General features: G+C 68.9%; 44 protein-coding genes, 1 tRNA gene and 2 pseudogenes (1 of these 47 running past the window's edge). 30 read left to right on the top strand and 17 right to left on the bottom strand.

Translation table 11 applies throughout. The features are described 5' to 3' along the window. From D7V80_RS06575 to D7V80_RS06560, 4 genes are all read right to left on the bottom strand, one after another. Positions 1-127 carry the 5' end (the start) of a DEAD/DEAH box helicase family protein gene (locus D7V80_RS06575; protein WP_120587339.1) on the bottom strand. Its footprint begins 1,733 nt before the window's first position, so 127 of the gene's 1,860 nt are visible here — the first part of the coding sequence; it begins with the start codon at positions 125-127; the stop codon falls past the left edge of the window. Positions 128-139: 12 nt separating this feature from the next. Next, entirely contained in the window at positions 140-1,525 is a 1,386-nt protein-coding gene (locus D7V80_RS06570) for a PD-(D/E)XK nuclease family protein (protein WP_120587338.1), read from the bottom strand. Between the two features lie 761 nt (positions 1,526-2,286). Beyond that, a complete protein-coding gene (locus tag D7V80_RS06565; RefSeq protein ID WP_158616556.1) occupies positions 2,287-3,390 on the bottom strand; it encodes a restriction endonuclease in 1,104 nt (367 codons plus the stop codon). Between the two features lie 165 nt (positions 3,391-3,555). Continuing rightward, positions 3,556-5,862, bottom strand: a complete 2,307-nt coding sequence (locus tag D7V80_RS06560) for a virulence-associated E family protein (protein WP_120587336.1) — start codon at positions 5,860-5,862, stop codon at positions 3,556-3,558. A 693-nt stretch (positions 5,863-6,555) separates the two neighbouring features. Here D7V80_RS06560 and D7V80_RS06555 point away from each other — a divergent pair. Continuing rightward, complete coding sequence (locus tag D7V80_RS06555) at positions 6,556-7,470, top strand: sigma factor (RefSeq protein WP_158616555.1); 915 nt, start codon at positions 6,556-6,558, stop codon at positions 7,468-7,470. 4 nt (positions 7,471-7,474) lie between these two features. On the opposite strand, the gene D7V80_RS06550 is transcribed toward D7V80_RS06555, so the two are convergent. Beyond that, a complete protein-coding gene (locus D7V80_RS06550; protein ID WP_120587334.1) occupies positions 7,475-7,834 on the bottom strand; it encodes a helix-turn-helix transcriptional regulator in 360 nt (119 codons plus the stop codon). Positions 7,835-8,115: 281 nt separating this feature from the next. On the opposite strand from D7V80_RS06550, the gene D7V80_RS06545 reads away from it, so the two are divergent. Together D7V80_RS06545 and D7V80_RS06540 are read left to right on the top strand one after the other, a co-directional pair. Next, on the top strand, positions 8,116-9,969 hold the full coding sequence (locus D7V80_RS06545) for a serine/threonine protein kinase (RefSeq protein ID WP_370452465.1): 1,854 nt from the start codon (positions 8,116-8,118) through the stop codon (positions 9,967-9,969). A gap of 26 nt (positions 9,970-9,995) precedes the next feature. Next, positions 9,996-10,910 carry a DUF2381 family protein gene (locus D7V80_RS06540; protein ID WP_120587333.1) on the top strand — a complete coding sequence of 305 codons (915 nt, stop codon included), beginning with the start codon at positions 9,996-9,998 and terminating at the stop codon, positions 10,908-10,910. Positions 10,911-11,091: 181 nt separating this feature from the next. On the opposite strand, the gene D7V80_RS06535 is transcribed toward D7V80_RS06540, so the two are convergent. The 3 genes from D7V80_RS06535 to D7V80_RS06525 form a co-directional block, all read right to left on the bottom strand. Next, positions 11,092-12,315, bottom strand: coding sequence for an IS701 family transposase (locus tag D7V80_RS06535; protein WP_120587332.1), 1,224 nt, complete (start codon positions 12,313-12,315; stop codon positions 11,092-11,094). Positions 12,316-12,539: 224 nt separating this feature from the next. After that, positions 12,540-12,638 (bottom strand) — tRNA-Sec (locus tag D7V80_RS06530). Between the two features lie 43 nt (positions 12,639-12,681). Next, positions 12,682-13,650, bottom strand: coding sequence for a methyltransferase domain-containing protein (locus tag D7V80_RS06525; protein WP_120587331.1), 969 nt, complete (start codon positions 13,648-13,650; stop codon positions 12,682-12,684). A 180-nt stretch (positions 13,651-13,830) separates the two neighbouring features. On the opposite strand from D7V80_RS06525, the gene D7V80_RS06520 reads away from it, so the two are divergent. Next, on the top strand, positions 13,831-16,227 hold the full coding sequence (locus D7V80_RS06520) for a DUF3857 domain-containing protein (RefSeq protein WP_120587330.1): 2,397 nt from the start codon (positions 13,831-13,833) through the stop codon (positions 16,225-16,227). A 3-nt stretch (positions 16,228-16,230) separates the two neighbouring features. On the opposite strand, the gene D7V80_RS06515 is transcribed toward D7V80_RS06520, so the two are convergent. Beyond that, positions 16,231-16,524: a hypothetical protein gene (locus tag D7V80_RS06515; protein ID WP_120587329.1), complete on the bottom strand. Its 294-nt coding sequence runs from the start codon at positions 16,522-16,524 to the stop codon at positions 16,231-16,233. 152 nt (positions 16,525-16,676) lie between these two features. On the opposite strand from D7V80_RS06515, the pseudogene D7V80_RS43820 reads away from it, so the two are divergent. Continuing rightward, positions 16,677-17,422: pseudogene (locus tag D7V80_RS43820) on the top strand (IS5 family transposase). A gap of 13 nt (positions 17,423-17,435) precedes the next feature. On the opposite strand, the gene D7V80_RS06500 reads toward D7V80_RS43820, so the two are convergent. Continuing rightward, entirely contained in the window at positions 17,436-18,509 is a 1,074-nt protein-coding gene (locus D7V80_RS06500) for a metallopeptidase family protein (RefSeq protein ID WP_199738404.1), read from the bottom strand. Positions 18,510-18,597: 88 nt separating this feature from the next. Here D7V80_RS06500 and D7V80_RS06495 point away from each other — a divergent pair, with 88 nt between their 5' ends. Together D7V80_RS06495 and groL are read left to right on the top strand one after the other, a co-directional pair. Beyond that, the gene (locus tag D7V80_RS06495) at positions 18,598-18,954 is read left to right on the top strand and encodes a response regulator (protein ID WP_014396127.1); all 357 of its coding nucleotides are present in this window, start codon (positions 18,598-18,600) and stop codon (positions 18,952-18,954) included. A gap of 170 nt (positions 18,955-19,124) precedes the next feature. Continuing rightward, a complete protein-coding gene (groL, locus tag D7V80_RS06490; RefSeq protein WP_120587327.1) occupies positions 19,125-20,768 on the top strand; it encodes a chaperonin GroEL in 1,644 nt (547 codons plus the stop codon). Positions 20,769-20,852: 84 nt separating this feature from the next. Here the strand turns inward: groL and sinK are convergent, their stop codons facing one another. After that, a complete protein-coding gene (sinK, locus tag D7V80_RS06485; protein WP_158616553.1) occupies positions 20,853-22,370 on the bottom strand; it encodes a hybrid histidine protein kinase/response regulator SinK in 1,518 nt (505 codons plus the stop codon). A 170-nt stretch (positions 22,371-22,540) separates the two neighbouring features. On the opposite strand from sinK, the gene D7V80_RS06480 reads away from it, so the two are divergent. Further along, positions 22,541-22,930 carry a demethoxyubiquinone hydroxylase family protein gene (locus D7V80_RS06480; protein WP_120587325.1) on the top strand — a complete coding sequence of 130 codons (390 nt, stop codon included), beginning with the start codon at positions 22,541-22,543 and terminating at the stop codon, positions 22,928-22,930. A 16-nt stretch (positions 22,931-22,946) separates the two neighbouring features. Here the strand turns inward: D7V80_RS06480 and D7V80_RS06475 are convergent, their stop codons facing one another. Then, positions 22,947-24,335 carry a diguanylate cyclase gene (locus D7V80_RS06475; RefSeq protein ID WP_120587324.1) on the bottom strand — a complete coding sequence of 463 codons (1,389 nt, stop codon included), beginning with the start codon at positions 24,333-24,335 and terminating at the stop codon, positions 22,947-22,949. Between the two features lie 52 nt (positions 24,336-24,387). Between D7V80_RS06475 and D7V80_RS06470 the strand changes: the two genes are divergently transcribed. The 4 genes from D7V80_RS06470 (at position 24,388) to nadC (ending at position 31,031) form a co-directional block, all read left to right on the top strand. Continuing rightward, positions 24,388-25,200: a chemotaxis protein CheW gene (locus D7V80_RS06470; protein ID WP_014396132.1), complete on the top strand. Its 813-nt coding sequence runs from the start codon at positions 24,388-24,390 to the stop codon at positions 25,198-25,200. Positions 25,201-25,317: 117 nt separating this feature from the next. Then, positions 25,318-26,580, top strand: a complete 1,263-nt coding sequence (locus D7V80_RS06465) for a PleD family two-component system response regulator (RefSeq protein WP_120587322.1) — start codon at positions 25,318-25,320, stop codon at positions 26,578-26,580. 53 nt (positions 26,581-26,633) lie between these two features. Beyond that, the gene (locus tag D7V80_RS06460; protein WP_120587321.1) at positions 26,634-30,146 is read left to right on the top strand and encodes a valine--tRNA ligase; all 3,513 of its coding nucleotides are present in this window, start codon (positions 26,634-26,636) and stop codon (positions 30,144-30,146) included. Between the two features lie 9 nt (positions 30,147-30,155). After that, positions 30,156-31,031: a carboxylating nicotinate-nucleotide diphosphorylase gene (gene nadC / locus D7V80_RS06455; RefSeq protein WP_199738402.1), complete on the top strand. Its 876-nt coding sequence runs from the start codon at positions 30,156-30,158 to the stop codon at positions 31,029-31,031. A 41-nt stretch (positions 31,032-31,072) separates the two neighbouring features. On the opposite strand, the gene D7V80_RS06450 is transcribed toward nadC, so the two are convergent. Next, on the bottom strand, positions 31,073-32,692 hold the full coding sequence (locus tag D7V80_RS06450; protein ID WP_120587320.1) for an alkaline phosphatase family protein: 1,620 nt from the start codon (positions 32,690-32,692) through the stop codon (positions 31,073-31,075). A 93-nt stretch (positions 32,693-32,785) separates the two neighbouring features. On the opposite strand from D7V80_RS06450, the gene D7V80_RS06445 reads away from it, so the two are divergent. The 4 genes from D7V80_RS06445 to D7V80_RS06430 all read left to right on the top strand — a co-directional run bounded on the left by D7V80_RS06445 (position 32,786) and on the right by D7V80_RS06430 (position 35,272). Continuing rightward, positions 32,786-33,196, top strand: a complete 411-nt coding sequence (locus D7V80_RS06445) for a thioesterase family protein (RefSeq protein ID WP_120587319.1) — start codon at positions 32,786-32,788, stop codon at positions 33,194-33,196. A 42-nt stretch (positions 33,197-33,238) separates the two neighbouring features. After that, positions 33,239-34,204, top strand: coding sequence for a class II fructose-bisphosphatase (gene glpX / locus D7V80_RS06440; RefSeq protein WP_120587318.1), 966 nt, complete (start codon positions 33,239-33,241; stop codon positions 34,202-34,204). A 43-nt stretch (positions 34,205-34,247) separates the two neighbouring features. Continuing rightward, the gene (locus D7V80_RS06435) at positions 34,248-34,673 is read left to right on the top strand and encodes a type II toxin-antitoxin system RatA family toxin (protein WP_014396139.1); all 426 of its coding nucleotides are present in this window, start codon (positions 34,248-34,250) and stop codon (positions 34,671-34,673) included. A 419-nt stretch (positions 34,674-35,092) separates the two neighbouring features. After that, positions 35,093-35,272, top strand: coding sequence for a hypothetical protein (locus D7V80_RS06430; protein WP_043321424.1), 180 nt, complete (start codon positions 35,093-35,095; stop codon positions 35,270-35,272). A gap of 105 nt (positions 35,273-35,377) precedes the next feature. Here the strand turns inward: D7V80_RS06430 and D7V80_RS06425 are convergent, their stop codons facing one another. Further along, positions 35,378-36,466, bottom strand: coding sequence for an ADP-ribosylglycohydrolase family protein (locus tag D7V80_RS06425; protein ID WP_120587351.1), 1,089 nt, complete (start codon positions 36,464-36,466; stop codon positions 35,378-35,380). Positions 36,467-36,546: 80 nt separating this feature from the next. On the opposite strand from D7V80_RS06425, the gene eno reads away from it, so the two are divergent. From eno to D7V80_RS06410, 3 genes are read left to right on the top strand one after another with little or no spacing between them, the layout of a single operon-like run. After that, positions 36,547-37,845, top strand: a complete 1,299-nt coding sequence (eno, locus tag D7V80_RS06420) for a phosphopyruvate hydratase (protein WP_120587317.1) — start codon at positions 36,547-36,549, stop codon at positions 37,843-37,845. 2 nt (positions 37,846-37,847) lie between these two features. Continuing rightward, positions 37,848-38,639 (top strand): 5'/3'-nucleotidase SurE, encoded by a 792-nt coding sequence (surE, locus tag D7V80_RS06415; RefSeq protein ID WP_120587316.1) that lies wholly within the window; start codon positions 37,848-37,850, stop codon positions 38,637-38,639. Positions 38,640-38,683: 44 nt separating this feature from the next. Continuing rightward, positions 38,684-39,568 (top strand): peptidoglycan DD-metalloendopeptidase family protein, encoded by an 885-nt coding sequence (locus D7V80_RS06410; protein WP_233585181.1) that lies wholly within the window; start codon positions 38,684-38,686, stop codon positions 39,566-39,568. On the opposite strand, the gene D7V80_RS06405 is transcribed toward D7V80_RS06410, so the two are convergent. Both D7V80_RS06405 and D7V80_RS06400 read right to left on the bottom strand, forming a co-directional pair. Next, on the bottom strand, positions 39,565-40,575 hold the full coding sequence (locus D7V80_RS06405) for a 2-dehydropantoate 2-reductase (protein ID WP_120587314.1): 1,011 nt from the start codon (positions 40,573-40,575) through the stop codon (positions 39,565-39,567). The two genes, D7V80_RS06410 and D7V80_RS06405, sit on opposite strands and share 4 nt — an antisense overlap. Next, positions 40,572-42,092 (bottom strand): acyl--CoA ligase, encoded by a 1,521-nt coding sequence (locus D7V80_RS06400; RefSeq protein WP_233585180.1) that lies wholly within the window; start codon positions 42,090-42,092, stop codon positions 40,572-40,574. The genes D7V80_RS06405 and D7V80_RS06400 overlap by 4 nt, the downstream gene beginning before the upstream one ends. 162 nt (positions 42,093-42,254) lie before the next feature. Between D7V80_RS06400 and D7V80_RS06395 the strand changes: the two genes are divergently transcribed. From D7V80_RS06395 to D7V80_RS06370, 6 genes are all read left to right on the top strand, one after another. Beyond that, positions 42,255-43,037, top strand: a complete 783-nt coding sequence (locus D7V80_RS06395) for an SDR family oxidoreductase (RefSeq protein ID WP_120587313.1) — start codon at positions 42,255-42,257, stop codon at positions 43,035-43,037. 63 nt (positions 43,038-43,100) lie between these two features. After that, on the top strand, positions 43,101-44,132 hold the full coding sequence (locus D7V80_RS06390; protein WP_233585179.1) for a hypothetical protein: 1,032 nt from the start codon (positions 43,101-43,103) through the stop codon (positions 44,130-44,132). Between the two features lie 17 nt (positions 44,133-44,149). Further along, entirely contained in the window at positions 44,150-45,292 is a 1,143-nt protein-coding gene (locus D7V80_RS06385) for a lipopolysaccharide assembly protein LapB (protein WP_120587311.1), read from the top strand. Between the two features lie 2 nt (positions 45,293-45,294). Beyond that, entirely contained in the window at positions 45,295-46,623 is a 1,329-nt protein-coding gene (locus tag D7V80_RS06380) for an AHH domain-containing protein (RefSeq protein WP_120587310.1), read from the top strand. Between the two features lie 14 nt (positions 46,624-46,637). Continuing rightward, positions 46,638-47,207 carry an imm11 family protein gene (locus D7V80_RS06375; protein ID WP_120587349.1) on the top strand — a complete coding sequence of 190 codons (570 nt, stop codon included), beginning with the start codon at positions 46,638-46,640 and terminating at the stop codon, positions 47,205-47,207. Between the two features lie 150 nt (positions 47,208-47,357). Continuing rightward, positions 47,358-48,032 carry a hypothetical protein gene (locus tag D7V80_RS06370; protein WP_147446998.1) on the top strand — a complete coding sequence of 225 codons (675 nt, stop codon included), beginning with the start codon at positions 47,358-47,360 and terminating at the stop codon, positions 48,030-48,032. Between the two features lie 46 nt (positions 48,033-48,078). On the opposite strand, the gene lexA is transcribed toward D7V80_RS06370, so the two are convergent. After that, positions 48,079-48,747 (bottom strand): transcriptional repressor LexA, encoded by a 669-nt coding sequence (gene lexA / locus D7V80_RS06365; RefSeq protein ID WP_120587308.1) that lies wholly within the window; start codon positions 48,745-48,747, stop codon positions 48,079-48,081. A 196-nt stretch (positions 48,748-48,943) separates the two neighbouring features. Here lexA and D7V80_RS06360 point away from each other — a divergent pair, with 196 nt between their 5' ends. The 5 genes and pseudogenes from D7V80_RS06360 to D7V80_RS06340 all read left to right on the top strand — a co-directional run. Next, complete coding sequence (locus tag D7V80_RS06360; protein ID WP_120587307.1) at positions 48,944-52,282, top strand: response regulator; 3,339 nt, start codon at positions 48,944-48,946, stop codon at positions 52,280-52,282. Beyond that, positions 52,279-54,117, top strand: coding sequence for a sensor histidine kinase (locus D7V80_RS06355; protein ID WP_120587306.1), 1,839 nt, complete (start codon positions 52,279-52,281; stop codon positions 54,115-54,117). The genes D7V80_RS06360 and D7V80_RS06355 overlap by 4 nt, the downstream gene beginning before the upstream one ends. 32 nt (positions 54,118-54,149) lie before the next feature. Beyond that, positions 54,150-55,097: a FecR domain-containing protein gene (locus tag D7V80_RS06350; protein ID WP_120587305.1), complete on the top strand. Its 948-nt coding sequence runs from the start codon at positions 54,150-54,152 to the stop codon at positions 55,095-55,097. A 207-nt stretch (positions 55,098-55,304) separates the two neighbouring features. Further along, positions 55,305-57,209 carry an Ig-like domain-containing protein gene (locus D7V80_RS06345; RefSeq protein ID WP_120587304.1) on the top strand — a complete coding sequence of 635 codons (1,905 nt, stop codon included), beginning with the start codon at positions 55,305-55,307 and terminating at the stop codon, positions 57,207-57,209. 59 nt (positions 57,210-57,268) lie between these two features. Beyond that, positions 57,269-57,671 (top strand): annotated as a pseudogene (locus D7V80_RS06340) (flagellar motor protein); the annotation flags it as partial.

The following is a 57,671-nucleotide window of genomic DNA, read 5'->3' as shown; positions in this document are numbered from 1 at the left end:
GGGCCAGGTCTGATGACCAGCCCACGGGCGAGCGGCCCGTGCGCGAGTAGTTCTCGGCTACCTGGGACACGTCGCCCGGAGGCGGAGACGGCGGCAGGGGCACGCCAATGCGCTGGAGGAGCTTCATGGGCGGCCCTCGTTACCGAACGCCCCGGACGAAGTGCCCCGTGCCGCACAGCGGCTCCAGGGCCTCCACGGCCACCTGCATCAGCTCGCTGCCGGCCACGCCCAGGGCGGCGTAGGTGCCGGGTTCGGGGGGCTCGGCGCGGATGGTGGCGGCCAGGACGCCCTTCCACTTCCCATAGGCCAGGGGCGAGTCGTTGGGGGCGACGCGGATGTCCACGACGCCGCACTCCTGCTCAATCTTCGCCACCATCCGGCCCACGTAGCCCGCCAGCGGCTCGGCGGGGCAGTTGGGCACGCAGTCCACGAACAGGGACAGGCTGGCCTCGGCTGGCCGCGTGGGCTCGCCAGCGCGGGCGGCCTCCATCTCCGCCTTCGTCCGGCGCTTGCGGCGCGGAGCCTCGTCGCTGGTTGCCTGGGTGGGCTGCTCGGGCGCGGGGGCGGATGCCAGCGTCGGGTTGCTCTTGGGGGCGTCCGGAGGCAGCACCGCCGCCAGCTCCAGCTCCGGAGCGGCCTGGGCGGGCGCTGGCGGCGTCGTGGGGGCCGTCGCAGGCGCGGACGTAGCGGGCTGCGCGGGCGGAGTCTGGGGCTTCAGGATGCGATCCATCAGGGCCATGGGCTTGCTTCCTTGCGACTGCGAGTTGAGGCACTGCGCCTGGAAGGAGCACCCGCCGTACTTCTGGCAGGCGCTCCAAGTGGGTTTGACCTGGCTGGGGGACGCGGCGCGCGCGACGTCGCGCATGCGGCGCGCCATCAACTCAACGTGCGTGTGCCACTCCTCGCGGACGTGCTCGACGCTGACGGTGGCGACGACGGAGCGGGCGAGCTTCGGGCCGTGGGTCTGGAAGTAGAGGTGCTCCAGCTCCAGCCGCTTCAGACCCGGGAAGCGCTCGGCGGCGAGGACGGCCCAATAGCCGTAGCCCACCATCTGGATGCCGGCGTCATGGGCGGCGGATGCGAGTTGCTCGGGCGCGGCGGCGTAGCTGGCGATGGACTTCGTCGTCTTGTGGTCCGTGACACGCAGCACGCCCTCGGCGAGGCGTCGCGGGTTGACGAGGTCGATGTAGCCGGTGAGCGGAATGCCGTCAGCGAAGAGCGGGGAGGGCTGGCCAAAGTGCTCCTCTACAAAGAGGTCAGGACCTGGAGCGGGGAGCAGGTGCCTGCCGGCCGCCGCGATGGCGCCCAGGACGTCCTCGCCTGTGCGCAGGAAGTGCTCAAGTTGGGCGTGAACTGCGGTGCCAAGGTCCCGGGCCTTGAGGGGCCGCTCAGGCAGCCGCAGGACCTTGGCGAAGAACCACGCACGCTCGCAGAGCACGAACTTTCGCAGCTGCGAGACGGATAAGTGATGCAGGATACCACCGTCGACAGCATTCAGCTTCGGCCCTTCGACGGGTGGACTCACCCTTACTCAATGGGGGCAGTTTTAGAAGACCACAATCGAAAGGTTGCTGAACTCACGATCAAACGGAATGATGCCCAATTGCGGCTTGCCGCGATCTGGAGCACTGCTCCCCGTGGACAGATAAGTCGCGACTGAGGGAAACTATGAGTCTCACCAAGGATCGAAAAGCAGACCTGAAGAAGTCGGCCATGGATGCACAACGTGAACTGGTCCGACATAGCCAGGAGGAGATACTGCCCAGTGTGATGGTCCCGGTCCATCCGTCTGACCTTCTTGCACTGCTAGATGAGAACGAGCGTCTTTGGGCGGCGCTGATGACAGAGCATGGCATTGGCGGAGACGAAGAACTCGTCCACTACGTGCCGAACGACGAAGGGTACGCGCGCCCGTCAGTCCCACTTAGAACTTTGGTCGGCAATGATCGCTATCCCGTGCGCCGGTGTAAGGATGGCAAACTCTGGCACCCGTATTTCGTATCATATAATGTGCCAAAAAGATGGGTTTCTGAACCGCTTTCAGACAGACCTGTCTAAGTGGCGCGCCAACGATTCGCACAGAGTGGCTTCTGTGCGCTTTGCTGGTGCATTGTCACGATGAATCGTGAATGACTGTGAGTTGCTGTAAGGGGGTACGCCCGTGAACAGAGCGTGCTCTAACAGGCTGTTGCAGGAGTCTTCATCAGTCCCTGCGCCCCATCGCCGGATGGGCATGGCTTGGGGAGTCCCCTTCAGCAGATATTTCAGAGCGATCCGCGTCGGTTCTTAATAGCCTGCTAGGGCTTGTAGGGTCTTTGTTAGTGAATTTGAATGTGGGACCGTTTCGGGCTTGTAGATGACGATTTGCCCGAAGGTAGACCAAGGAGCCTTGAAGCATTCAGCGCGAAATGGCTCTTGGGAAACAACCACCAGTCGCGAATTGGCTGGGAGTTGGTCTTTGAGCGGAGGCTGAAGCATGTCCATCCAAACAAAGGTCGCGCCGGGAGTTGGTTGGCTTACCTGGAATTTCCTGTTCGAAATGCAGTCTTCAACAATGACGCATGATCCAAGCTCACGAGGCGATAGGCGGCGAAACCGCCGTTGCTCAATGCGGACGGCGACATTTACTGACAGTCTTGATATGCAAATAACGACTGGCGGAGTTGTTCGCTCTTGAATCTCAATTGGATTGACGAACTTCAGATCACAGCGAAACGTGAAGTGGCCGACGCAGTCATCCCCCCCTCCTATGACCTTGAGTGGGGCGACGACATGTTCAAGGTTCTTTCGAACAGCCTCGTCAACGAGATCCTCCAGAGATTTTCGGTCCTCGCGGTTCAAGATCGGAGTCTGAGTGCGATCATGTCCAAATCGGACCTCAGGGGATGTTTTAATGCCTCTAGGCCATGGATCGGCAGCGCAAACTCCATAAGCGTCTGCGGGTACGATAATCTTATCCTCAGGACAGTAAGTGCAGAGTTGTAGGTGTGTGTCCTGTGCAGAAGTGGGCCACCACTCGCCATCATGCGGATCGCGAACTAGGAAAGCGTCTATTCCATTGGCTTTTGCTGTCGTGAGCGCGCCGGATTGATATCCGCGGGTAGTGAAAAACACCCCCTTGCTAGCTCTTGTCTTTTGGACGGTCATTATTAGTACGTCAATGTTTTGGCGTTCGACGTTGCTTTTCCAGTGTTTGCATTCAACTATCGTCTTGTAGTTGTGTGGTCCCTTCTTGAAGTCAAGAAGGACATCAATCTGCCGAGGCGCGCCGTCGGCATCCGTAATGGTTAAGTCGTGGCTGGCGTGTATTTCTTCGACATCCTGGTAAATCCCCTTGATGAATAGCTCAAGCTCTCTCCAGTCGCCTACGATGTTAGAGAAAATAGGCAAGACTTCTCCTTGTTGGTTGCGAAATCCGTTTGATGGTTTAAGTGTGTTGTGTGGTTTTGGGTGGGCGTGGGGTTGTGTCTTGTGGTGTTTTTGATGTGTGTATTGTATATTGTTGCCGGTGAGGTGCTGGAGAGCATTGGCGATGCCGTCGCGCGCCCGTGTTTGCTAAATCTGTGTGTTCGAGGGGAAGTCTCGCACAGGGCTGGACCCTGAGGAAATAGGTGGGGTGACTGTCTCCTGGGGAGCAGTCCGCAGCACCTCCGGCACCGCCCAGACCCGCCGCCGCACGGTGGCCACGCTTTGGATGCGCTTGCGGAATCCGAGGTCACGCAGGACGCTGGCAATCTCCCTGTCCGTTGCCGCGTTCAGGTTGCCCTTCAGGACGCCTAGCGCCTCCTCCGCCACGGTCAGGAGGGGCACGTCTACCGGACGCCGTGAGGGCGGCATGCGCAGCAGCCACTGGACGATGGCATCCCGCTTCCCATCGTTCGGCGTCTCGCTGCGCTCCTTCGCCTGGGACTCGGCGCGGGGGACCTCCTCCTCCGACAGCCACCACTTCTCGTCCTGGCGGAAGCGCGCCACTGCCTCCGCCCACAACTGCGCGCGGTCTGCCTTCAATGCCTCGATGTCGATGGACGTGCATCGCACCGGCCACCAGCGCCGGTAGCCGCTCGGGTCGTTGCGCAGGTACTCCTCGCTGTTGGTGGTGCCGACGAAGACGCACCGCCGCGCCGTGCGCACCGTCACGCGCCCATAAGGCGGCCGGTACGTGTCCTCGCTGCGCGACACGTAGGCTTTGAGAGCCTGGACGTCCGCCGCGCGCCGGACGGCGTCCAGTTCCGCCAGCTCGATGATCCAGAACTGGGAGGCAAGCGCGGCGGAGTCCTTGTGGCCGATGTCCAGCGTCGCATCGCTGAACCACTCGCCCGCCAGCACGCGAAAGGCAGTGGACTTCCGGAGCCCCTGGGCGCCCTCCAGGATGAGCACCGTGTCCACCTTGCAGCCTGGCCGCAGCGCCCGTGCCACGGCGCTGATGAGCCACTTGGGGCCGATGGTGCGTAGGTGCGTCATGTCGCCCGTGGCGCCCAGGTAGTGCTCCAGGAAGGTGTCGATGCGCGGCCTCCCATCCCAGGCGAGGCCCTCCAGGTAGTCGCGGAGCGGGTCGTAGGCGTTGGCATGAGCGACCTGGCGAAGCACGTCGCGCACCTGGGCGGGGCGAGGCATGAGACCCAGGCGCCCGTAGCTGCTGCCCTGGACCCAGACGGCAATCTCCGTGTCCAGGTCGTCCTGTCGCACGTCCGCGCGCAGGGGGCTGCCCGCGAACTCGATTTCCTTCGAGGTCTCGTTGAAGCGCAGCGTGCCCCGCCACTCGGGCGAGCGCAGCAGCACCATGGATAGGTTGGCCTCGCAGTTGCGCAGCTTCTTCTCCCCGTCCCGCGTCTCGTAGGTGAGCAGCTCCTTGCCCCAGGCCTCCGGCGTCTCTTGCCCCTCGTCCACGGGCGGGAGCTTCTCGGCGGACGTAGGCGCCCCCAGGGGCGTGCCCAGCAGTGCCACGAGGTCGTGGTTCGCCGCGAGCCGCTTCGCGTCGCGCTCAGCCTTACGTGCGCGAGCCCGGTGCAGCTTCTTCAGCGCCTCCGCCACCAGGTGCTCAGTCCCTTGGCCCCAGTCCGTCACGGCGAAGCACGGGCGCAACAGCTCCACGATGGCCACGTCCGGCGTGTCGTTGGGCAGGCAGAAGGCCACGGTGCTCATGAGCTGCTGCAGGGACGTGTCCTGGCTGCCTCGCGGCGCCAGCGGCTCGCCGAGAAGCGCCCGGCCAACGAGCGGCTTGTTCTCCGGACGCGCATGGCGGCGCAGCAGCGTGGCCAGGTGCTGCATGTCCACGGTGGCCAGTGGCGGCGCCGGCGCAGCGCTCGCGTGTGACGACCCCAGCAGGGCATCCACGTCCAGCGGCTTGCCTTCCGTGCTCTCCGCGAAGCACTCGGCACCTTCGGGCGCGTCGGGCAGGTAGTAGAGCCGGGACAGGTCCTTGGTGGTTGGATCCGCCGGTATGTGCAGCATGGCCAGGGCAGCTGCTCGCACGGCTGGCCACTCGCGCGGCAGCACCGGACGGCTCAGCGGAATGACAAGCCGCATGCAGAAGTCTGGTGGCCGGTGGCTGTGCGTGGTGTGCAGGGCGTAGGCGTAGCTATCGCGCTCCAGCACTTCTAGCGGCGCCAGTTGCTCTGCCTCCAGATGGTCCAAGTCAAAGACAGCAAGCGTGATGGCGTGCACGAAGTCGTTGCCGCGTCGCTCGCCAATGTCCACGGGGCTCCAGGCTGGGCCATTCTTCGCTGGGCACCGGCCAGGGCAGGGCGTCTGCGGGCATTTGCTGCGGCGATGGGTGGTGAGCAGTGCGCGCAGCCGCGTCCAGTCCCAGTCCTCGACGCGGGGCGTGTTGTCCTGGGCGGATTCGTAGAATGCGACTTTCATGGGTGATGTGTGCTCCAGCCGTGTGGCAGCGGGGTCGTCCAGCACGGACGACGCCCTTCGCTGTCTCAATGGGGGCACTTCCTACGGGTGGCGTGACGCGGCAGGGACGGCCGAGTCACACGGCAACACCACACACAGGGGTCGTTGTCCTATCTCCTATTGGTTCTCGCGCGTATATATGTAGTTCTCTCTCAAGCTCTCTATGAAAGAGAGAGAACGAGAGTGATAGGTGTGTGGCGGGTGTGTTGGGCTCGCCGCCCTGCCTTGCGGTGCCGCTTCCAGCGCCTGCGACGAAACACCCGCGAAAAGCCACGGCCAGAGTTCGCCCCCATTTGCAGGGGAGGGGCTGGAGACCTGCCGGGTGATGGCGGCACGGAGGCCGTGTCAGACGGCGATGTTACTCCCCAGGTCCTGGCCGTTGGAGGCAACCATGCGAGTCCATCCGGACACAGCAAGTCGGCACGCCCTGTATCCCTCCATGTCACAAGTGCGTGGATGTTTCACGCATAGCGGAGGCGTGCCCTCCCTGCGTGACATGGCAGGTGTCTTGCTGGGCGCTGCGCACATTGTCGCATGGGGAACGGCGTGTTTCTTAACGCACGAGAGGGGCAAGGCGTGAAGAAGGGCAGTGCAGCGAAGCGGGAGTCTCATGTTTCACGCAGTGGAGCGTCGCGGCCGAGCCCGGATGAGCTGGTGAGCGAGATTCACAGGCGCCATGCGGCGGGCGAGCCCGGGCGGGCCCGGCAACTGGTGGACGCGTTGCTGCGCCTGCTGGAGCCCCAGCTGCGGCGGCAGGCCCGTGGCTACGAGAAGCTCAGCGGCTCGCTGCTGGAGGATGACCTCGTCCAGGTGGCGCTCCTCGAAGCGCTCAAGGCCGTGGAGACGTACAAGCCCGAGAAGCGCGGCCGGCAGACGTTCTCCACCTGGGTGGAGTGGCGTGCGCGCCGGGCCATCATGGAGCAGATCCGCCTGCACTATGCGGACGTCCGGCCCTCAGACGCAGCCCAGCGCGGGCGCAAGGGCCAGCCGAAGACGCGGCCCATGCCGCTGGTGAGCCGCGACGACGCGGCCGAATCGCTGCCCGGCTCGCTGACGCAGATGCACGACGCGGCCTTGGCGCTGGAGGTGGCTACCGTCGAGGAGCTGTACGCCCTGCGCGAGGAGTGCGCGCGGCTCCGGCGCGAGGTGCTGAACCTGGACCCCAAGCTGCGGGAGTTGGTGTCCCGCGTCCACGGCATGGCGCACCTCCAGCCGGAAATCCTCCCCTCGCTGCCGCTCACGCAGATGCAGGTGCTGCTGGCCAGCTTCAGTCCGGAGGATGTCGAGGAGGCGGTGGCCTCACTCTCCCCGGACGTGAAGGCCATGCTGCATGTCGCGCTACGCGCCAAGCCCGAGGAGCGATTCGCCACGGCGGCGGGCATGCGCGACGCGATGCGCGTTGCCCTGGCGAGGCGGCACCCGGGCTACGGTCGGCAGGAAGCCGCAGCGGAGTGGGCCCAGGTGCTGGCCGAGGGCAGCGTCCTTCGCGACGAGGTGGAGTTCGGCGAAGAGCGCTTCTTCCCCGAGGGGCTGGAGGCCCACGAGTTGGAGGGCCTGAAGCGGGAGTAGGGCTTCAGCGCGCCAGGGCCGAGGCAACGTGGAGGAGGGCCGTGAGGTCCTCCGCGTCCAGCTTGCGCGCGAGGTGGAGGAGGCGCCGCAGCTCCGGGGTGTCCTCTTCCTTGGGCTTGGGCTTCGTACCCTTGCGCACGTCGCCCGTCGCGGTGAGCCCCATCAGCTTCTCGGGCGACACCCGCAGCTCGCGGCAGAGGCGGTAGAGGGAGGGGACGCTGGGGAGCATCTTTCCGCGCTCCAGGCGGTTGTAGACGGGGTGCACCAGTCCAATGCGCTCCGCGACTTCGGCCTGCGTCAGGCCCAGGTGCTGGCGGGCGGCGCGGGCCTCCGTGCCGATGGTGATGCCGAGTTCCTCATTCATGGCGGGCGCAGCGTAACCGAGGGCGCGCACGGCCGGGCCGCTTACCGGGGCTCGGGAGTGTGACCCATCAGCTCGTCTGGGGGGACGCCCAGTGCGCAGCACAAAGGTCGGCCAAGGGTGGATGCTGGAGGTCAGGTGGAATTGGATGGACTCCATGAGTCGTTTCTGGAGGGCTCGTCCAGAGGGAGGGATTCCCGGGCTTCTCACGCTTCTGTTAGGGTCCGCGCCCCGCTGGGAGGACGCCGGATGGAAAAGGCCAGGGAGCCCGAAGGAAGGACGCCATGATGCGGGGGCCACCTCCGGCCGTGCTGTCTCCTGGAGCCCAGGTGCTGGGCTACACGGTGGAGCGCCAGCTGGGGCAGGGCGGCTTCGGCACGGTGTACCTCGCGCATTGTGAGGGCCAGCGCTTCGCCCTGAAGCTGCTGCACCTGCCGCGCGTGGGCGAGCGGGCGGAGCGCGAAATCTCCATTCTCACCCGCCTGCACTTCCCCAACGTGGTGCGGATTCTGGGCCATGGCTACTGGCCGGTGGCCCAGCCCCAGTTCGCCGTCATCGCCATGGAGTACGTGGAAGGGAGTCAACTGGACGCGTGGGCCGACGCGGAGAACCCCACGGCGAGGCAGGCGGCGCGCGCGCTGCTGGGCGTGGCACGGGCGCTCGCCGCCGCCCACGCGGAAGGGGTGGTGCACCGGGACGTGAAGGAGGCCAACGTCATGGTTCGCGCCTCGGACGGCCTGGCCAAGCTGGTGGACTTCGGCATCGGCGACTACACGGGCGCGCGTGAGCTGACGGCGGACATCCTGCCGCCCGGGACGGTGGACTACCGCTCTCCGGAGGCGTGGCGCTTCCTGCGTGCTCACCTTGAGGCACGGGATGCCCGTTACACAGCGGGGCCTGCGGACGACTTGTGGGCGTTGGGGCTCGTCTCCTACCGGCTGCTGACGGGACGCTTCCCCTTCGATGGCGAGGATGGCGCCAGCTTGACGGAGGCGATTCTCTCCAGTGCGCCCACGCCGCCGCACGAGGAGAACGAGCGCGTGCCTCGGGCGCTGAGCGACGTGTGTTTGCAGCTCCTGGAGAAGACGCCCGAGGCGCGCACGCCCAGCGCCCAGGCTCTCTGCGACTCGCTGGAGCAGGCGCTACGCGGCGCGGACGAGACGTGGGAGGTGCCGCTCTGCGACGCCTACGCCGAGGACTCCGCGACGACGGAGGGCGAAGACATCGATAGCTTCGAGCAGTGGCGGCACCAACCTCGACACCGCCCGCGTCGCGGCAAACGCATTCCCCAGAAACAGGTGCCAGCGGAGGACGCGGCTGTTGCTGCTGACGAGACACCGCCTCCCGCGACGACCGTGCGTGTGACGCCTGCGCGGCGCGGGGCCCTTCGCGCCTGGGCGACTCTCGCAGCGGTGCTCGTCCTTGCGGGGGCAGCGTGGGGCTTCGGGACGTCGCGCGTCGCGCGTCCAGTCCCCACCCGTCAGGAAGTAGCGCCCTCTGGCAAGTCACCTCAAGCTGACCGCGCCGCAGTTCCTACCGGGCCGGAGGCCACCGCTGCGGCCGTCGCTCTCCCTGCGACGCTCCAGGAGGATTCCGCCACCGTGACGACGCAGACCAAAGAGACGCAGCCCCTTCAGCTCCCCTCGAAGCCCGCGAAGAAGGGCATGAGCGTCATGGCCCGCGCGGTGAGCACGGCGGCGGCATGCTCGGCGCTCGTGGGGTGTCCTGGTCCGCAGGTGCGCCCGGCACCTCCTCCGGAGCCGTGCCCAAAGGGTGCTGTGAAGGCCATGGCGAAGCTGGGCATCGACATCGGGGACAGGCACGAAGCCGTTTTCACCCGTGACCGCCCGCAATTCATTTCTGTTCGGGAAGGCCCTGCCCAGGTGTTCTTGTACGGCGATTGGGAGGAAATGCCGCACGGGACAGTTCTGTCTGGTCGGCTAATCGTGCGAGACCGCGTTTACGGGCGACTCACCTCGGCGACTACGCCAAAGGGCGACAGTTTTCCTGTCTGCCTGGAGGTCTACGACGTGAAAGACGGGGAACGAGGAATGGCACGCGAGCCCGGAAACGACTCACCCTCCAATGGCCGTATCTTCACGAGCGAATACGTGAGGGCGGTGAGCGAGTTTGAGTAACAGCACCACCTGGGAGTAATCGCCGAGTGTCATCTTCTTCTTTCGTCGTGCTCCTGGGGCTGCTGTTCGTGGCCGAAACGGCCGTCGCTCAGTCAGAGGGTTCAGCGTCGGTGCCGGGCGCACGACGCATCGAATTGTCGCCGGACGATGTTCAAGTCGCACCCGAGATCGGGATCAGTTCTGGACTCTCGACGGCTCTCTTCTTCGATTCCGACCTGATGCGCGACAGTGTCGAGTTGGAGGGGCGAGATCGCTTTGCACTGGTGGATGTGGGGCAAGCCACAATCCGACTGGTGCCTTCGTCGCGTGTAGCTCCAGGCGAGCGGTTTCGTCTGGTCGTGCGATTCAGGGATGGCGCAGCCCCCTTGAGTGCATTCTTCCTTTTGCGGATCCATCCGGCAAAGGCCGAGTCTCTCATTGAGGTCTATCGCGGAAAGCGAACGATTGAGACGTACCAGCAGGAAGCCCGCGAGGCGCATGCGGAATTGCTGCGCTGCCAAAATGAGAACGCAAGACTGATGGCCGAGCACGATGCTCCGGGAGGGCTGGCGGGCCTGATCTCCACCGGAGGAATGGACGAGCGTGGTGTGGCTGGGCAAGTCGTGACCCTTGAGTTCTCCCAAGTCTCTGGGAGTGACCTGACGGCCTCTTACATCACGAGCTATCGCTCCACTACGGGCGTAGCGGTGGACATCAAGTTGGACGTGAAGGCCGGGGCTCAGCCATGGCTCGCGAAGGGCGCAACGCTCAAAGGCAAGGCTGGCGTGGAGTTGAAGGTGATCCGCGTATGGCAGCGAATGCCAATTCCAGGAGGGAACGTCGGTCGGGTTGTTGTGGAGGCCGAGGCCTCACCAGAAACAACCCGAGGGCCCTTCTCACTCAAGCTCTGGGAGGAAGACGGGCGGCGCACTGTCGTGTTCGGCAACGTGATGTTCCCCTAATCCTACAGCTGCAGTTTGAACCGCGCCTTTCGTGCCCGGTAGTGGCACTGCATGGCCACGGCTTGGTGGTGGCGTCGCCAGCGACTCCACGCCAGGACATGCGCAAGTGGAGCCGCCACGCGCCGCAGGAGAGCCACCAGAAGCGTTCGCACTTCCTGGACGGAGTAGCGGACAAAGGCCGTCAGTGAAGGCCGCGCCGGGCGAGAAATGCTCGCATGGGGTTTCTGCGCCTCGGCAGGCCGAGGGCTTTTGGGGGCAGGCCCTCCTGGAGTTGCTGATTGGCCACGGCACGCGCGGCGGAGAGAAAGACGTGGGCCACCAGGCACAACGTCATGTGCCGATGCCATGCCGTCCAGGTGCGCACCTCGTAGTCGGCCAGGCCCACCTCGTTCTTGGCGGACTCGAAGTCCTCCTCCACAGCCCACCGGCTGCCCGCCGCGCGCACCATCGACTCCAGCGAGGCATTGCGCCTGGCATGGGCGACGTAGAAGGCCACCTTGCCGTCCGCGAGGCCTCTGCGAAATAGCAGCCATCGCGACAGCCCCAGGTGCCTGTTGAGACGCATGCGCGCCCAGTCATAGAGGCGTGGGCCCTTGGTGCCCGCGCCCGCGGACAGACGCGCCCAGTCCTCCGGCGGAACTTCTTGCGCCATGTCGCCCGGCTTCACCTGGTAGAAGCCGCGCCAGACGTGCGTGTTGGAGGCCACCGCCAGCACGTAGGGCTGGTGCAAGTCTTCGAGGAAGCGGCGCAGCGTGCTGTCTCGTCCATAGACTTCGTCCCCCACCACCCACGCAGGCTTCAGTCCCGCACCCAGCGCCCGTTGCAGCATGCCCTGGGCAAGGGCTGGCTTGGATTCAAAGCCCACCTCGTCCGGAATCCCTCCCGCATGGCGGCGGGCAGAGTCCTCCGTCCACGGCTCTGGCAGGTACAGCTCCCGGTCCACCAGCGCATGCCCCAGAGGTGTCACATACGAGAGGAAGACGCCCACCTGCGCATTCTCCACCTTGCCCGCCGTGCCCGTGTACTGGCGCGCGACGCCCACGGACTTCTCTCCCTTCTTCAGGAAGCCCGTCTCGTCCACCGCCAGAATGCCGCCTTCACCCAACGCCCGACGTGCGTACTCCAGCACGTCGTCGCGCACCGCATCCGCGTCCCACTTCGCACGCAGCAGCAGGTGCTGGAAGGCATAGGGCGCTCGATGCCCTGCATCCTCCGAAAGGCCCCACACATTCTTGCGCTGCGCTCGCCCCAGCAGGGCCTTCACGTACTCGACCGCAGTGGCATGCGCCTCGCGCCTGCGGAAGTGCGGCTTCAGCCAGGCGCCTACCGCCTCCAGTTCCGTCACGAGACGGCCAACCAGCCGGACTTCCGGTGCCTGCGCTTCTGTGGCCGATGGCTGCTGCATGGGAAGTCTCGCTCCTCCCCCTCCTGTTTCTTCAACAGGATGAGGACTGCGGAGTCTTCCGAACTACAGCTGTAGGACTAAGGGAGCCCGTTGCTGAGTCCTCGCCGTTGCCTGCTGCGCAGTAACGCAGCGGTAACGCAGTCGAGTGGACTGGTCTGGACGCGCCTGGACGCAGCAGGGTACGGTATCCACAGGGCAGGTGGGGCGTAACCCCTCGGAAGTATTGGCGGTAGGGCACGGGAATCGAACTCGCCAGGGACTGCTCTCGCAGCCCCTCACCGGTTTTGAAGACCGGGCCGGCCACCAGGTCCGGAGGCCCTACCGCAGGCGATTACCGCCGCTTTAGCGCCGGTCCGTCAACCACGGTCACGGCTTGCGCGCGAACACCACGGCGTACTCGTCGCAGTTGAACAGCGCGGGCCACTGGAGTTGCTCCGGTGTCATCCGCATCGCCTTGTGCACGTCCGCGCGCACCTGGTGCAGGGATGTGCTCCCCGGATTGCGCTCCAACTGCGTCATGCCCCGCAGCGCCACCAGCGCCGTGTTCACCGCCGGGTACACGTCGTCCGCGATGGACTCCACCTTCGCGTCCTGGAACCCCGCCCGCCGCAGCTCCTCCCGGTAGCGCTCCGTCGACCAGACGTTCTCCTCCGGAAACGCAATCAGTCCCCGCCAGTAGCGGTAGCGCAGCCTGGCCCGCAGCCCTGCGCCCGACTCGCGGTCCGTCTTCTGCGCCATGTCCGCCATCACCAGCCGGCCTCCTGGCTTCAGCACCCGGAAGGCCTCGCGCAGGAAGTCCTGCCGCGTCCGGAAATGCATGGCGGATTCCAGCGCGAACACCACGTCGAACGCCCCCGCACCCGGCAGCGCCGTCGCGCTTCCCACCTCCAGTCGGACCACGTTCTCCAGCCCCGTCAGCTTCACTCGCTCCCGGCCCACCTTCACCTGGTTCGGCGTGATGTTCACCCCGAGGATGCTCGCGGGCTTGAACTCCTCCGCCCACAGCAGGTCCTGGTCCGCGTACCCGAAGCCGCAGTCCAGTACGGCATCCCCAGGTCCCAGCTTCGCCGTCCTCGCCAACAGGCGCGCCATCTCCGCCTGCGCGGACCGGAACAGCTCCCCCACGCGCTCCACGTTGGTGTCGTCCACCTTCTCCACGTGCTTCCAGTAGCCCAGGTTGATCCAGAAGGGCTCCCGGCCCGTCGTCACCCGGATGTCGCTCGGCGTCGGCATCCCCGCCACCCAGGCCCCTGTCTCCTTCGTGTAGAAACGCTCCGGGTCCGCCAGAAACGCACTCTTCAGCCGCGTCGCGACCTGCCTCACGTTGACCATCATCGCCAGCCTCCTGGGCCTTCCATCCGACGGCCGGAACCCTAGTCCTTGTCACGGTGATTCCGGAGCTGGCCTGTCTGCCGGTTTTCACTGGTGAAAGGTGCGGGGACGCCCGCCCTCCGTCCCAGGGGGCGCCTTGTCCGGCGCGTCCTCCGGGCTCCATGATGGGCGCTCTTTTCCGCCATGCGCCGAACCTTCCGTCCCGCCCCCCTGACTCCGGGCTTCCTTTCGGCGTCCGTCCTGCTGCTGTGGCTGTGTCTGTCCTTGAGCGCCGAGGCAGCACCGGCGGCGACGAACGCCAGGCCGTTCCGCGTCGGGCCTCCCGCCGCGTGGGTGAAGCCGCTTCCCATTCCTCCAGACCCCGGCCCGACGCCCGAGGGCGAGGAGGAGACCAGCGTCTCCCGGCTGCTGATCGAGGAGCAGGTGCGCGTGTCGGGGCCTTCGCGCGAGCACTACCTGCACTCGGCCCAGAAGGTCCTCTCGCCGCGGGGCATCGACCGCGTCACGGACATCCAGTTCCGCTTCGATCCGACGTACCAGAAGCTCACCGTCCACGGCATCTGGCGCATCCGCGACGGCCGCCGCGAGGACGTCTTCCAGCCCGCCGAGGCCCGCGTCATCCAGCAGGAGACCGAGCTCCAGAACCGGCTCTACAACGGCACCCTCGCCGTGGTGCCCTTCCTCCGCGACGTGCGCGTAGGCGACACCGTGGAGGTCGCGTACTCCTTCGAAGGCGCCAACCCCGTCTTTGGCGGACGCTTCTCCGACGTCGTCGGCGTGGGCCGTTCCTATCCCGTGGCCCACTTCGCCTACCGGCTGCTGTGGCCCGAAGGGCGGGGGCGCACGCTCTTCATCCGGGACTTCGCCGCGCCGGGCCTGTCGCGCTCGGAGTCGATGCTCAACGGCGAGCGCGAAATCATCCTGGAGCGCCGCCACGTGCCCGCAGTCCGCCACGAGGACGACGTCCCCGGCTGGCAGCCCGTCTACCCGTGGATCCAGTTCAGTGAGTACAGGGACTGGAACGACGTCGCGCGCTGGGCCTCCACGCTGTTCCAGGTGCCCGCGCGTTCGAAGGCGGTGGAGCAGGAGGTCCGCCGGCTTTCGAAGGAGCCCACCCCGGAGGCGCGCTTCTTCGCCGCGCTTCGCTTCGTCCAGGACGAGGTGCGCTACCTGGGCATCGAGATGGGGCCCAACTCCCACCAGCCCCATCACCCCGACGAGGTCCTCCAGCGCCGCTTCGGCGACTGCAAGGACAAGTCGCTCCTCCTGGTATCGCTCCTCAAGGGGCTGGGCATCGACGCGCAGCCGGCGCTCGTGAGCACGGACCTCACGCAGCTGCTGGACGGCTTGCGCCCCACCGCCACCGCGTTCAACCACGTCATCGTCCACGCCACCGTGGCCGGCCGCGAGCTGTGGGTGGACCCCACGGCGACGCTGGAGCGCGGCGGGCTCGACAGCTACGCGCCGCCTTCCTACGGCCGGGCCCTCCTCGTCGCCCCCGGCACCACGGCGCTCACCGTCATCCCCACGCCCACGCTGACGGAGCCCTCCATCTTCGTGGACGAGACCTACGTCGCGATGGACCGCGACGGGGCCGCGACCCTCGACGTCGTCACCACGCGCACGGGGGATGCGGCCAACTCCATGCGCCGCGCGCTCGCGGGCACGTCCCTGTCCGAGGTGTCCCGCCTCTACTTGAACTACTACGCGAAGACGGACGCGAAGATCTCCGTCGCGAAGCCCATGACGGTGGACGACGACGCCGTGAACAACGTGCTCGTCATGCAGGAGCACTACCGCATCGAGGACTTCTGGTCCTCGGGCGGTAGCCGGGAGTTCCGCGCGCATGCCCTGCGCCAGTACCTCGCCGTGCCGAACTACTCCCACCGCGCCTTCCCGCTGGCGGTGGAGCACCCCGTCTTCGCCCGCCACCGCATCACGCTGAGGGCCGGCGAGCTGCCCCCCGTCAAGACGGAGTACGAGGTCGTGGACGGTCCGGCCTTCCGCTTCGTGGCCGACACCCGCGCCCGAGGCCAGACGCTGCTGCTCGACTACAGCTACCGCAGCACCGCGGACTCGGTCCCGCCCGAGCGCATCGCCGAGTACGTGAAGGCCGTGCGCGACACCGAGGCGCAGCGCGGCTACGCCATCCAGCTCAGGAGCCGGGCCGCCCGCCGCCAGGGCTCCGCTCCGTCCGGCGAAGGGGGGATCCTCTTCCTGGGCGTCGTCGCGACGTGTCTCGTGCTGTGGTTCGTCATCGCGCAGGGCGGTCCGGTGGGGCTCTGGCGCAAGGGCCGCGCCTGGGGCCGGCGCCGCGCCTTCGCGCGCAAGTTCGACGCCGACCATCGGGGCGACAGCGCCGGATCCGCCATCCCCATCACCAGCGCACAGGAGCTGCTGTCCAAGCTGGACCGGCTGCGCTGCGCCTGTGGAACCACCAGCGAGGCTCCCCGGGACTCGCTCCGCCACGAGGCCGTCGTCCTGGGCGAGCGTCACCTCACCCTGGTGCAGTGGCAGTGCCCCGCCTGCGCCCGCGCCCGCCGCGCCTACTTCGAGGACAAGGGCTCGCGCGCCGCCTGACGTCTACTGACAGATGCCCGGGCAGTCCGCGCTGCCCCTGGGCTGGCACGTGTCGGACGGATCATCCACGCAGGTGTTCCCGGACACGTTCCCCGCGCAGCCCCCGAAGAGGCCGCCGCAGCACTCGACGTACCCCTCCGGCACGTCACACGGCGTCGGGAAGGACTGGCACGTCTCGCTGTCCGAGCGCGCGAACACCACCACCTGCGGACACGTGCGCGGCTCTTCGTTGTCGTCGCCCAGGCAGCCCGTCAGGCCCAGCACCGCCATCAGCCCCAGCTTCGTCCATGCATGCATGGCGCGCATCAGGGCAGGGGAGGACAGGGCTAGGGGCTGTCCCTGATCTCCGGCCCGAAAATCAACCTGGTGGATCAAACACGGGCGTTGGACCCGGCCTTGAGGGGCACCAGGAGGTTGCCAGCCAGCGTCAGGCATGATCAACGCTGGCTGTGCGCCGACATGAACTGAGCGATGCCGAGTGGAGCCGCATCAAGCCCTTGCTGGGCTCGCGTAGCGGCCCACCCTCGAAGCGAGGGGACCGCGACTTCATCAACGCCGTCATCTGGCGCGTGAAGACTGGGGTGCAATGGCGGGACCTTCCGGAGCGATTCGGCCACTGGAAGACCGTCTACAACCGCTTCCACCGCTGGGCGCAAGTCGGGCGCTGGGAAGCCATCTTCAAGGCCCTGCGACTTCCGGTGGATGAGCTCGGCTCGCTGGCAGACGCTTCCGTCGTCCGGGCGCATCAGGACGCCTCGGGCGGAAAAGGGGGGTCCGAAGAAATGCTCTGGGGCGTTCTCGAGGAGGTTTTTCAACGAAAGTTCACGCCGTCACAACGGCGGGCGGTAAGCCGCTCCACCTCGAAATAACGCCCGGCCAGCAACATGAGTCCACGATGGCCGAGGAGTTGTTGGTGCACGCCGAGGGCAAGGCCTTCATCGCGGACACCGGTTACGACGCAGAGCGCATTCGCGCCAACGCCCTGAAGGTGGGAATGACGCCTGTCATTCATCCCCATCCCAGCAGGAAGCAACCGCCTGCGCTGGACCGCACCCTCTATCGGTTGCGCTACCGGGTGGAGTGCTTCTTCCACGACCTCAAGCGCTTTCGGGCTGCGGCCACCCGCTACGACAAGACGGCGAAGAGCTACCTCGCCGTCCTGCACGTTGCTTCCATGCTTCTTTGGCTGCGGTAATCAGGGACAGCCCCTAGTCCAGACCCCGCTCCCACAGGTCGTCTTCATCCAGACCCATCAAGTGACCGACTTCGTGCATCACCGTGATGCCAATCTGTTCGATCAGCTCCTCGCGGGTGCGCGCGAAACGCTCCAGGTTCTTCTGGTACAGCACGATGGAGGGCGGGAAGTGATCAGCCGCGTCCATCACGCTGCGCTCGCCCACGGGCGTGCCCCGGAACACCCCCAGGATGCACGGCGACAGCGGCGGCTGCTGACCCAGCAGGTCCTCATCCGACGGCAGGTCCTCCACCGCCAGCGTCACATTGTCCATGTACTGCTTCACCTGCGAGGGCAGGGCGCGCATCGCGTCCTCCACCGCGCGGTCGAACGCCTCCTCCTCCAGGGCGACCGGCGGCGGCAGCTCCTCTGGCGCCAGCGTCTGCGCCCGTAAGAAGCGCTTCTTCGCCTCCTTCGCATCCCCGCGCCGTTCGGCGACGAGCCCCAGGTAGTGGTGCGCCCACGCCTCGTCCGGAGCGTCCTTCAGCACCCGCTCGAAGGCCTCCTGCGCGGGCGCGAAGCGGCACAGCTCGAACAGCGCGATGCCCCGCTCCAGCTGCGCGTCCGGCGAGCGCGGCATGTGCGTCAGCGCCTGGTCCAGGATTTTCAGCGCGGACTCGCACTCCCCCAGCTGGTTGAGGCCCATGCCCTCCAGGAGGAGGAACTCGTAGACGAGCTCCACGTCGTCGTCCCGCTGCGCCAGCTTCCGCCCGCGGCCGCACCACTCCAGCCCCTCCTCCACCGCCTCGCGGTCCTCGCCAGTGCGGCAGACGAGGAATTCCGCCGCGCCAAAGAGGATCTCCAGGTCTTCCGGGGCCATCTTGAGGGCCGCGCCATAGGCCTTGCCCGCGTCCTCCAGGCGGCCCACCTCCACCAGCGCGGCGGCCCGGTAGTGCAGGGCTTCTGCTGAGTCTGGAACGTCCCGGAGCAGGGCGTCGGCGCTGGCGAGCGCGGCCTCGAAGTCCCTCGCCTCGAAGGCGTCCGCGACCCCCTCCAGCCGCGCGTCCAGGTCCCGCGCCTCCCCTTGCTTCGCCATGCGCTTCGCCATACGGGCAGGCAGCTAAGAAGCCGCCCTTCGCGTTGTCAACGACCGGCGTCGCTGTTACCTTCCAGCGCCCCGTTTCGGCCCGAACCCCGTGAACATCCTGGTCGTCGACGACGATTACGAGCTGTGCACCATGCTCTCTCGCTACCTGGAGATGCATGGCTACACCGTGTTCTCGGCGTCGGACGCGCTCCAGGCGCTGGACATCATGGAGCGTCATCCCGTGGGGCTGGTCATCACCGACTACCTGATGCCCCACCTGGACGGCATCCACTTCACGGAGATGCTGAAGGCGGACCCCCGCTTCCAGAACATCTCCGTCCTGATGATGACCGCCAGCACGGACGAGAAGATCTCCGACCGGGGCCTGCGCAAGGGCGTCGCCATCACCCTGCAGAAGCCCCTGGACATGGGGCAATTGCTCAACCTCGTGCGCTTCGCGGAGTAGGGCCTTCCCGGGCCCCCCACCCGGGCGGGCCGGAAGGCGTCCTCAGGCCCACACGCCTGCCCCTTTCCGTTGACATCGTTGATGCGGCCCTTATGTTGGCGCTCGACATGGCCGAGTGCTAACGGCCATCCCCATTCGTAGAAATTCCCCAAGTATTTTAGGAGGTTGCGATGGCAGCGAAGGAAATCTTCTTCCATCAGTCGGCGCGCGATTCCATCCTGCGCGGCGTCCGGATCCTCGCGGATGCGGTCGCGGTGACGCTCGGTCCCAAGGGCCGCAATGTCGTCATCGAGAAGAGCTTCGGCTCGCCCACCATCACCAAGGACGGCGTCACCGTCGCCAAGGAGATCGATCTCGAGAACCGCTTCGAGAACATGGGCGCGCAGATGGTGAAGGAGGTCGCGTCGAAGACCTCCGACAAGGCCGGCGACGGCACCACGACGGCGACCGTGCTCGCGCGCGCCATCTATGAGGAGGGCCTGAAGCTGGTGGCCGCCGGCCACAGCCCCATGGACTTGAAGCGCGGCATCGACAAGGCCGTGGAGGTGGTGGTCGCGGAGCTGAAGAAGATGTCCAAGACGACCACGGACAAGCAGGCCATCGCGCAGGTGGGCACCATCTCCGCGAACGGAGATGAGACCATCGGCCAGACCATCGCGGACGCGATGGAGAAGGTCGGCAAGGAGGGCGTCATCACCGTCGAGGAGGCCAAGGGCCTGGAGACGACGCTCGACGTGGTGGAGGGCATGCAGTTCGACCGTGGCTACGTGTCGCCGTACTTCGTCACGAACCGCGACCGCATGGAGGTCGTCATGGACGACCCCTACATCCTCATCAGCGAGAAGAAGGTCTCGTCGATGCAGGACATGATCCCCGTGCTGGAGCAGGTGGCGCGCTCGGGCAAGCCGCTGCTCATCATCGCGGACGACATCGAGGGCGAGGCCCTGGCCACCCTGGTGGTGAACAAGATCCGCGGCGTGCTGAACGTGGCCGCGGTGAAGGCGCCGGGCTTCGGCGACCGCCGCAAGGAGATGCTCAAGGACATCGCCACGCTGACGGGCGGCATGGTGGTGAGCGAGGAGCTGGGTCACAAGTACGAGAACCTGACCCTCACGGACCTGGGCCGCGCCAAGCGCATCACGGTGGACAAGGACAACACCACCATCGTGGACGGTGCCGGCCAGAAGGCGGACATCGAGGGCCGCATCAAGCTCATCCGCACCCAGATCGAGACGGTCACCAGCGACTACGACCGCGAGAAGCTCCAGGAGCGCATGGCGAAGCTCGTGGGCGGCGTGGCGGTCATCAACGTCGGCGCGGCGACCGAAGTGGAGATGAAGGAGAAGAAGGCCCGCGTGGAGGACGCGCTGCACGCGACCCGCGCGGCCGTCGAAGAGGGCATCGTCCCCGGCGGCGGCGTGGCCTACATCCGCAGCCTCAAGGCGCTGGACGGCCTGAAGCTGGGCGGTGAGCAGGACTTCGGCGTGGACATCATCCGCAAGGCGCTGCAGGAGCCGCTGCGCAAGATCTCCAGCAACGCCGGCATCGAGGGCGCGGTCGTCATCAACAAGGTGAAGGAAGGCACGGGCGCGTTCGGCTTCAACGCGCGCACGGAGGTCTACGAGGACCTGGAGAAGGCCGGCGTCATCGACCCGACGAAGGTCGAGCGCACCGCGCTGCAGAACGCCGCCTCCGTGGCGTCCCTGCTGCTCACCACCGAGGCGATGATCGCCGAGCGCCCCAAGAAGAAGGCCAAGGGCGGCGCGGGCGGCGGCGCCATGCCGGAGTACGGCGGCGACGACATGGACTACTGAGCCGGCTTGACGGCTCCGTAGCTTCGTAGGGTTTCCGGCCCCGGTGGGCCTCGCGAGAGCGGGGCGCCCGGGGCCGGAGTCTTTTCAGGAGGCGGTCTTCTTGAAGGCCAGGCTCAGCTCGCGGCTGAGCGCCGTGGTGTCGGAGAGCAACTTGGGCAGGCACGCGGCGGCCCCGGCGCGCAGCGACGCCAGCGCCGTGTCCATGGTGAGGTGCTCGGCCAGGACGACGAAGGGCGCGCCCTGGCTCAGGGCCCGGGCCAGCTCCAGCGCCTTCTTGCCGTAGGCGGGCGCGAAGTCCCACGACACCACCACGCCCACGGGCGGCTCCATCGTGGCCACCTCCGCGCCCGCGATGATGCGCGCCTCCAACCCCAGGAGGGCCAGCGCCTCCGAAATCAGCCGCGCGGTGGCCGGGTTGTCCTCCAGCACGTCCACCCGGCGCACGCCAGCGCTGGGAGCGGGGACGGGCGGCGCGGCCGGCGTATACAGCGCCTGCCGCAACAGCGCGCGCACCTGGCGGATGTCGTCGAAGGGCTTGAGCAGGTAGTCCACCACGCCCAGCTGGAGCGCCTGCTGCGTCGTCACCAGCGAGGGGTAGCCCGTCATCAGGATGACGCGCGACGCGGGGTCCAGCTTCCGCGCGTGCTGGGCCAGCTCCAGGCCGGAGATGCCAGGAAGGTTCTTGTCCGTGACGATGAGGTCCACGCGCGACGAGCGGAGGATTTCGAGCGCGGCCTCGCCCGTGGCCGCTTCAATGACCTCACACTCCTTGTCCATCAGGTCCTTGAAGACCATCCGGATGATGCCCTCGTCGTCCACCACCAGCAGGCGCTTGCGCGGCGGGCGCGGCGCGTCCGTGGGCGGGAAGAGCACGCGGAACACCGTGGCGGGAGGCGGCACCTCGCGCAGCGTCGTGGGCGGCACCAGGGCAATCTGCGCGTGGTGCTCCTGCGCGATGCGGCGACAGACGGCGAGCCCCAGGCCCGTGCCGCGTTTGCTGGCGGAGACGTAGGGCTCGAAGATGCGCGTCTTGAGCTCGTCCGGGATGCCCGGTCCCCAGTCGGACACGTAGAGGGCCGCGGACGCGCCTTCGCGCGCGAGCGTCACCTTCACGCGGCCCCGGCCGGACATGGCGTCGCGGGCGTTGTTGAGCAGGTTGAGCGTGAGCTGTTCAATCAGCCGCGCGTTGCCCTGGATGGTGAGGTCCTCGGGGGCCTCCACCTCCAGGGAGATGCGCGCCGAGTCCGGGTTGACGCTGAACACCTTCGCCGCCGCCCAGATGGGCGCGGCCAGGGACAGCCGCTGCTGCGGGGCCGGCCGCTCGCTGGCCAGGCGGATGAAGTCGGAGACGATCTGCTCCATCCGCTCCACCTGCGCGAGCAGCAGCTTCAGAGGGCCGCTGGAGCCCCCTTCCTCGGCGAGCAGCTGGGCGTAGGCCTTCGCGCCCAGGAGGGGCTGACGCAGCTCGTGGAGCACCTCCGCGGCGACCTGATGGGTATGGGCATTGGCGCGTTGCAGCGCCACGGCCGCGAGCCGTGCCTTCTCCAGGTCCCCCGCGTCCAGGGCCTGGAGCAGCTGCGCGAGCGGCGAGGGGGTCTCCATGCGCGGGAGCATGGCGGAGGCAGGTGTTCACGCGCAACGCACCCCCCGCGGGATTCGGTTGACCGCGCTCGCGACCGAACGGATGCTCGCGCACGCCCTCCAGCCCGGCCTGACGGAACTTGCTGCTGCCCGCTCGCCCGCTGGGGACTCTCCCTGTCGCTGAGGTCCTCATGCCGCAGACGAACCCGTTCCACTCGCTGGTGCCCCGGAAGCTGACGGACTCCGAACTGGCCCGCTCCATCCGGCTCAACATCGAGGCGGAGCTGGACGCCATCAACCTCTACGCCGCGCACCTGGACGCGACGGACAACGAGGAGGCGAAGGCCATCCTGCGGCACGTCATGGACGAGGAGCGCGAGCACGCGGCCCTCTTCTGGCAGCTCATCGCGCGGTTGGATCCGGAGCAGGCCCAGCACGACCGCGAGGCGTCGCAGAAGTACCGCCTCATCACCACCGGCGCCTCCCACGAAGAGGTGGAGGCGGTGAGCGAGGGCGGCGGCAGCGAGGCCGCCGAGGTGGAGCTGCCCAAGCGGCTCACCGTGGGCAGCCTGCGCAAGTAGCGCGCGCGTCCGGCCTTCAGCCCTGGCCCTGCGGGGGCGGGGGATTCTGACGGCGCTCGGCCGGGGTGGCTTCCAGGTCCTGCGCCGCCATGTAGACGACGTTCCGGGTGCCACGCTTGCCCCGGTACATGGCCCGGTCGGACAGGTCCAGCAGGTGGTCCTTGTCCTGGGCGTGCTCCGGGAAGCTGGCCACGCCGATGCAGGTGGTGAGCTTGAGCGCCAGCCCCTCGCGGCCCAGGAACTGATGGGTCTCCATGGTGCGGCGGATGCGCTCGGCGACCTTGAGGGCCCCGCCGGAGTCCGTGCCGCGCAGGAGTACCACGTACTCGTCGCCGCCGAAGCGCGCCACCACGTCCGGGTCGCGCACGCAGCCCTTGAGCACGCGCGCGGCCTCCACCAGCACCCGCGAGCCCACCAGGTGCCCGTGCGTGTCGTTGATGGCCTTGAAGCGGTCCAGGTCCAGGAACAGCAGGGAGAAGGGGCGCTCCGTCTGGAGGGCCTCGTTCACCTCGCGGTCCAGCACCAGGTGCAGGTAGCGCGTGTTGAACAGGCGGGTGAGGTCGTCGACGTAGGCCAGGTCCTCCACGGCGGCGAAGCGGCCCAGGTTGCGCAGGGCCAGCGCCCAGTTGCGCACGAGGAAGCCCACCGTCTCCGCGTGGTGCTCCGCGGGCGCACTGTCGTGGAAGAGCACCGCGTGGCCCAGCACCAGCTCTCCGTCCACGGCGGGGAAGGAGAGGGTGCGCGGCCAGGGAGCATGAAGCCCGTCGAGCTCCACGGGCGTGCGCGTGCCCGCGAGCCGCTCGATGAGCTGCGGCACCAGCGCCTCGTGCAGGTCCACCGGCAGTCCGCGCATGCCGTGCGAGCGGAAGCCCGTGCCGTTGGGGTCGCGCTCCAGGAGCATCACCGCGGAGGCATTGGCCATGGACTCCAGCGCGTCCGACGCGGCATTGGACAGCCGCTCGCGGTCGAGCGTGGTGGCGATGCGCTGGCCCGCCTCCAGGAGCGCGACGTGCTGGCGCAGGGACGCGTTCTCGCGCATCAGGTCGCGCGTGGTGAGCGCGCGGCGCAGCGCGTGCTCCAGGGCCTCCGGCGCCACGGGCTTGACCAGGTACTCCGCCGCGCCGCTCTTGATGGCGCGCACCGCGGGGGCCACCTTGTCCAGGCCGGTGATGACCAGCACCTCCACGCCGGGGTAGCGCTCGCGCACGTGGCGAAGCACCTCCATGCCGTCGCCGCCGGGGAGGATGAGGTCGGTCACCACCGCGTCGAACCGCTCCGCGGAGAGGGCGGCCTTCGCGTCCGCCACGGTGGGCACCGCCGTGACGAGGTGTCCCGCGGCCGTGAGGTAGTCGCCGTAGAGGTTGCGGGCGATCTTTTCGTCGTCGACGAGGAGCAGTCGCGCCATGACTGTTCAGGGCTTAGCACCCAACGCTGGAAGGCTGCTAGGGTCCCTGGCCGTGCCCTTTGAAAGCGGACGGCGGCTCTGCCTGCTGGTGGAGGCCGGTGAGACGCGCTACGCGGTAGAGGCCACGTCCGTCATCGAGGTCGCGATGCCGGGCGCTCGCGGCGCGAGCCTGCGTGGCGTACTGGAAGTGAAGGACCTCGCCGCGCTGCTCGGCGGCCTGCCCGAGGACGTGCCGGGCATGGTGGTGGTCCTGGACGTCAGCCCCACGCTCGCGGTGCGGGTGCGCTCCGTGGTGGAGGTCGCGGACGTCGCGAGGGACCCGTTCTTCCTGCTGCCTCCGGGCCTGGCGGACTCGCTGGCGCCACTGAGCCGGGGCGCGGTGCTGCACAAGGACCGGCTGTACCTGGAGCTCATCGTGGAGGCGCTGCCACACCGGGCGGGCCCCCGCGCGACCCCGCCGGAGCCCCGGCCCGTGCACTGGGCGGACGAGCCTCCGGAGCGGGCGCTGGTACTGGAGTCCCAGGGGGTGCTGTTCGGCGTTCCGCTGGGCAGCGTCTCCCAGGTGGTGCCCCGGGGCGAGGCGTTCAGCGTGCTCCCGGTGCAGAGCGGGCCGGTGGCGGGCGTCTATCCGCACGCGCAGGCGCTGTGGCCCATCTGTTCGATTCCAGCGCTGCTGGGAGCGCCGGCCCGGGTGGAGGAGCTGTTCGTCCTCACGGAGCTGGCGGGGCGGAACGTGGGGCTGGCGGCCACCCGGGTGCTCGGTGTGCTGCAGAAGTTCAAGCCGGCCGAGCTTCCCGGAACGTTCCGGGCGCCGGGGCTGCCGGATCCGGTGATGTTACTGGACCTGCAGCGCATGTTTTCTTGATCGGCCCAAAGCGCGAATCCTAAGCTTCTCCGATTGACACAGGGCGTGCAGGCAGGCTTGCTCGCCCGAAATCTCAAACGAATTCAGGGGGGTATGCGCCCCCCGAGGCCGGAGCCGATGCCCAAGAATCTACTGATCGCCGACGACTCGCTCACCATCCGCAAGGTGATCGGGATGATCTTCGCGACGGAAGACTTCCAGGTGACCGCGGTGGACAACGGGCTGGACGCCATCTCCCGCACGCGCGAGCTGCGTCCGGATGTGGTGCTCGCCGACGTGATGATGCCGGGCAAGAGCGGCTACGAGGTCTGCGAGGCGCTCAAGAGCGACCCCTCCACGCAGGCCATCCCGGTGCTGCTCCTGGCCGGCACCTTCGAGGCGTTCGACGAGAACCGCGCGAAGGCCGCCCGGGCGGATGACCACATCACCAAGCCCTTCGAGAGCCAGATCCTCCTCGACAAGGTGAAGGCCCTGGTGGGCCAGAAGTCCAACACCATGCCCGCGTCCGCCGCGACGCGCGTGCTGCCCCAGACCGCCGCGCCGGTGGCCCCGGCCAGCGCGCCGCCCGCCGCCGCCGCGCCTCCGGGGGCGCGTCCCGCGGGTGCGCCGCCTCCGGGTGCTGTTCCGCCGGGTGCGCGTCCTCCGGGCGCGGGTGTGCCGCCTCCGGGTGCGCGTCCTCCGGGCGCGGTGCCGCCGCCTCCGGGCGCCGCGCGTCCGCTGCCGGGCGCCGTGCCTCCGGGCGCGCGTCCTCCGGGTGCGCCGCCTCCGGGCGCGATGCCGCCGGGTGCGCGTCCTCCTCCGGGTGCTCCGCCTCCGGGCATGGGCGCGCGTCCTCCGGGTGCGCCGCCTCCGGGCGCGATGCCGCCGGGTGCGCGTCCTCCTCCGGGTGCGCCGCCTCCGGGCGCGCGTCCTCCGGGTGCGCCGCCTCCGGGCATGGCCGCGCGTCCTCCGGGCCCTGGCGCCCCGAACATCCCGGGCGGCTTCCCGCGTCCTCCGGGCGCCGCGCCGCTGCCGTCCGCGCCTCCTCCGGGGGCCGTGCCTCCTGCCGCCCGTGCCCGGGATCCGTTCGGGCTGGGCGCTCCGGCCGCTCCGCCCGCCGCGCAGGCGCGGACGGAGAGCATCCGCATCGAGGACTCGCTGCCCGAGCCCAGCGGCGCGGAGGAGATCTCCCTGGACATCGGCGGTCCCTCGCCGGCGACTCCGCCCGCGCGCGCCCGTCCGGCCGCGGATGGCGGCGAGGCCCTGCTTCGCGAGGCGCTGTCGAAGGCGTCCCGCGAGGTCATCGAGAAGATCGCCTGGGAGGTCGTACCGCAGCTGGCGGAGACCATCATCCGGGAAGAGCTGGAGCGGCTCATCAAGGACCGCGAGACCCAGCATTGATTCGCAGTTCCCCCTGATTCCCCGCCGGCCCCGTCGGGGGCCGGCCGCTCGCAATGACTGACACGACTGAACTGTCCAAGGCCTACGAGCCCTCCGAGGTGGAGGCGCGGTGGTACAACCACTGGCTGGAGCGCGACTACTTCCGCGCCGAAGCCCCTTCCGCCAAGCCGCCGTTCAGCATCGTGCTGCCGCCGCCCAACGTGACGGGCAGCCTGCACATCGGCCACGCGCTCACCGCCACCATCCAGGACATCCTCACGCGCTGGAAGCGGATGAGCGGCTTCAACGCGCTCTGGCTGCCGGGCACGGACCACGCGGGCATCGCCACGCAGATGGTGGTGGAGAAGGAGCTCAAGAAGACGGAAGGAAAGAGCCGCCACGACCTGGGCCGCGAGGCGTTCCTCGAGCGCGTCTGGACGTGGAAGGGCAAGTTCGGCGCGCGCATCGGCGAGCAGCACCGCTACCTGGGCGCGTCCCTGGACTGGAGCCGCGAGCGCTTCACCATGGACGAGCAGTCCTCGGCCGCGGTGCGCGAGGTGTTCGTCCGGCTGTACGAAGAGGGCCTGATGTACCGGGCCCAGAAGCTGATCAACTGGTGCCCGTCCTGCCGCACGGCCCTCTCCGACCTGGAAGTGGAGCACGAGGAGAAGAACGGCTCGCTCTGGCACATCCGCTACCCGGTGAAGGGCACGGAGCGCTTCCTCACCGTGGCCACGACGCGCCCGGAGACGCTCTTGGGCGACACGGCCGTCGCCGTGCATCCGGAGGACCCGCGCTACCAGGACCTCATCGGCAAGAGCGTGGCGCTGCCGCTCACCGACCGTGAGATTCCCATCATCGCGGACGCCGAGCTGGTGAACATGGAGTTCGGCACCGGCGTGGTGAAGGTCACGCCCGCGCACGACTTCAACGACTACCAGACGGGCCTGCGCCACAAGCTGCCGATGCTGTCCATTTTGGACGAAGCGGCGCGGATGACGAAGGACACCGGCAAGTACGCTGGCCTGGAGAGCCGGGAGGCGCGCAAGCAGGTGCTGGCGGACCTGACGGAGCAGGGCCTGCTGGAGAAGGAGGAGCCGCACAAGCTGAACGTGGGCACCTGCCAGCGCTGCACCACGGTGGTGGAGCCGCGCCTGTCGCCGCAGTGGTTCATCAAGATTGAACCGCTGGCGAAGCCCGCCATCCAGGCCGTGGAGGAGGGCCGCACGAAGTTCGTCCCCGAGTCGTGGACGAACACGTACTTCCACTGGATGAACAACATCCACGACTGGTGCGTGAGCCGCCAGCTGTGGTGGGGCCACCAGATCCCCGCGTGGTACTGCGCGGCGTGCACGCCCGCCGAGGAGCGCTCGAAGGACACGGCGGAAGTCATCGTGTCGCGCACGGCGCCGGAGTCCTGCCCGAAGTGCGGCGGCAAGGAGCTGACGCAGGATCCGGACGTGCTGGACACCTGGTTCTCGTCCGCGCTGTGGCCGTTCTCCACGCTGGGCTGGCCGAAGCAGACGGCGGACCTGCAGACCTTCTACCCGACGTCCGTGATGGAGACGGGCCACGACATCATCTTCTTCTGGGTCGCCCGGATGATGATGATGGGCCTGCACTTCATGGGCGAAGTGCCCTTCCGCACCGTGTACCTGCACGCGATGGTGCGCGATGAGAAGGGCGAGAAGATGTCCAAGACGAAGGGGAACGTCATCGATCCCCTGGACGTCATCTTGGGCGCGAAGGCGGACGCGCTGCAGCCGTCGCTGCGCAACCGCTTCCCGCAGGGCATGCCCGCGCACGGCGCGGACGCGCTGCGCTTCACGCTGGCGTCGCTCACGCAGCAGGGCCGTGACATCAAGCTGTCCATGGACCGCCTGGGTGGCTACAAGGCGTTCTGCAACAAGCTGTGGAACGCCAGCCGCTTCGCCCTGATGAACATGGGCGACTTCAGCCTGGACAAGACTCCGCTGGAGGGCCGCAAGCTGACGCTGGCGGACCGGTGGATCCTCTCCCGGCTGCAGAAGGCCACCGAGGAGACGCGCGCGTCGCTGGAGGCGTTCGGCTTCGCGGAGGCCGCGTCCACGCTGTACCAGTTCCTGTGGGCGGAGTTCTGCGACTGGTACATCGAGCTGGCGAAGGGCTCGCTGTACGGCGAGGACGCGGAGGCCAAGGACACCACGCGCGCGGTGCTGGTGACGTGCCTGGACCGCATCCTGCGGCTGATGCACCCGTTCATGCCGTTCATCACCGAGGAGATCTGGCAGAAGCTGCCGATGTCCCGGCCCACGGAGAGCATCTGCATCGCGGCGTACCCGGAGCCGGAGACGGCGTGGGTGGACGCGGCCGCGGAAGGCGAGATGGCGCCGGTCATCGCGGCCATCGAGGGCCTGCGCACGCTGCGCGGCGAGAGCAACCTGCCGCCGTCCGCCAAGGTGAAGGCGGTGGTGCAGAGCCCGGACGCGACGACGCGCGAGCTGTTGGAGCGCTGGCGCGCGTACCTGATGCCGCTCGCGGGCCTGTCCGAGGTGGTGGTGGGCCCCCCGGGCGCCAAGCCTCCGCAGGCGGCGGCGTTCGTGAGCGGCAACCTGGAGATCTACGTGCCCCTGGCGGGCCTGGTGGACCTGGACGCGGAGCGCGACCGCCTGAAGAAGGAGATCGCCCGCGCCGAGCAGGAGCTCGCCAGTCTGCAGCGCAAGCTGGACAACCCGAACTTCGTGGCCCGTGCTCCGCCGGACGTGGTGGAGAAGGACAAGGCCCGGGTGACGGAGCTCCAGGAGCGCACGGTCAAGCTGCAGGATCACCTCCAGCGCATCGCCCCGGAGCCCCCCATGTCCGCGACGCCGTCACCGTTACCGGGCAGCACCGAGTCCGAAGCCCCTGAAGCGTCCGAGTCCCCCGCGCCCGAGAGCGTGCTGGTGCCCGAGAGCGCCCAGGTGAAAGTGGCCGCCGAGCCGCAGGCGCCGAAGGACGAAGAGGTGAACCTGGGCCAGGAACTGAAGGGCGAGATTGAAGCCGAGGAGGCCGCGCAGGAGCCCCAGGCCGCGGATCCGGTGGTGGAGGAGGCCCTCAACAAGCTGCGCGAGGGCACCAAGGAAGGGCTGTCCGCGGCGGACCACCACGACCTGGGCGTCGCGTACATGAGCATGGGCCTCGTGGACGACGCGATGCGCGAGTTCGACCGGGCCAAGGAGGGCGGCGACACCCGCGAGGCGCCGGAAGGCTCCGCGGCGCCGGTGAAGAAGGCTCCGGCGAAGAAGGCCTCCGCGAAGAAGGCGGCGGTGAAGAAGGCCCCTGCGAAGAAGGCGGCGGTGAAGAAGGCCCCTGCGAAGAAGGCTGCGGCGAAGAAGGCGGCAGGGAAGAAGTCCGCCGCGAAGAAGGCTCCGGCGAAGAAGGCTTCGGCGAAGAAGGCTTCGGCGAAGAAGGCGGCGGGCAAGAAGACGGCCGCGAAGAAGGCGGCGGTGAAGAAGGCCCCTGCGAAGAAGGCTTCGGCGAAGAAGGCGGCGGGGAAGAAGACCGCCGCGAAGAAGGCCGCGGCGAAGAAGACCACTCGGGGCAAGCCGGCTCGCAAGGCGCGCCGGTAGGAGGCGGAAGTGCAGCAGGATTATCTCGATCGGCTCATCGCGCTGTCCCTCGACGAGGACCTGGGGGCCGCAGGGGACGTCACCTCGCTGGCGGTGGTCCCCGCCGAAGCGGAGGGCAGCGGTGAGCTGGTCGCGAAGGAGCAGATGATCGTCGCCGGCCTGGACGCCTTCGTCCGCGTCTTCCACATGGTGGACGCGGAGGTGGAGGTGGAGGTCCTCAAGCGCGACGGCGAGGAGATCAAACCGAAGGTGGTCGCCGCGCGCGTCCACGGCAAGCTGCGTTCGCTGCTGGCCGCGGAGCGCACCGCGCTCAACCTGGTGCAGCGCGCCGCCGGCATCGCGACGCTGGCCCAGCAGGCGATGACCTCCGTGCGGGGCTCGAAGCTGCGGGTGCTGGACACGCGCAAGACGCCGCCGGGCATGCGGGGCCTCGCGAAGCACGCGGTGCGCATGGGCGGCGCGTCCAACCACCGCTTCGGCCTCTTCGACGGCATCCTCATCAAGGACAACCACATCGCGGCGGTGGGCGGCGACATCACCGAAGCGGTGCGCCGCGCGAAGCTGAACGGTCCCCGGCTGGTGAAGGTTGAAGTGGAGGTCACCAACTTCAAGCAGCTGGAGGAGGCCATCGCCGCGGGCGCGGACGTCATCATGTTGGACAACATGGACGACGCGCAGATCCGCGAAGCGGTGAAGCTGACGGCGAGCCGCGTGCCCATTGAAGTGTCGGGCGGCGTCACGTTGGATCGGCTGCCGCGGCTGGCGAAGCTGGGCGTGGACTTCGTGTCGATGGGCGCGCTGACGCACTCGGCGCGGGCCATGGACCTGTCGCTGGAGATCGCGACGACGAAGAAGAAGCCCGCGCGCAAGCCCCGCTCCGCGTAGGGCGGAGGCAGGGCTTCATTCGCGGTGTGGAGGGCAGGGGCTCACCGTGCGCCGGTGAGCGCCTCCACGCGAGGCTTGCCCTCCGCCGACGCGGGCATCCCCATCTCCAGCAGCGCGGACAGGGTGGGGGCCACGTCCACGGGGTTGATCTCCTCCAGGTACAGCCCCGGCTTCACGCCCTTGCCCGCGAACACCACCGGCACCTGCGTGTCATAAGAGTACGGCGTGCCGTGGTTCGTGCCGCGCGGGTAGTCGCTGACGACCTGGAACGGCTTCGCCATGAACACCACGTCACCGCTGCGCACCGGGTAGTAGCCCCGGCGCATCGCCGCCATGAGGCCTCCCTGGTCCGGCGCCGTGTCCAGGTCATCCTTGGCCACGGCCCACACGGCATAGGGCTGCTTCGCCAGCCACGCCGCCGCCGCGCGCCGCACCGCCACGGCGTCCACCTTGCCGTCCTCCAGCGCCTTGCCGCCCAGGTACACGTCCAGCTCCAGCAGCTTCACCGTCACGTCCACGCCGAACTTCGCCTTCAGCTCCTGCGCCAGCCCCTTCGCCGCTTCCACCGGGTTGAGCCGCGCCGCCGGCACGCCCGCCTGCGCCCACGCCTCCGGAATCTCCGCGCCGCCATGGTCCGCCGACAACGCGATGACCAGGTTCGCCTTGCCGCCCGCCGCGCGCTCGGCCGCGGCGATGAGCTCTCCCATCGCCTGGTCCAACCGCAGCATCGTGTCCTGCATCTCCCACGAGTACGGCCCGAACGCGTGGAACACCGCGTCCGTGCCGCTGAAGCTCACCGCGAGGATGTCCGGCACGTCGTCCTTGCCCAGGCCCTCGCCCTCCAGCGCCGCCTTCGCCGCCTGCACCAGCAGGTCATGCGAGAACCCCGACACCGCGAACGCCCGGTACGACGCGGGCCCGGGCGCCTGCTGCCCGCCCTTCAACGCATGGGGGAACACGCGCCCCATGCCGTAGGCCTCCGGCTCCATGGGGCGGTCGTCCTCGCCCACGTACTCGGCGCGCGGACGCAACAGCTCCCACGTCTTGCTGAACGCCGCGTCCGGCAGCTTTCGCGCGTTGAACGCCTGCATCCACGTGGGCTCCGCCTTCGCGTACCAGGTGCTCGTCACCATCCGGCCCGTCGCCTCGTCGAACCACCAGGCCTGGCCCTGGCGCCCGGCCAGCGGAATGGCCGCCCGTGACTTGTACGACAGCGCCACCACCTTGCCCCGGCCCTGCGTGGACACGCGCAGCCGGTCCGCCAGCGTCTCCGCCATCAGGTTCACCGGGCTCGTGTCCGACCCCGGAGGCGTCTCCCCGTTCAGCACCGGATGCGTCGGGTCCGTGTAGACCTGCACCGCCTGGCCCGCCGCGCGGTCGTAGATGTCGTTGTCCACGATGCCGTGGCGCCAGGGGTTCGCGCCCGTGGCCAGCGTGGCGTGCCCCGGCGCCGTCCGGGCCTCCGCGTAGGCGTACCGGGCGTAGGGGTAGTACGCGCCCGTGGAGAGCAGCCGGCCCAGGCCCCCCGTCAGGCGCGGACGGTTTCGGAGCAGGACGTCGCTGCCCATGGCGTCCACGCTGATGAACAGCGTGAGCTTCGGGGCCTTGGCGGAGGCGGGCAGGGCGAACAGGACGAGGAGGGCGGCAATCAGGCGCGACATGGTGAGGCAGCCTCTCCGGCCGGATGAACAGAAGCAACCAACATGCGCGCCCACCGCTTGGACACGTCACCCCGCCCTGATATGGGCGCCTCAATGGTCGAGGCACGGCTGCGCGTCATCTACGGCGACACGGATCAGATGGGGGTCGTCTACTACGCGAACTACTTCCGCTACTTCGAGTTCGCCCGCAGCGAGTTCTTCCGTGCCCACGGAGGCAGCTACCGCGAACTGGAGAGCACCGGGCTCCTGCTGCCCGTGGTGGAGGCCAGCGCCCACTACAAGGCGTCCGCGCGCTACGACGACATGCTCCTCATCCGTACCACCCTGGGAGAGTTGCGCCGCGCGTCACTCGTGTTCACCTACGAGCTGCTGCGCGACGGTGACTCCCCCACGCTGCTGTGCACCGGCCGCACCATGCACGCCTGCGTGGGGCGTGACGGCAAACCGCAGCGGCTGCCCGAAGCCATCGCCCGCCTGAAGGCCGCGGACGACTCCGAAACCTGACCTTTTTCCCTTCCCGAATTCCCGAACGAGGAGCACCCGACAATGGATCGCAACCTGGCAATGGAGGTCGTGCGCGTCACCGAGATGGCGGCCATCGCCTCCGCCCGCCTCATGGGCCGCGGCAACAAGGACGAGTCCGACCAGGCCGCCGTGGACGCGATGCGCCGCGCCTTCGACGCGCTGAACATCGACGGCACGGTCGTCATCGGCGAGGGCGAGCGCGACGAGGCGCCCATGCTCTACATCGGTGAGCGCGTGGGCGCCCGCAACGCCGGCGCCCCCGAGGTGGACATCGCCCTGGACCCGCTGGAGGGCACCAACCTGTGCGCCTACGGCCGCCCGGGCTCCATCTCCGTCGTGGCCATGTCCAGCCACGGCGGCCTGCTCAACGCGCCCGACACGTACATGGAGAAGCTCGCCGTGGGTCCGCGCGCCAGGGGCGCCATCGACCTGACGAAGTCCCCCACGGAGAACCTGCGCTCCATCGCGGAGCGCATGAAGCTCTACGTGGAGGACCTCACGGTCATGATCCTGGACCGCGAGCGCCACGCCGACCTCATCAAGGAGGTCCGCGCCGCGGGCGCGCGCGTGCGCCTCATCGAGGACGGTGACGTGGCGGGCGCCATCGCCACCTGCTTCGAGGGCTCCGGCGTGGACGTGCTCATGGGCATTGGCGGCGCGCCGGAAGGCGTCATCGCCGCGGCGGCCATCCGCGCCACCGGCGGTGACCTGCAGGGGCGGCTGGTGCCCCGCAACCAGGGCGAAATCGAACGCGCCAAGAAGATGGGCATCAGCGACATCCACAAGATCTACACCGCGGAAGAGCTGGCCCGCGGCGAGGTGATGTTCGCGGCCACGGGCGTGACGAGCGGCGACTTCCTCAAGGGCGTGCGCTTCTTCGGCGGCGGCTGTGAGACGCACTCCGTCGTCATGCGCAGCAAGACGGGCACCGTCCGCTTCATCCAGTCCATCCACAAGTTCGACAAGAAGCCGGGCTACGCGCCGTAAGCTGTCCGTCAGCCTCGTCCCTCACTCCACCGGAGACACCGCCATGGCCGGCGCCACGCGCACCATCACCATCAACGCTCCCGTCGAGAAGGTCTTCGACATCATCACCAACTATGACCGCTACGCGGAGTTCCTCCCGGAGGTGAAGAAGGTCTCCACCTCCCAGCGCCAGGGGAACACCGTCCAGGTGCACTACGAGGTCGATGTGGTGAAGCGCATCCGCTACACCATCCGCGTCACCGAGGAGCGCCCCAAGCGCATGTCCTGGACCTTCGTCGAGGGCGAGGTGATGAAGGACAACAAGGGCAGCTGGACGCTGGAGCCCGAGGGCGAGGGCAAGACGCGCGCGACCTACAACGTGGAGATGGCCCTGGGCGCCCTCATCCCCAAGGCCATCATCAACACCCTGACGGAGACCCAGCTCCCCAAGATGCTGGAGGCCTTCAAGCGCCGCGCGGAAGCCCCCTGACGCCTGTCGTCGACGGCTTTCGTCACCGCTGACGTTCCGCGTCAGTTTTCCGCCCGCCTGCCTGTCATCCCGTACGGCCCGTGCCGTGCAAGGGAGCAGGAGGGCGGGCGGGCCCTTTTTGGCTGGAGCCGTGCCGCGCGAGCGGAGGGGGGCCACCTGAAATGAGTCGTGTTGCGGCGCGCTGCGGGCGCATTAGGATCAGGCGAATTTTGAACGTCTACGGACGCTTCCCTGACATCCGTGGCACGGTTGCTCTGGCCTGGATGTCGGGAGCTGGACGAGCAGCCATGCGGAATCAGGGGCGCATCCCCAGAAAGAAACCGGGGTTCTTAATTTGCATCAAAGAGATGTGGAAGTGGTAAGGGGGCGGGACGGCGGGCGTACATTGGGGTACGTAGGCTGAGGGAGAAACCGAACCCATGCTCGACGCGTTCATCATTGAGGAAATCAAGCGCCGCGAGCGGCTCCGCCGCGAGGATTACGAGCGGCCGGTGGTGGAGCTCCCACTGCCTGCACCCGATGACCGTCCCCACCGGAGGACGGACACCGAGGAAGAGAAGCCGTCACGAGGCGTCGTCGTCATCGACCTGCTCGGCTGATGACCCATCCCACCCGTGGCCCCGGAGCCACGGCGTCTCCCGGAGCCCGCGGCCGGGCTGTCCCTCAACGGACAGCCCCCGCGGGCTTCGCACTTGCGGGCCTCCTCACGCCGGGGCCAGCAGCAGCAGGTGCCGGGGGTGGTACACCTCCCACAGCACCGTTCCCTTCTGGAGGGGGTTGTAGGGCTGGAGGGCCAGGAGGACCTTCTGCCGCCACTCCTCCGGCAGCGCCCCCTCGCCGTGGAAGGCACCTACCAGCGCCCCGGTGACGGCCCCGTGGACCTCCGTGTCGCCGCCCCGGTGGATGACGTCCAGGAGTGCCGCTTCCGCGGTGGGGACGTGGAGCAGCTCCCAGAAGGCCAGCCGGAACGCTGCACGCACCGCGTTATTACCGGGCCGGTGCATGTGCAGCTCCGGGCCGTAGAGCTGCGGGTCGTCCTGGGCCGCCAGGGCCAGGTCCTCGCGCAGGAGCTTCGCGGCGAAGGCCACCTCCTGGACGTAGTCCTTCTCCTGCTTCCCCAGGGCGGCGGCGGCCAGGGAGATGCCCACCTCCGCGGCGGGCAGCAGGTCCGCGGCCTTCAGGTTCGGGCCGCCTGTCACCGCCTTGGCGATGGCGGCGCACAGCCCCGCGCCGGCCAGCTGGCTGCGCGGGTCGAAGTGGGTGAGGGCGGTGTCCTCCAGCGCCGCCTTCGCCAGGGCGAAGGGGTCCTTGGTCAGGAGCACGCCCAGGGGCACCACGCGCGGCAGGGCGCCCGCGGGGGCCAGCCGCCGGAGGTTCTTCTGCCACACGCGCTTGCCTGCGTCCTTCAGGTGGGGCGGGAGGCTTGCGTCACACTCCTGGAACAGCTCCCTCATGGGCTCGCTGACGGAGATGGCGTGCGACTGCCAGGCCCGGTAGCGCTTGAGGGCGTCCCCCGCGTCGTAGCGCTTCATGTCCCGCAGGCTGAGGGCCAGCGCCACCGCGAGCTGGGTGGGCTCCGTCACCTGCCCCTTGCGCAGGTCGTGCGGGCCGCCTCCGTGCATGCCCTGGTACGGCCCCTCGGCGAGCTGGGGGAAGGCCGGCGCGTAGAAGGGCCTGCCCGCGGTGGGGACGGCCAGGGCGTTGCCGATGGCGAGGCCCAGCAGGGCGCCCCGGGCGCGCTGGCCGGGGAGCGGGTCGGGGCCCGTGACGCGGCGCTTGGGAGGAGGAGGCATTCGGCGGCTGGACACTGTAGCAGGCGGCCTGTGCGAGCGTGCTTGCCCGTTCCGCCCGTGCTTCGTAGAACCGGCGCCCTATGACCGAGATCGCTCAAATCCTGGCGCGTGAAGTGCTCGATTCCCGTGGCAACCCGACCGTGGAGGCCGAAGTGCTCCTCGTGGGCGGCTCGCGTGGCCGCGCGACGGTGCCCTCCGGCGCCTCCACCGGCGAGCACGAGGCGCACGAGCTGCGTGACGGCGACAAGGGCCGCTACCTGGGCAAGGGCGTGAAGAAGGCCGTGGACCACGTGCGCGACACCATCGGGCCGGCGCTCATCGGCATGGACGCCGTGGACCAGGTGGCCGTGGACCAGCGGATGATTGAACTGGACGGTACGTCCACCAAGTCCAAGCTGGGCGCCAATGCCATCCTCGCCGTCTCCATGGCCACCGCGCGCGCCGCGGCGGACGCGCACGGCCTGCCGCTGTACCGCTACGTGGGCGGCCTGCAGGCGCGCACGCTGCCCGTGCCGCTGATGAACATCCTCAACGGCGGCGCGCACGCGGACACCCGCGTGGACGTGCAGGAGTTCATGGTGGTGCCCGCCGGCGCGAAGACGTTCGCGGAGGGCCTGCGCTGGGGCGCGGAGGTGTTCCACGCGCTCAAGAAGATCCTGAAGGGCCGCAAGCTGGCCACGGGCGTGGGCGACGAGGGCGGCTACGCCCCGGACCTGCCGGCCAACGAGGAGGCGCTCAAGCTCATCATGGAGGCCATCGACGCCGCGGGCTTCAAGGCGGGCGAGCAGCTGTTCCTGGCGCTGGACGTGGCCGCGAGCGAGTTCTTCGACAAGGGCTCCAAGAAGTACAAGCTCAAGGGCGAGGGCAAGGAGTACGACTCGCAGGGCCTTCTGGAGTACTACCGGGGCCTGTCCCAGAAGTACCCCATCATCTCCATCGAAGACGGCATGGCTGAGGATGACTGGGAGGGGTGGAAGAAGCTCACCGACGCGCTGGGTGACAAGGTGCAGCTGGTGGGCGACGACCTCTTCGTCACCAACGTGGAGCGGCTGTCCAAGGGCATCGAGACGGGCACGGCGAACTCCATCCTGGTGAAGGTGAACCAGATTGGTTCGCTCACGGAGACGTTCGACGCGGTGCGCATGGCGCACAAGGCGGGCATGACGTCCATCATGAGCCACCGCTCCGGCGAGTCCGAGGACACCACCATCGCGGACCTGGCGGTGGCGCTGGACTGCGGGCAGATCAAGACGGGCTCGGCGTCGCGCTCCGACCGCGTGGCCAAGTACAACCAGCTCCTGCGCATCGAAGAGGAGCTGGGCGCCGGTGCGCGGTACGCGGGCCGTTCTGCCTTCCGCTCGCTCGCGAAGAAGCAGTGACCGTGAGCACCTCTCGCCCCCGCATCCTCGTCTCCAACGACGACGGCTACTTCTCCGAAGGGCTGCAGACGCTCGTGGAGGCGGTGAGCCCCCTGGGCGAGGTGTGGGTGGTGGCGCCTGACCGCGAGCAGAGCGCCGCCTCCCATGCCATCAGCCTGCACCGGCCGCTGCGCATCAAGGAGGTGCGCGAGCGGTGGTTCGCCGTGGACGGCACCCCCACGGATTGCTCGTATCTGGCGGTGAACCACTTGCTGAAGGACAATCGTCCCCAGCTCATGGTCTCCGGCATCAATCACGGCGCGAACCTGGCGGACGACATCATGTACTCCGGGACGGTGGCGGCGGCCATGGAGGCCGCGTTCCTGGGCATCCCGGCCATCGCGTTCAGCCTGGTGACGCGGGGGCCGTTCGACTTCGGGCCGGCGGGCCGCTTCGCGCGGGCGCTGGTGACGGAGGCGCTGTCTCGGCCCCTGCCGCCCCGGATGCTCCTCAACGTGAACATCCCCGGTGGCGTGGAGCCGGACGGCTACGTCATCACCAAGCAGGGCCGGCACTCCTACGGCAGCAACGTCGTGGAGAAGGAGGACCCGCGCGGCCGCAAGTACTACTGGATTGGCGGCACGGAGTACGCGCACGACGACGTCCCGGGCAGCGACTGCAACACCGTCATCGACGAGAAGCGCGTGTCGGTGACGCCGCTGCACTTCGAGATGACCGACCACGGTCGCATCCCTGAGCTCTCGGGGTGGAACCTGCAGGGCTTCAAGCGGCACGGTTCGGGCGGCGGTGCCTGAGGTTGGGGCCGGGCGGCTCCAGCCGAGCGGGCAGGGCGCTCTGGGTGTTGCTCGCGGCCGCGCTGTTCAGCGGCTGCGTGGGCACCCAGGCCGCTTCCTCCTCGCAGCTGGACACGGCGGGCGTGCGGCCTGAGCAGACGAGCAACGGCAAGCCGCTGTCCTTCGCGCTGAGGCCCACGCACGAGGAGCCGGAGCTGGTGGCGGTGCGCCACCGCGTGGCGGCGGGCGAGACGATGTACCGCATCGCCAAGACGTACGGCATCACGGTGGACGAGCTGGCCCAGGCCAACGGCATCAAGGATCCGCGTGAGCTGTCGGCGGGCAGGGAGCTGATAATTCCGGGCAGTGAGCCGCCGAAGTACGGCGACCCGGGGCCGCTGTCCGACGAGGAGCCGGAGCTGGTGCTCTCCAAGCCGGGGCAGGCGCCGGTGTCCACGCCGCGCCGCTCGGTGCCGGCGGTGTCGCGCCGCGAGGAGCCGCCGCGAGCGCGCGTGGTGTCAGGGCGTCCGGGCGCGCCGTCGCGTCCGAAGCTCGCGACGCAGGGGATGCTCGACTGGCCGCTGCGAGGCGTGCTGTACGGCCGCTTCGGCAAGAAGGGCAAGGAGCCGCACGACGGCATCGACCTGGCGGCGCCCGCGGGCACGCCCATCAAGACGGCGCAGGAGGGAACGGTCCTCTACGCGGGCGAGCAGAAGGGCTACGGCCTCATCGTCATCGTGGAGCACGCGGCGCCGCTGATCACGCTCTACGCGCACAACCGCGACCTGCGCGTGAAGACGGGGCAGAAGGTCCGGCGCGGGCAGGTCATCGCCACGGTGGGCGAGTCCGGCCGCACGTCCGGCCCGCACGTGCACTTCGAGGTGCGCGTGGACGGCAAGCCGGCGGATCCGCTGGAGTACCTGGGCGTGATGCCGTCCGCGAACGACTAGGTCGCTTCGGGCGCGGGAGGCGTCGCGCGCGGCGGATAGCCCCCGGCGTGTCGGGCGCGCTCGCGCACCAGGGCGAGGATGTTCTCGCACGTGGGCATGGGCTTGCCGGTGAGCTGACCCAGCTCCACGACGGCGCCCAGCAGCGCGTCGATCTCCATGGGGCGCCCGCGCTCCAGGTCCTGGAGCATGGACGTCTTGTGCGCGCCGACCTGGGCCGCGCCCTGGATGCGCTGGTCCACGTCGATGAGGAAGCGCGTGCCCAGCGTCTCCGCCACGGCCTGCGCCTCCAGCATCATCGTGCGGGCCACGGCGCGCAGGTCCGGCTGGCGGGACAGGACGTCGAGCGTCGCGCCGGTGAGCACGGACAGCGGGTTGAAGGCGAGGTTGCCCCAGAGCTTCACCCAGATTTCATCGCGGATGCGGGGGCGCACGGGCGACTTGAGGCCGGCCTTCATCATGAGCTGCGACAGGGCTTGCACTCGCGGGCTCTTGCTGCCGTCGGGTTCGCCCAGCGTCACGCGGTCGTTGTACGTGTGCACGATGACGCCGGGGGAGACGACCTCCGCGGCCGGGTACACCACGGTGGCGATGACGCGCTCGGGAGGCAGCGTGCGCAGGATGATGCCGCCGGGGTCCACGCTCTCGACGTGGCGGCCCGCGTACGGGCCTTCGAGTCCGTGGAAGTACCAGTAGGGCACGCCGTTGATGCCGGTGACGAGCGCCGTCTCCGGTCCCAGCAGCCGGGCAATCTGCGGCGCGGCGGAGGGCAGGGCGTGGGCCTTGAGCGTGAGGAAGACGTAGTCCTGAGGGCCCGCGTCGCCGGGCGACTCCGTGCAATGCGGGCGCACGGTGACCGTCTCGCCGCCGCTGGTGAGCGTGACGCCGTGGGCGCGCATCGCGTCCAGGTGGGCGCCTCGCGCGATGAAGGTCACGTCCGCGCCGGCCTGGAGCAGCTTGACGCCCAGGAAGCCGCCGATGGCACCTGCGCCAAAGATGGCGATTTTCATGACGTGAGCCCCAGCCGCTCCGCGAGCCCGATGCGCTGTACCTTGCCGGTGGGGCCCTTGGGCAGCTCCGTGAGGAAGACGATGCGGCGGGGCACCTTGAAGTCCGCCACGCGTGAGGCCACGAAGTCGCGCAGCTCGCGCTCGGTGGGCGTGTGGCCCTCGCGAAGGATGACGGCCGCGGCCACGTCCTCGCCGAGCTTGGGGTGGGGCAGGGCGAACGTCACGGCCTGCTGCACGGCGGGATGATCCAACAGCACGGTGTCCACCTCCAGCGGGCTCACCTTCTCCCCGCCGCGATTGATCAGCTCCTTCAGCCGTCCGGTGAGCCGCAGGTAGCCCTGCGCGTCGAGCGTCCCCTGGTCGCCCGTGCGGAACCACCCGTGCGTGAAGGCGCGCGCGTTGGCGTCGGGGTTGTTCACGTAGCCGGACATGACGTTGGGGCCGCGGATGACCACTTCGCCCAGCATATCTGGAGGCAGCAGCGTGCCCGCGTCGTCCATGATGGCGACCTCAGGCCCGGCGGCGAGCCCGACCGACCCCGCGTACCGGGGACGCGGCGGCAGCGGGTTGGAGGCCATCTGGTGCGCGGCCTCCGTCATGCCGTAGCTCTCGATGACGGGCACGCCGAAGACGCGCTCCAGTTCCTCCATCACCTGCGGCGGCAGTGAAGCGGAGGAGGACCGGATGAAGCGCAGGCGGTGGTCCTTCAGGCTGTCCGCGTTGCGGTGGGCACGCTCCAGCAGCGCCTGATGCATGGTGGGGACTGCCGTGTACCAGGTGGGGCGGACCTCCTCGAACCAGGAGAAGAAGCGCAGGGCGTTGAAGCCGGGAGTGCACACCACGCGGCCTCCGGCCCCCAGGCTGGACAGCACCGCCGCCACGAGCCCGTGGATGTGGAACAGCGGCATGATGTTGAGGCACGCATCCGTGGGCCCCAGCCCCAGCTGCGCGCCGATGTGGCGTGCGGAGGCGCGGAGGTTCGCATGCGTCAGCGGCACCTGCTTGGGCCGCGCCGTCGTGCCCGACGTGTGCAGCACCAGCGCGACGTCGTCCGCGCTGCCCGGGACGGGCCGGAGCGCCGTGCCAGAGAAGGACTGCCCGGCCACGAGCGTGAAGTGCCCTGCGGGCCCTTCCTGCGTCGGACGCAATTCGATGAGCGGAAGGCCGCGTGCGCGCGCGACCTCGCGGGCCGGTCCCTCCGCTCCTTCGAGCACGATGAGGGCACGGGCCTTGAGGTCGTCCAGGTAGAACGTGAGCTCGTCCGCGCGATAGGCGGGATTGAGCGGCGCGGTCGTCGCGGCGCTGGCCACGGCGAGGAAGGCCGCCGCCATCTCCGGTCCGTTGGGGAGCACCAGCGCGACGCGGTCCCCCTGTCCCAGGCCCCACGCATTCAGTTGCTCACGGACTGTCGCGGTGAGGGCCCGCAGCGCGCCGTACGTCATGCCCTGCCTTCCGGGCGCACCGAGCGCTACGTCGTCCGTCCGTCCGCGTGCGAGCAGCGCTTCGAGGGTGTCCATCCGCTCCATGCCGGGCTCCACGTCCTCGGGGTCCTCTTCCGAATATGGCCGTGGATCCCCACGGGCAACCGCTTTGTGCGCGGGCCTGGGGCCTTCTGCACGAGGGAGGCTGCGCGCGGGTCCCCGGGGTGCTGCTATATCGGCCCGCCGGGAGGCATCACCATGTCGCGGAAAGTGGCGCTCATCACCGGCGCGTCAGCGGGGCTTGGAGTGCAGTTCGCGGAGCAGTTCGCGAAGGACGGGCACGACGTCATCCTCGTCGCGCGCGGCGTGGCGAAGCTGGAGGAGCTGGCCCGCAGGCTGGAGCAGGCGCACGGCGTGAAGGCACACGTGCTGCCGGCGGACCTGGGACAGCCCTCCGCGCCAGAGCAGCTCTTCGCGCGCGTGCAGGAGCTGGGGCTCGCGGTGGACTTCCTCGTCAACAACGCGGGGTTCGGTTCGTCCGGGCTGTTCCTGGATCAGGACCTGGGGCGCGAGGCGGAGATGGTGGAGGTCAACTGCGCCGCGCTGCTCAAGCTCACGCACCTGTTCGCGCGGCCCATGCGCGAGCGCAAGCAGGGGCGCATCCTCAACATCGCGTCCACCGCGGGCTTCCAGCCGGGGCCGTACATGGCCACGTACTACGCGACGAAGGCGTTCGTGCTGTCGTTCACGGAGGCGCTCGCGGTCGAGCTGGAGGGCACGGGCGTGACGGTGACCTGTCACTGCCCGGGCGCCACGAAGACGGAGTTCGCCGGGCGCGCCGGCAACGCGGAGTCGCGCCTGTTCAAGCGGCCGGGCGTGGCGGAAGCACCCGAGGTCGCGGGCCATGCCTACGCGGCGATGATGAAGGGGCGGGTGGTCTCCATCCACGGCGTGCTCAACTGGCTGGCGGCCTTCTCGGTGCGGGTCAGCCCCCGCGTCGTGGTGCGTTCCATCGCGGCGAAGCTCAACCAGCAGGAGTGAGCGGGCAGGGAAGCGGCCACGGAAGGCCTGGGCGCGGGCCGGGAGGAGGGTAGAGTGTCGGCCGTGTCCCGCCTCCCCCGGCTCTTCATCACGTGCCTCGTAGCGCTGTCGTCGCCTGTCTTCGCCCAGGAGGGAGCGGCCGTCGCCGAACCCTCCACGGTGGCGGTGCTGCCCCTGGCGGCCAACGCGGCGGGGAAGGATGCCGCGCAGGGCATCACGTCGCTCATCCTGGGCCGGCTCGCGGAGTCGCCCCGGCTGCGCGTGATGTCCCAGCGAGAGCTCCAACAGCGTGTCGGCGCCGAACGCCAGCAGGAGCTGGAGGGGAGCGCGCCTTGCGAAAAGGGCGAATGCGTCCAGGAGCTGTCCTCGCTGACGGGCGCGCGCTACGTCCTCACGGGCCGGTTGGATCGCTTCGGGGGGCAGTACCTCCTCGCCGCGAGCCTCGTGGACACGCGGGATGGCCGCACCCTGGCCCGGCCGCGTGCGGAGGCCTCCGAGGACGGTGAGCTCCTGCGCGCGGTCGTCGCCGTGTCCGACGAGTTGAGCATCGCGCTGGAGTCGCCCGGTGAGCTCGTTCAGGCCCGGCCGCTCCTGGGCGGCGCGGTCGCGTCGTCGCCGGGGGGCGGGCTGACCTTGGGGCTGCGCTTCAACAACAGCTTCATCGACAAGGTGTCGTCCTTGAACCCGGGCCTGGACCTGGAGGTGGGCTACTGGTTCCACCCGGAATGGCAGGGCTTCGTCCAGGTCGGATTCACCTGGGTGCATGCCGGCGGCAACGACGAGGGCGAGCTCAACGTGCTGCCCAGCATCGTGGGGGCGCGGCACTATCACCGCCTGGAGAAGGACCTGCGGCCGTACTGGGGCTTCGGCCTGGGCGTGCAGTTGTCGTTTGGCGACTACGGCATCTTCCAGAGCACGGGCCCGCTGCCGTCCGTCGTGGGGTTCGTGGGGTTGGAGTACCTGCTGGCGGGCCATGTGGGCTTCCAGCTGGAGCTGGGAACGAACATCGCGCAGGCGGTGCTGGGGCTCGCGGACGACGGCGCGGGCGACGGCCTCAACTTCGATGTCAACGCCGGCATCGCGTATCACTTCTGAGTCTTCCGGAGCCTCTCATGTCCTCGCGTCTGCGTGCCCTACCGCTTATTGCCCTGCTGGCCTCCGGGGCCTGCACCGAAACGCCGAAGCTCGACCCGAAGGACCAGGCGGAAGGGCTCTACCTCCAGGGCAACTCCGAGTACCTCAAGGGCAACTTCGACGCCGCGCTCAAGTCCTTCGACGAGATGAAGACGCTGGCACCGGGCGATCCGCGCCTGCCCGCCGCGAGGGGCGAGGTGCTCCTTTCGATGAGCCGGCTGGAGGAGGCCGCGAAGGAGTTCGAGGCCGCGCTGCGGTTGGATGCGAAGCGCTCCACCAACTGGAGCCGGCTGGGGTTCATCCAGGCGCAGCTGGGCAAGAAGGACGAAGCGCGGCAGTCGCTGCAGAAGGCGCTGGCGCTGCATCCGAAGGACTTCAACGCGCTGGAGCAGCTGGGTGAGTTGGCCGAGGAGCGCGGCGACCACGACGAGGCGGTGCGCGCCTTCACGCAGGCGGCGGAGGCCGCTCCGGACGCGTCGAAGGCCGAGCTGCTGGTGCGGGCGGTGGACGTGCTGACGAAGCAGGGGCGGCAGGACGAGGTGCTGGGGCTGTTGCGCCAGGTGACGGGGCAGGGCGTGCGCACGCCGGAGGTGCTGACGGCGCTGGGCGACGCGGAGGTTCGCGCGGGCCGTTTGCCGGAAGCGGCGGCGGCGTACGAGGAGGCCGCGAAGAAGTCGCCGAAGGACCCGACGTTGTGGGAGCTGGTGGCGGAGATCCAGCTCAAGCTGGGCAAGCGCGAAGAGGCGCTGAAGGCCTACGGCGAATCGCTGAAGGTGAAGGACCGCGCTGTCGTCCACGTGGCGCTCGCGAAGGCACACCTGACGGTAGACGACCGGGCGGCGGCGGAAGGGGAGCTGCAGAAGGCCCTGGACACGGTGTCGGGCGCGGACGTGGGGGAGATGCAGGAGCTGGCGGACCTGCTCTCGGCGATGGGGCGCAAGCAGGACGCGCTGCGCATCCTGACGAGCCTGGGCTCGGAGCCGGGACACGCGAAGAACATGGAGCTGCAGTTGTCCACCGCGAGGCTCGCGCGTGACCTGAAGGACACGGCCACCGTGCAGGCCTCATGCGCCCGGGTGGCCGCGGCGGCGACGGATGGTGGCGTGGTGAAGTGCCCATAGGCATGCGTCGTGGGTGGCTTTGCCTGCTGTTGTGGGTCCTCCTGACGGGCTGCGCGTCCGTCCGGGTGGTGCGTCTGGACACGGGGCGTGCGGACCCGGTCGTCGTGACGCCCCGGGTGGAGGAGGAGGCTCCGTTGGAGGACGCGGAGCTGACGAAGGGCGAGTTCAAGAAGGTCGTTTCGGAGCTCGCGCGCGAGGTTCGACCGTTCGCGAATCCGCTGCGGGATGCGCGGACGTTGTTCGGCATGCCCGAACGCAGTGGCGTGTTCGGGTACGAAGCACGCACGCATCGGATCCGTCCCCTGGGAGAAGCGGAAGCGCGGGAGCTGCACCTGCTGGACGATGCGTCGGCGGAGCTGACGCGCGCCTATGGACGCTGGTGCGAGCGCAAGAGGCAGGGGCGGGACTGCCTGTCGCTGCTGGAAGAGGGGCCGCTGCTCGGAAGCGATGGGCGGTATGCGCTGGCCCTGGCGTTGGCGATGGATTCCGTTTGGGAGGAGACGGCGGAGGCATTGCGGGGTGTGGTGAATCCGCAAGCGGTCCTGGCCACCGTGACGGCGTCCGTCACGGTGTACCTGCTGCTGTGGTCCTTGCCCGAGCCTGTGTCCAAGGGCCTCGCGGCACTGATGACCGCGACGGCCATCGCGTATCTGGGCGTGGACACGGTGTGGGGGCTGCTGGACGGGTGGCTGACGTTGGTGAAGCAGGCGGACCGGGCGCTGACGTTCGACGATTTGCGCGAAGCAGGGGAGGGCTACGGGAAGGTGCTGGGGAAGAACGCCGCACGGGTCTTCGTGATGCTGGCCACGGCCGCGGTGGGCAACACGGTGGGGCTCGCGGCGAAGACCCCGGTGCTCCCGGGCTCCGCGCAGGCAGCGCTCGCGGTGGAGGCCCAGGCTGGCTACGCGTACGTGAGCATTGGAGGCGTGCGGTCCGTGGCCATGACCGCGGATGGCTTCACCATCGCGCTGGCGCCCAACGCGGTCGCCATGTCGTCACGCGGTGGCAGCCAGAAGCACCACCTGGCGACCATCAGGAACAACGTTTCCACGCATCGCGGGGGACCGTGGACGCCCCGCTTCCAGCGCATCTTCAAGAAAGCAGGGATGGAGCTGAAGGACCCGGAGAACGTCGTCGAGGTCCCGGGCCATCGCGGGCCTCATCCTCAGAGGTACCATCAGCGCGTCTACGACCGGCTGGAAGAGGCCACCCGAGGTTGTCGAAGTGTCGAGCAATGCCGAGAGGTTCTCGTCGCCGAGCTCAGAAAGCTGGCACAAGAGGCCACGACGCAAGGCTCAGGCCTCCACAAGCTGCTCATGAGAAGTGAGTGACCCCGGAGCCATTCATGCCACGGCGCTACTTCCGGCTTCTTGATGACATCACGCTCCCAGGGCGATGGGAGCTGGGCATCCCCCTGGATGCGAGTGGGAACGAAGTCGAAGACCCTTGGATGTTCAGGGAGGGCCGACCCGTTCCTCCTCAACAGGCGTTGCTCGTTCCCGTGGAGCATCCGGGAATGTCCCTCGACTTCTCTCTGGCGGGATTCAGTACGCCTGTGCTCAGCGCGCGGGTCGCAGCTGTTTTTTCAGAGCTGGCAGCGCAGGACATCCAACTTGTGCCCGTGGCCGTCCAGGGACATGCGGAGCCATACTTCATCCTCGTGGCGACCCGGCTCATCCGCTGCATCGATGACGAAGCCTCCGAGGAGGTGACCCGGTGGATGCCTGAAGATGGCCGGCCGGAGCGGGTTGGGGAGTATCGCGACGTTGACGGGATGCGCATTGACCCATCCCAGGTCGGCGATGCGCGGGTGTTCAGGACGTGGGGATGGTCCATCGCCCTCATCGTCTCCGAGGACATCAAGGTCGCGCTGGAGCGCATCCGCGCCACGGGAATACGGTTCACCGAAGTCTGATTGTCACGCCGTGCCTGGAGTCCGAGGGGGAGACACATGCTGCGCCTGTGCGGTCTGCTGTTGCTGTGCCTGACGTTGGCTTGCGCCGAACGGCCGCCTCCACCGGCTCCCCGGACCTGGCCTCGCTCCCAGAACTCCAGGCTCGGCACCGTGACGTCAGTGGAGCGCGTTCACATCACCCGGGGCTTCCAGGTCCTTCACGGCGAGACGCAAGAAGAGGTCACCGTCCACGAAGGGCTGTTGATCAGGCTCAACGGCCTGAGCCCACTGGAGTTCCTGCCCCGTGCTGCCATGTCGCCCCCTTCGATGGTGCTGGGGAACAGCTTCGCGGAGATGATCACCTGGCCCTCCGGTCTCTGGCCCACCGTCCTCCTCACGGAAGCGCCCCCTCCTGGAACCGAGGCCGGGCTGTGGATGTACGATTCCTGGGAAGACCCGACCCTGCCTGGAACTGAATTCAAGAGAGAGCTGACGCGCTCGCTGGGACCCCAGGGCCGGGGAGTAAACATCCAGACCCCCTCCGCCGATGCGCCCGTCACCTCCTACCTCTCAGTGGAAGTGCTCAAGGGGAAGGTCGGGAGCCGCAGGACCATGAACGGCGTCCCCGCGCCCGAACTCTGCGCCAGCATCCAGGTCGCCTGTGGCTTCAAGGACACCATGCACGGCCGCCTCGACTGCGGCGTGTGTCCCCAGGGCCAGACCTGCACCGCGGACAACACCTGCTGCACGCCCGCGACCTGCGCTTCCCTGGGCCGCTCCTGCGGCACCGTCGTGCCGGACGGCTGCGGCTTCGCGCTCGACTGCGGTGCCTGCCCCGTCCGCTGATGCCTCCCGCCCGGGCTCACCGTGCCCGGGCGGAATGTCGCTGCCTTTAAGTCCGGCCGCCCTGCAGCTTCCGGTACACGCCCACCACCTGCCCCAAAATCATCGTGGAGCGGAAGTCCGCGCGGTTCACGTAGATGGGCTGCATCGTCGCGTTCGCCGGCTGGAAGCGGATGCGGTCCTGCTCCGGGTAGTAGCGCTTCACCGTGGCCTCGTCCTCGATGAGCGCCACCACGATTTCACCCGGCTGCGCCGACGGCGTCTTCTTCACGAAGAGGTAGTCCCCGTCGTGGATGCCGTCGTCGATCATCGACTGCCCCTTGACGCGGAGCGCGAACACCTCCCGGCCATTCACCCCGCCCAGCAGGAAGCTGTCGATCTTGACCGAGTCCTCCATGTGCTCCTGCGCCAGCGCCGGCGCACCCGCCGCCACCTTGCCCAGGAGGGGAATCTCGATCATGCCGGACTCCCGGCTCTTCATCCCCAGGCCCAGGAGCAGCCTCGCCCGCTTGGTGGGCACCAGCGAGCGGCTCTGCTGCTCGCCCCGGGTCAGGTAGCCCTTGCGCTCCAGGGCCTTCAGGTGGTCGTTCACCCCGTTGGTCGACCGGATGTCCATGTGCTCCCCAATCTCCCGGATGGTCGGGGGGAAGCCTCGGACCTCCGTCTCCTTCACGATGAAGGTCAGGATTTCGCGCTGGCGCTCCGTGAGCTCTTCCATGGCCGCACTCCTTCGCTCGGTCGCCCGCCTGCTCTGGCGGTGATGGGCAACAGAATTTCAGTGGCCCATGCTCCCTGAACATACGTGTAGAGTCAATCTGTTCAGTACCCCCACCCATACCCGCCGTGCTGCCTCCCGTCCGTCCTTCTCGCGGCTTGAGGAGGCACGTTGATCTCGGCGTACACTTGGCGCCGCCGTGTCCGACCTCCGCCACACGCTGCTCTTCGTCGATGACGAGGCCGACGTCCTGGACATCCTCAGCCGGATGTTCCAGCGACGCTACCGCGTCCTCACCGCCCCCCACGGCAAGGCAGCCCTGGAAATCCTGCGCACCGAGTCCGTGGACGTGCTCGTCACGGACCAGCGCATGCCGGAGATGACCGGCATCGACCTGGTCAACGCCGCGAGAGCCGAGGGCATCGACGTCACGACGCTCCTGCTCACCGCCTACACGGACCCGCAGGACATCATCGCGGCCATCAACCAGGGCCAGGTGTACCGCTACGTCACCAAGCCCTGGGACGTGAACGACCTGCTCATCACCGTGAAGAACGCGGTGGAGTTCGCCCAGCTCAAGAAGGACAAGGAGAAGCTCATCCGCCAGCTGCACCAGCGGGTGGAGGCCCTCTTCGTCCTCTATGAGGTCAGCCGCGCCAGCGCGAACGACCCGGCCAGCTACGACGCCATCATCGACCGCGTGCTCACCGCCGTGGCCCGCGTGCTGCCGTACGACTGCGGCGCGGCCCTCATCGCGCCGGACGGTCAGCGCGGCGCCACGCTGCGCCTGCGCTGCGTGGGCAACGTGGGAGAAGAGGCGCTGCTGGGCGTCAAGGAGTCCATGCTCGGCGCGTACCGCAAGAGCAGCGGCCTGCCGCTGCCGGAGGATCGGGTCATCACCCGCGTCACCGGCACCACCACCAAGGACTCCGCGTCCCCCGTCGTCTACCCCAACCAGCTCACGGTGAACCTCACCGCCGCGGGGAAGCCCGTGGGCATGCTGTCGCTGTTCTCCCACCGCGCGGACGCGTTCACGGAGGACGACGGGCTGTTGCTGGACGTGCTCGCCAACCAGACGGCGGACGCCATCCAGTCGCTGCGCTCCGCGGAGGAGGAGGCCCGCCACCGCATGGAGCGCATGGTCGCGTCCATGGCGGACGGCGTGGTGCTCACCGACGAGAAGAACGACATCGTGGTGATGAACCCCGCGGCCCGCCGCATCCTGCACGCGGGGGAGGAGGGGCAGGGGCCCTCCAACCGGCTCCTGGAGGAGCGCCTGGGCTTCCAGCCGTTCCAGCTGGTCCGCAACCTGGAGTACAGCGGCCACCAGGTGCTGCGCGAGGACGTGAAGCTCTTCGACCGCACCGTGCAGACCACCGTGACGCCCGTCAACGACGCGCGCGGCACCCTGCGCGGCGTGTGCGTGGTGCTGCGCGACATCACCGACCAGAAGCGGCTGGAGGAGCGCAAGGACACCTTCGTCTCCATGGTGAGCCACGAGCTGCGCACGCCGCTCACCTCCATCACCGGCGCGTTGGATCTGGTGCTCAACCGGATGGCGGGGGACATCAACGAGCGGCAGCACCGCTACCTGTCGCTGGCCAAGGACTCCGCGGAGAAGCTCAACAGCATCGTGGATGACCTGCTGGACCTGTCGAAGTACGCGCAGGGCCGGCTGAAGATGAGCTTCGAGCGCATCTACCTGGAGGAACTCGTCCAGCGCGTGGTGGAGAAGTACGGGCCCGCCTTCGCGGAGAAGCGCATCCGCGTGGTGCCCCTGCTGCCGCAGCACCCGCTGCGCGCCATGGTGGACCCCAACCGCGTGAACCAGGTGCTCAACAACCTGCTCAACAACGCGGTGAAGTTCACGCCGGAAGGCGGCGAGGTGCGCGTGGAGCTGCGCGCCACGTCCAGCCTGCCCGGCTACGTGGTGCTCTCCTGCTGGAACAGCGGCGACCCCATTCCGGAAGAGAGCCTGGAGCGCATCTTCGACCGCTTCGAGCAGGCCCGCACGCAGGCGAACCGCACCGTGCGCGGCACCGGCCTGGGCCTGCCCATCTGCCGCAACATCGTGGAGGCCCACGGCGGCCGCATCTGGTCCGAGCCGTCAAACACCGGCGTGCGCTTCATCGCCGTGCTCCCCACGGAGCCGCCCCAGGACGTGCTGTCCCAGGCGGCCGTGGACACGCTGCTGCCGTCGCCGCAGCCCATCCGCGCGGACTCGCGCGGCAAGGTGCTCATCATCGAGGGCGAGCCCGAGGTGGGCCACATCATGAAGGCGCTGCTCGGCGCCCGGGGCTACCGGGTGCGCCTGGCGACCTCGGCGGAGGAGGGCCTGTCCGCCGCTCGCAACCTCCACCCGGACGTGGTGCTGGTGTCGGTGCGGCTGCCGGACGTGGACGGCCTGCGGCTGGCGGAGATCCTCCGCAATGATCCGGAGACGCGCCGCGCGCCGCTCCTGCTCACCTCCGCGTTCGACGAGCGCCAGCGCGCCTTCCGGGCCGGCGCGGACGCGTTCCTCGTGCGCCCCCTGGCCGGAGACAAGCTGCTGGCCACGGTGGACTCGCTGGCGCGGGGCCGCGCCGGGGCGCAGCACGGCCGCGTGCTGGTGGTGGACGACGACGCGAAGATCGCCTCCATCTGCCGCGAGGTGCTGGAGGGCCTGGGCTTCGAGGTCGGCGTCGCGCACAGCGTGGAGGAGGGCCGGCGCTCCATGCGCGAGCGCAGGCCGGACGCGGTGCTCCTGGACGTCACGCTGCCGGACGGCGACGGGTTCGCGTTCCTGGAGGAGATCAAGGCCGAGCGCGCCAGTGGCCACATCTCCGTCATCTTCATCTCCGCGCGCACGGAGACGACGTCCAAGGTCCGCGCGCTGAAGCTGGGCGGGGACGACTACATCACCAAGCCCTTCGACGCGCTGGAGCTGGGCGCGCGCGTGGAGAGCATGCTGCGGCGCAAGGAGCAGGAGCTGTCCTCGTCGCCCACCACGCAGCTGCCCGGCTCCACCGCCATCGAGCGCGAGGTGCAGCGCCGGCTGGGCGCGCGTCAGCCGTTCGCGTTCTGCTACCTGGACCTGGACAACCTCAAGGCCTACAACGACTACTACGGCTTCGCGAAGGCGGACGGCGTGGTGCGCCAGACGGGCGACCTGATGCGGGAGGTCTTCCAGCAGGAAGGCGCCCCGGGGGACTTCCTGGGCCACGTGGCCGGGGACGACTTCGTCTTCATCACCTCCGTGGAGTCCGTGGACCGGGTGTGCCAGCGGGCGATTGAACAGTTCGACCGCATCATCCCGCTCTACTACGACCGTCAGGACCGGGAGCGCGGCCACATCGAGGCGGAGGACCGCTTCGGGGAGAAGCGCCAGTTCCCCGTCATGAGCGTGTCCGTGGTGGCGGTGATGACGGATGGCGTGGCGCATGACCACGCGGAGCTGGCGCGCCGGGCCGCGGACATGAAGAAGAAGGCGAAGGCGATCTCCGGCTCCGTCTTCCTGCGCAGCGACCTGGAGCGCGTGGTCCGGTCCGTCACGGGATGAGGCTCTACCAGCAGCTCATCCTCTTCATGCTCGCCGCGACGGTGCTGCCCCTGGCCATCGTCGGCTTCCTGCTGCTTTCGCGCTCGGAGCACGCGCTGGCCCAGCGCATCGACGAGCAGCAGCGCGCGCTCGCCACCGCCACCGCCGAGGCCGTGGAGGCGAACCTGATGGAGGTCGTCAACGGCCTGGCCCGCTCCGCGGAGCTGTTGCCCTGGGATCGCGCCACGCCCGACGAGGTGCGCGGCATGCTGATGCTCCTGTATGGCCAGTCCACCTCGGTGAGCGCGGTCATCCAGGCGGACGCGAACGGACAGCCCCTGGGGCCCGCCGTGTTCCGGAGCGAGGAGCCGCTCGAGCGCCATCCCGCCTTCGACGCCGCGCGCGTCCGTCAGCTGGCGCACGCGGTGCCGGTGGAGAACTTCCGGGACGGGGGCAAGGGCCAGACGGCGCTGGGCAGCGCGTATGTGCACGCGGGCTCGGGCGTGGCCGCCGTGGCGGTGGCGGTGAAGCTGGGGGCTTCGGAGGATGCGCCGTACGCCATCGCGGAGCTCGTCTTCACGCAGCTGGAGGCGCTGCTCGCCCGGCGCGCGAACGACGGGCAGCGCCTGGACGTGGTGGACTCCGAGGGGCGCGTCGTGGCCAGCTCCCAGGCCACGCGGCGCATGGTGGCGCTGGAGCCGGAGCTGCGCGAGGCGCTGAAGTCCGCCCTGGGCGCGGAAGGCGGGCGCAGCTTCCAATTGAAGGACCCCGCGCGCCGGGTGAGCGTGGCGTGGGTGAACACGCTGGAGATGGGCGTCGTCGTGACGGAGGACGAGGCCCTGGCGCTGACGCCGGTGCGGGAGCTGCGCACCACGGTGCTCGCGTCCGTGGCGGGCGGGCTGGTGGTGCTCCTGGCACTGGGGGCGCTCTTCACGCGGCGGTTGGACCGGCGGCTCGCGGACGTGGTGCAGGGCGCGGAGGCCTATGGCCGCGGAGAGCTGGAGCGCCGCCTGCGCGTGGAGGGCCAGGACGAACTGAGCGAGCTTGCGTCCACCTTCAACCGCATGGGCGAGGAGCTGGAGGCGTCTCGCGCGCGGCTGATGAGCTGGAACGACGATCTGCGTGTCCGGGTGGAGGAGGCCACGGCGGACCTGCGCGCGGCGCAGCTGCAGCTGGTGGAGGCGCAGAAGCTGGCGGCGGTGGGCCAGCTAGGCGCGGGCGTGGCGCACGAAATCAACAATCCGCTGGCCGGCATCCTGGGCAACGTGCAGCTGCTGCTCCTGGACCGGGCGCCGGACGACATGGACTTCGAAACGCTGCGCAAGATCGAGCAGAGCGCCAAGCGCTGCAAGGACATCACCCAGAACCTACTGCGCTTCTCCCAGCAGCGCGAGCGCCCGGACCTGCGGCCGATTGATCTGAACGCAGTGGTGCGCGACGCGCTGAGCCTCACGGAGAACCAGACGCGCGGGGAGGGCATCGAGCTGGTGACGGAGCTGAGCACGCAGGTGCCTCGGGTGAAGGCGGACCCCGGTCACCTGTCGCAGGTGGTGCTGGCGCTCCTGTCCAACGCGCGCACCGCGATGCTGAAGACGCCGGTGAAGCGCCTCACCCTGCGCACGGGCGAGCGCGACGGGATGTGCACCCTGGAGGTGGAGGACACCGGCAGGGGCATCGCGGAGAGCATCCGGCCGCGCATCTTCGAGCCCTTCTTCACCACCAAGGACATCTGGTCCAATGTGGGCCTGGGACTGAGCGTCGCATGGCGCATCGTCACGGAGGCCGGGGGGACGCTGGAGGTCCGCTCGGAAGAAGGGCAGGGGGCCCGGTTCACCGTGGTGCTGCCCCGGGCATGAAGCCCGCCGCGTGTGGTAGCTAGGGCCATCGCATGGCTGCTCCCCCATCCCGCAGGCGACAGGCGCCGTTCCTCATCGGGCTCGTGCTCATCCTGGCCGCGCTGCCGGTGGGCTGGTTCGTCTTCCTGCGGGAGCCTCCCGCGCCGCTGCCGCCACAGGCGCCTCAGCGCCCCGCCGTCACGCAGGCGGAGGCGAAGAAGGCCGTGGAGCTGGTGCTGAGCTCCTTCGATGGCACCGTGGACGTGAAGCACGGCGAGGCCGGGGACTGGGAGCCCGCGCGCAAGGACATGCCGCTGCGGCCCACGGACGTGGTGCGCACAGGGCGTGGGTCCTGGGCCGTGGTGCTCAACGGCGAGGCCGTGGAGCTGCGCTTGGAGGCGGAGACGGAGATCTCCGTGGAGGAACTGTCGAACGAGCTGTCGAAGGTGATGCTGAGCAGCGGTCTGGCCACCGCCACCGTGCGGGGCCGTTCCAACGTCCGCCATACCTTCATCCTGAAGGCGAACGGCGCCGAAGCGGAGGCCAGCACCGCCCAGGGTACCTTCACCATGAGCAACAACGGCAAGGGCACCGTGAGCGTGGGCACGCGCGAAGGCGACGTGAAGCTGACCGGCAAGGAGGGCAAGTTCGTCATCGTCCGCGCCGGTCAGCGGTCCATCGTCCGCCCCGGGCAGGCCCCCACCGAGCCAGCCCCCATCCCCAGCACCGTGTTCGTGAAGATGGAGTGGCCCAAGGTCAAGAAGCTCCGTGCGGCGAAACTCGCCGTCACCGGGCAGACTGATCCGGGCACTCGGGTGATGATGGGCGGCGTCATCGTGCCCACCGACGCGGACGGGGGGTTCACGCTCAACCTGGACCTCAAGGAAGGCACCAACGCCGTCCAGGTGACCGCCGTGGGGGTGGGGGGCACTCCCAAGGAGGAGAAGCGCGAACTGGTTCTGGACACGCGGCCGATCATCGAGCCCGAGATTCCCTGGTGAACCGATGGGCACTCCCCGCCCTGATCCGCCGGGAGGGCCCGCGGGTCCTATAAGAACGGGCCCACCCGCTGGGTGAGGTGGGTTGCCGGAAGTGTCCGCGGGTTCGACGCAGAGTCTCTTTGCTCTGCCCGAGGCACCAAAGTGGTGCAGTCCCGGCGGAGGGCCTTGTAGAGTCGGGAAGCCCTGGAACGTCTCCTGCTCTCCGCGATGGTCTTGGTTTGTGCCCCGGTCTGGGCGGCTTCGCTGGAGCTGCTCGGCCCGGACGTGCCCGTGCCTCCAGAGGGCTTCACGGTCGCGGTGGTGCGCCGGGACGCCGGGGGCCTGCCCGTGGCGTTCACCCCGTCGTCGGTGACGGCGGAGGGCGCGGACCTCAAGCCCGGACCGGAAGCTCCGCCGCTGCGCACCTGGGCCGTGGTGCCCAAGCCCCAGGCGCGCGAGGTGGTGGTGCGCGTGAAGGGCGACGGCGAGGAGGCCCAGGCCCGCTACGACGTGGGGCCGCCCGCGAGCCACATGGAGCTGTCGCTGGAGCCTCCGCTGCCGGTGAAGGGGCGCGACACGGAGGCGACGCTCACCGTGAAGCGGCTGCGGGCGGATGGGACGCCGGATGACAGCGGCGCGCCGCCGGTGCTGCGCGCGAGCACCGGGCAGTTGGAGGGGCTCAAGCACACGGGGCCGGGCACGTACACCGCTCGCTACGTGCTGCCTCCAACGCGCCTGCCCGAGGCGGCCATCCTGGTGGCACTGTCCGCGTGGCCGCATCCCCAGTCGGTGCATGGCGCGTACGGGCGGCTGCTGGTGCCGCTGGCGTCGTCGGTGAACCTGCCCGGCAAGAGCGACCCTGGAGGCCAGGTGTCGTTGGAGGTGGCGGGGACGCGCTTCGGGCCCGTGCCGGTGGACGCGCAAGGGCGCTTCGTCCTGCCGTTGGTGGTGCCTCCCGGCTATCCGAAGGCCCAGGGCGAGGTGAAGGATGAAACGGGCCACGTGGAGCGCATCGCCATCGATCTCCAGTTGCCACCCACGGATGGACTGGCCTGCGTGCTCAACCCGCAGCGGCTGCCCGCGGACGGCGTGTCCCAGGCCCGGCTCTTGTGCGCGACCAGTGATCCGAAGGGGCAGCCCGTCGCGAATGCGCGCGTCACGGTGAAGGCGAAGTACGGCCGGCTGGAAGGGCCCCAGCGCGACGCGAACGGCATGCTGGAGTGGCGCTATACGGCGCCGCGCACGCTGGCGTCGGATGAGCGCATCGACGCGGCGTGGCCGCAGCGGGGCCCGGGGTCGCGTGAGTCGCTGCCGATGCAACTGGTGCAGGGCGCGGTGCGCGACGTGAAGGTGTCGCTGTCCGAGCAGCTGGTGCACGCGGGTTCGGTGGCGCGGGTGGTGGTGACGGCGCGGGACGCGGCCGGGCAGCCTCGGCCGGAGGCGAAGGTGGATGTGGCCTCTTCCGAGGGGACCGTGGGGCCGGCGGTGGAGTCCCCTCCGGGGACGTTCACGGTCCCGTGGACCGCGCCGGAGAACGGGTCCCCGGGGAGCACGCACGTGATGGCGCGCGCGTACGGTCCGCTCGGGACGGAGCCCGCGCGGATCGCGGTGTGGCGGGAGGACTCGGGGCTCGTCGCGGGCGTGGTGGACCTGGCGGGCTGGCCGGTGCCCCGTCAGCCGCTGCTCATGAACGGCATGGCGCGGACGACGGGGGAAGACGGGACGGTGTTCGTGGGCGGGATGGTGCCCGGCAAGGTGCGCGTGTCGCACGCCGTGTGGCCGGGGCTCGACGTCACGGTGCACGTGCTGGGCCCCCAGGGGCCGGTGTTCCCGGAGTCCGAGCCGCTGGTGCCCGCGCGCATCGATGCGCGGGTGGAGGTGGCGCCGCCGCTGCCGGTCAACGTGCGTGTGCGCGTGGAGGGGGCCCGCGTGACGTGCTGGGTGGAGGACCCGAGCGGCCAGGTGCTGAAGGACCGCCCGCTGCACGTCGCGCTGTCCGAGGGTGAGAAGGGGAATGTGTCCGTGCAGGACGGACTCACGCGCTTCACCGTGCAAGGCGTGAAGGGCCCCGTGAGCCTCTCCGTGGCGGACGTGCGCACCGGCGTGACGGCGATGGAAGAGGTGCGGCCTTGAGGGCAGGGGCAGGGTGGAGGGCCTCGCTGCCGGGCGCACCCACGGGCTTCTGGCTCGCGCTGCTCCTGCTGTCGACCGTGGCTGCCGCGCAGTCGCTGTCCTCGGATTCGTCAACGCAGGCGGCGACCATCGCCGGGCGCGTCTGCGTGGACGTGGACGGAGACGGGCTCTGTGGACCCGACGAGCCCGGGCTCGCGGACGTGCGCCTGGTGCTGGCCACCGGCCGCGAGGTGCGCACCGATGCCTTCGGCCGCTACCACCTCACCGGCGTGGACTCCCGCGTGCCGGACCTCACCGGCGGCCCGCACCTGCGCCCCGGCCGCCATGCGCTGAAGGTGGATCCGCGCAGCCTGCCGACGTCCAGCCAGGTGGTCCCCCGCGTCGCGACCGTGGAGGTGCCCTGGGGCGCCGCTGCCCTCCAGGACTTCGCCGTGCGCCCGCCTCCCTCGCGCCCCCACAAGG

This window comes from Corallococcus sp. CA054B (assembly GCF_003611625.1).
Lineage (GTDB): Bacteria > Myxococcota > Myxococcia > Myxococcales > Myxococcaceae > Corallococcus > Corallococcus coralloides.
The sequence above is the reverse complement of the archived record's forward strand: the minus strand, read 5'-3'. Positions and strand labels throughout refer to the sequence as shown.

What these genes read in the sequence shown, in the direction of transcription:
- D7V80_RS06560 (WP_120587336.1), bottom strand. Translation starts at nt 5,862, where the DNA reads ATGAAAGTCGCATTCTACGAATCCGCCCAGGACAACACGCCCCGCGTC.
- D7V80_RS06550 (WP_120587334.1), bottom strand. Translation starts at nt 7,834, where the DNA reads ATGAATGAGGAACTCGGCATCACCATCGGCACGGAGGCCCGCGCCGCC.
- D7V80_RS06545 (WP_370452465.1), top strand. Translation starts at nt 8,116, where the DNA reads ATGATGCGGGGGCCACCTCCGGCCGTGCTGTCTCCTGGAGCCCAGGTG.
- D7V80_RS06535 (WP_120587332.1), bottom strand. Translation starts at nt 12,315, where the DNA reads ATGCAGCAGCCATCGGCCACAGAAGCGCAGGCACCGGAAGTCCGGCTG.
- D7V80_RS06525 (WP_120587331.1), bottom strand. Translation starts at nt 13,650, where the DNA reads ATGATGGTCAACGTGAGGCAGGTCGCGACGCGGCTGAAGAGTGCGTTT.
- D7V80_RS06520 (WP_120587330.1), top strand. Translation starts at nt 13,831, where the DNA reads ATGCGCCGAACCTTCCGTCCCGCCCCCCTGACTCCGGGCTTCCTTTCG.
- D7V80_RS06515 (WP_120587329.1), bottom strand. Translation starts at nt 16,524, where the DNA reads ATGCATGCATGGACGAAGCTGGGGCTGATGGCGGTGCTGGGCCTGACG.
- D7V80_RS06500 (WP_199738404.1), bottom strand. Translation starts at nt 18,509, where the DNA reads ATGGCGAAGCGCATGGCGAAGCAAGGGGAGGCGCGGGACCTGGACGCG.
- groL (WP_120587327.1), top strand. Translation starts at nt 19,125, where the DNA reads ATGGCAGCGAAGGAAATCTTCTTCCATCAGTCGGCGCGCGATTCCATC.
- sinK (WP_158616553.1), bottom strand. Translation starts at nt 22,370, where the DNA reads ATGGAGACCCCCTCGCCGCTCGCGCAGCTGCTCCAGGCCCTGGACGCG.
- D7V80_RS06480 (WP_120587325.1), top strand. Translation starts at nt 22,541, where the DNA reads ATGCCGCAGACGAACCCGTTCCACTCGCTGGTGCCCCGGAAGCTGACG.
- D7V80_RS06475 (WP_120587324.1), bottom strand. Translation starts at nt 24,335, where the DNA reads ATGGCGCGACTGCTCCTCGTCGACGACGAAAAGATCGCCCGCAACCTC.
- D7V80_RS06465 (WP_120587322.1), top strand. Translation starts at nt 25,318, where the DNA reads ATGCCCAAGAATCTACTGATCGCCGACGACTCGCTCACCATCCGCAAG.
- D7V80_RS06460 (WP_120587321.1), top strand. Translation starts at nt 26,634, where the DNA reads ATGACTGACACGACTGAACTGTCCAAGGCCTACGAGCCCTCCGAGGTG.
- D7V80_RS06450 (WP_120587320.1), bottom strand. Translation starts at nt 32,692, where the DNA reads ATGTCGCGCCTGATTGCCGCCCTCCTCGTCCTGTTCGCCCTGCCCGCC.
- D7V80_RS06445 (WP_120587319.1), top strand. Translation starts at nt 32,786, where the DNA reads ATGGTCGAGGCACGGCTGCGCGTCATCTACGGCGACACGGATCAGATG.
- glpX (WP_120587318.1), top strand. Translation starts at nt 33,239, where the DNA reads ATGGATCGCAACCTGGCAATGGAGGTCGTGCGCGTCACCGAGATGGCG.
- D7V80_RS06435 (WP_014396139.1), top strand. Translation starts at nt 34,248, where the DNA reads ATGGCCGGCGCCACGCGCACCATCACCATCAACGCTCCCGTCGAGAAG.
- D7V80_RS06430 (WP_043321424.1), top strand. Translation starts at nt 35,093, where the DNA reads ATGCTCGACGCGTTCATCATTGAGGAAATCAAGCGCCGCGAGCGGCTC.
- D7V80_RS06425 (WP_120587351.1), bottom strand. Translation starts at nt 36,466, where the DNA reads ATGCCTCCTCCTCCCAAGCGCCGCGTCACGGGCCCCGACCCGCTCCCC.
- eno (WP_120587317.1), top strand. Translation starts at nt 36,547, where the DNA reads ATGACCGAGATCGCTCAAATCCTGGCGCGTGAAGTGCTCGATTCCCGT.
- D7V80_RS06405 (WP_120587314.1), bottom strand. Translation starts at nt 40,575, where the DNA reads ATGAAAATCGCCATCTTTGGCGCAGGTGCCATCGGCGGCTTCCTGGGC.
- D7V80_RS06400 (WP_233585180.1), bottom strand. Translation starts at nt 42,092, where the DNA reads ATGGACACCCTCGAAGCGCTGCTCGCACGCGGACGGACGGACGACGTA.
- D7V80_RS06395 (WP_120587313.1), top strand. Translation starts at nt 42,255, where the DNA reads ATGTCGCGGAAAGTGGCGCTCATCACCGGCGCGTCAGCGGGGCTTGGA.
- D7V80_RS06385 (WP_120587311.1), top strand. Translation starts at nt 44,150, where the DNA reads ATGTCCTCGCGTCTGCGTGCCCTACCGCTTATTGCCCTGCTGGCCTCC.
- D7V80_RS06380 (WP_120587310.1), top strand. Translation starts at nt 45,295, where the DNA reads ATGCGTCGTGGGTGGCTTTGCCTGCTGTTGTGGGTCCTCCTGACGGGC.
- D7V80_RS06375 (WP_120587349.1), top strand. Translation starts at nt 46,638, where the DNA reads ATGCCACGGCGCTACTTCCGGCTTCTTGATGACATCACGCTCCCAGGG.
- lexA (WP_120587308.1), bottom strand. Translation starts at nt 48,747, where the DNA reads ATGGAAGAGCTCACGGAGCGCCAGCGCGAAATCCTGACCTTCATCGTG.
- D7V80_RS06355 (WP_120587306.1), top strand. Translation starts at nt 52,279, where the DNA reads ATGAGGCTCTACCAGCAGCTCATCCTCTTCATGCTCGCCGCGACGGTG.
- D7V80_RS06350 (WP_120587305.1), top strand. Translation starts at nt 54,150, where the DNA reads ATGGCTGCTCCCCCATCCCGCAGGCGACAGGCGCCGTTCCTCATCGGG.
- D7V80_RS06345 (WP_120587304.1), top strand. Translation starts at nt 55,305, where the DNA reads ATGGTCTTGGTTTGTGCCCCGGTCTGGGCGGCTTCGCTGGAGCTGCTC.